Source organism: Marinobacter sp., from assembly GCF_014859525.1.
GTDB lineage: Bacteria > Pseudomonadota > Gammaproteobacteria > Pseudomonadales > Oleiphilaceae > Marinobacter.
Genome location: NZ_JACUUB010000010.1, coordinates 1 through 55,658 on the forward strand (window position 1 = coordinate 1; position 55,658 = coordinate 55,658).

General features: G+C 56.7%; 56 protein-coding genes, 1 other RNA gene and 1 pseudogene (1 of these 58 running past the window's edge). 20 read left to right on the forward strand and 38 right to left on the reverse strand.

The genetic code is table 11. The features are described 5' to 3' along the window. Positions 1-105: 105 nt before the first annotated feature. The 11 genes from IBX51_RS04275 to IBX51_RS04325 form a co-directional block, all read right to left on the reverse strand. Positions 106-2,292, reverse strand: coding sequence for a TonB-dependent receptor (locus IBX51_RS04275; protein ID WP_291829026.1), 2,187 nt, complete (start codon positions 2,290-2,292; stop codon positions 106-108). A 162-nt stretch (positions 2,293-2,454) separates the two neighbouring features. Beyond that, a complete protein-coding gene (purD, locus tag IBX51_RS04280; RefSeq protein ID WP_291829027.1) occupies positions 2,455-3,738 on the reverse strand; it encodes a phosphoribosylamine--glycine ligase in 1,284 nt (427 codons plus the stop codon). 21 nt (positions 3,739-3,759) lie between these two features. Continuing rightward, positions 3,760-5,340 carry a bifunctional phosphoribosylaminoimidazolecarboxamide formyltransferase/IMP cyclohydrolase gene (gene purH, locus IBX51_RS04285; RefSeq protein WP_291829028.1) on the reverse strand — a complete coding sequence of 527 codons (1,581 nt, stop codon included), beginning with the start codon at positions 5,338-5,340 and terminating at the stop codon, positions 3,760-3,762. 101 nt (positions 5,341-5,441) lie between these two features. Then, positions 5,442-5,705 (reverse strand): DNA-binding transcriptional regulator Fis, encoded by a 264-nt coding sequence (gene fis / locus IBX51_RS04290; protein ID WP_291829118.1) that lies wholly within the window; start codon positions 5,703-5,705, stop codon positions 5,442-5,444. A 50-nt stretch (positions 5,706-5,755) separates the two neighbouring features. Continuing rightward, positions 5,756-6,754, reverse strand: coding sequence for a tRNA dihydrouridine synthase DusB (gene dusB / locus IBX51_RS04295; RefSeq protein ID WP_367166336.1), 999 nt, complete (start codon positions 6,752-6,754; stop codon positions 5,756-5,758). A gap of 200 nt (positions 6,755-6,954) precedes the next feature. Next, positions 6,955-8,229: a DUF3426 domain-containing protein gene (locus tag IBX51_RS04300; RefSeq protein ID WP_291829030.1), complete on the reverse strand. Its 1,275-nt coding sequence runs from the start codon at positions 8,227-8,229 to the stop codon at positions 6,955-6,957. 84 nt (positions 8,230-8,313) lie between these two features. Continuing rightward, the gene (gene prmA / locus IBX51_RS04305; protein WP_291829032.1) at positions 8,314-9,210 is read right to left on the reverse strand and encodes a 50S ribosomal protein L11 methyltransferase; all 897 of its coding nucleotides are present in this window, start codon (positions 9,208-9,210) and stop codon (positions 8,314-8,316) included. A gap of 2 nt (positions 9,211-9,212) precedes the next feature. Then, positions 9,213-10,559 carry an acetyl-CoA carboxylase biotin carboxylase subunit gene (accC, locus tag IBX51_RS04310; protein WP_291829034.1) on the reverse strand — a complete coding sequence of 449 codons (1,347 nt, stop codon included), beginning with the start codon at positions 10,557-10,559 and terminating at the stop codon, positions 9,213-9,215. 18 nt (positions 10,560-10,577) lie between these two features. Then, a complete protein-coding gene (gene accB / locus IBX51_RS04315; protein WP_291829036.1) occupies positions 10,578-11,039 on the reverse strand; it encodes an acetyl-CoA carboxylase biotin carboxyl carrier protein in 462 nt (153 codons plus the stop codon). Positions 11,040-11,066: 27 nt separating this feature from the next. Then, positions 11,067-11,507: a type II 3-dehydroquinate dehydratase gene (aroQ, locus tag IBX51_RS04320; protein WP_291829038.1), complete on the reverse strand. Its 441-nt coding sequence runs from the start codon at positions 11,505-11,507 to the stop codon at positions 11,067-11,069. A 259-nt stretch (positions 11,508-11,766) separates the two neighbouring features. Continuing rightward, positions 11,767-13,380, reverse strand: coding sequence for a diguanylate cyclase (locus tag IBX51_RS04325; RefSeq protein WP_291829042.1), 1,614 nt, complete (start codon positions 13,378-13,380; stop codon positions 11,767-11,769). Positions 13,381-13,785: 405 nt separating this feature from the next. Between IBX51_RS04325 and IBX51_RS04330 the strand changes: the two genes are divergently transcribed. Further along, positions 13,786-14,838, forward strand: coding sequence for a DUF2333 family protein (locus tag IBX51_RS04330; protein WP_291829044.1), 1,053 nt, complete (start codon positions 13,786-13,788; stop codon positions 14,836-14,838). Positions 14,839-14,910: 72 nt separating this feature from the next. On the opposite strand, the gene ppa is transcribed toward IBX51_RS04330, so the two are convergent. The 3 genes from ppa to rpiA form a co-directional block, all read right to left on the reverse strand. Continuing rightward, positions 14,911-15,438, reverse strand: coding sequence for an inorganic diphosphatase (gene ppa, locus IBX51_RS04335; protein WP_291829046.1), 528 nt, complete (start codon positions 15,436-15,438; stop codon positions 14,911-14,913). 400 nt (positions 15,439-15,838) lie between these two features. Next, positions 15,839-16,978 carry an acyl-CoA dehydrogenase family protein gene (locus IBX51_RS04340; protein ID WP_291829122.1) on the reverse strand — a complete coding sequence of 380 codons (1,140 nt, stop codon included), beginning with the start codon at positions 16,976-16,978 and terminating at the stop codon, positions 15,839-15,841. 140 nt (positions 16,979-17,118) lie between these two features. Then, positions 17,119-17,799, reverse strand: a complete 681-nt coding sequence (rpiA, locus tag IBX51_RS04345; protein ID WP_291829048.1) for a ribose-5-phosphate isomerase RpiA — start codon at positions 17,797-17,799, stop codon at positions 17,119-17,121. A gap of 134 nt (positions 17,800-17,933) precedes the next feature. Between rpiA and ilvA the strand changes: the two genes are divergently transcribed. Continuing rightward, positions 17,934-19,463: a threonine ammonia-lyase, biosynthetic gene (gene ilvA, locus IBX51_RS04350; RefSeq protein WP_291829049.1), complete on the forward strand. Its 1,530-nt coding sequence runs from the start codon at positions 17,934-17,936 to the stop codon at positions 19,461-19,463. 181 nt (positions 19,464-19,644) lie between these two features. Next, positions 19,645-19,809, forward strand: coding sequence for a hypothetical protein (locus tag IBX51_RS04355; protein WP_291829051.1), 165 nt, complete (start codon positions 19,645-19,647; stop codon positions 19,807-19,809). Here IBX51_RS04355 and IBX51_RS04360 read toward each other — a convergent pair. The 6 genes and pseudogenes from IBX51_RS04360 to IBX51_RS04385 form a co-directional block, all read right to left on the reverse strand. Beyond that, positions 19,791-20,426 carry a 5-formyltetrahydrofolate cyclo-ligase gene (locus IBX51_RS04360; RefSeq protein ID WP_291829052.1) on the reverse strand — a complete coding sequence of 212 codons (636 nt, stop codon included), beginning with the start codon at positions 20,424-20,426 and terminating at the stop codon, positions 19,791-19,793. The genes IBX51_RS04355 and IBX51_RS04360 overlap by 19 nt on opposite strands. A 4-nt stretch (positions 20,427-20,430) precedes the next feature. After that, a non-coding RNA gene (ssrS, locus tag IBX51_RS04365) (6S RNA) lies at positions 20,431-20,610 on the reverse strand. A gap of 61 nt (positions 20,611-20,671) precedes the next feature. Next, a complete protein-coding gene (locus IBX51_RS04370; RefSeq protein ID WP_291829054.1) occupies positions 20,672-20,968 on the reverse strand; it encodes a cell division protein ZapA in 297 nt (98 codons plus the stop codon). Beyond that, the gene (locus tag IBX51_RS04375; RefSeq protein WP_291829056.1) at positions 20,968-21,174 is read right to left on the reverse strand and encodes a TIGR02449 family protein; all 207 of its coding nucleotides are present in this window, start codon (positions 21,172-21,174) and stop codon (positions 20,968-20,970) included. The genes IBX51_RS04370 and IBX51_RS04375 overlap by 1 nt, the downstream gene beginning before the upstream one ends. A gap of 102 nt (positions 21,175-21,276) precedes the next feature. Further along, complete coding sequence (locus IBX51_RS04380; RefSeq protein ID WP_291829058.1) at positions 21,277-22,011, reverse strand: ABC transporter permease; 735 nt, start codon at positions 22,009-22,011, stop codon at positions 21,277-21,279. Beyond that, a pseudogene (locus IBX51_RS04385) lies at positions 22,008-22,190 on the reverse strand (ABC transporter ATP-binding protein); the annotation flags it as partial. The gene IBX51_RS04380 and the pseudogene IBX51_RS04385, both read right to left, overlap by 4 nt. A gap of 156 nt (positions 22,191-22,346) precedes the next feature. On the opposite strand from IBX51_RS04385, the gene IBX51_RS04390 reads away from it, so the two are divergent. After that, positions 22,347-22,814 (forward strand): DUF3299 domain-containing protein, encoded by a 468-nt coding sequence (locus IBX51_RS04390; RefSeq protein ID WP_367166338.1) that lies wholly within the window; start codon positions 22,347-22,349, stop codon positions 22,812-22,814. Here the strand turns inward: IBX51_RS04390 and IBX51_RS04395 are convergent, their stop codons facing one another. After that, positions 22,815-23,393, reverse strand: coding sequence for a DUF2796 domain-containing protein (locus tag IBX51_RS04395; protein WP_291829062.1), 579 nt, complete (start codon positions 23,391-23,393; stop codon positions 22,815-22,817). A gap of 191 nt (positions 23,394-23,584) precedes the next feature. On the opposite strand from IBX51_RS04395, the gene IBX51_RS04400 reads away from it, so the two are divergent. Genes IBX51_RS04400 through IBX51_RS04415 form a run of 4 tightly spaced genes read left to right on the forward strand, consistent with a single transcriptional unit; the run spans position 23,585 to position 28,014 of the window. Beyond that, entirely contained in the window at positions 23,585-24,184 is a 600-nt protein-coding gene (locus tag IBX51_RS04400; protein WP_291829063.1) for a UPF0149 family protein, read from the forward strand. Between the two features lie 12 nt (positions 24,185-24,196). Beyond that, positions 24,197-25,528, forward strand: a complete 1,332-nt coding sequence (gene pepP / locus IBX51_RS04405; RefSeq protein ID WP_291829065.1) for a Xaa-Pro aminopeptidase — start codon at positions 24,197-24,199, stop codon at positions 25,526-25,528. Next, on the forward strand, positions 25,521-26,801 hold the full coding sequence (gene ubiH / locus IBX51_RS04410; RefSeq protein WP_291829067.1) for a 2-octaprenyl-6-methoxyphenyl hydroxylase: 1,281 nt from the start codon (positions 25,521-25,523) through the stop codon (positions 26,799-26,801). Before pepP ends, ubiH begins: the two co-directional genes overlap by 8 nt. Next, positions 26,791-28,014, forward strand: a complete 1,224-nt coding sequence (locus tag IBX51_RS04415; RefSeq protein WP_291829069.1) for an FAD-dependent monooxygenase — start codon at positions 26,791-26,793, stop codon at positions 28,012-28,014. Before ubiH ends, IBX51_RS04415 begins: the two co-directional genes overlap by 11 nt. 17 nt (positions 28,015-28,031) lie before the next feature. Here IBX51_RS04415 and IBX51_RS04420 read toward each other — a convergent pair whose 3' ends face one another. From IBX51_RS04420 to ubiE, 9 genes are all read right to left on the reverse strand, one after another. Beyond that, entirely contained in the window at positions 28,032-28,751 is a 720-nt protein-coding gene (locus tag IBX51_RS04420; protein WP_291829071.1) for a 16S rRNA (uracil(1498)-N(3))-methyltransferase, read from the reverse strand. Next, entirely contained in the window at positions 28,748-29,521 is a 774-nt protein-coding gene (gene tatC, locus IBX51_RS04425) for a twin-arginine translocase subunit TatC (protein ID WP_291829072.1), read from the reverse strand. The genes IBX51_RS04420 and tatC overlap by 4 nt, the downstream gene beginning before the upstream one ends. Further along, the gene (tatB, locus tag IBX51_RS04430) at positions 29,518-29,982 is read right to left on the reverse strand and encodes a Sec-independent protein translocase protein TatB (RefSeq protein WP_291829074.1); all 465 of its coding nucleotides are present in this window, start codon (positions 29,980-29,982) and stop codon (positions 29,518-29,520) included. Before tatB ends, tatC begins: the two co-directional genes overlap by 4 nt. An 11-nt stretch (positions 29,983-29,993) precedes the next feature. Further along, complete coding sequence (gene tatA, locus IBX51_RS04435) at positions 29,994-30,218, reverse strand: Sec-independent protein translocase subunit TatA (RefSeq protein WP_291829076.1); 225 nt, start codon at positions 30,216-30,218, stop codon at positions 29,994-29,996. Between the two features lie 86 nt (positions 30,219-30,304). Further along, a complete protein-coding gene (locus IBX51_RS04440; protein WP_291829078.1) occupies positions 30,305-30,634 on the reverse strand; it encodes a phosphoribosyl-ATP diphosphatase in 330 nt (109 codons plus the stop codon). A gap of 12 nt (positions 30,635-30,646) precedes the next feature. Continuing rightward, positions 30,647-31,063 carry a phosphoribosyl-AMP cyclohydrolase gene (hisI, locus tag IBX51_RS04445; protein ID WP_291829080.1) on the reverse strand — a complete coding sequence of 139 codons (417 nt, stop codon included), beginning with the start codon at positions 31,061-31,063 and terminating at the stop codon, positions 30,647-30,649. Positions 31,064-31,089: 26 nt separating this feature from the next. Next, entirely contained in the window at positions 31,090-32,733 is a 1,644-nt protein-coding gene (ubiB, locus tag IBX51_RS04450; protein WP_291829082.1) for a ubiquinone biosynthesis regulatory protein kinase UbiB, read from the reverse strand. Further along, positions 32,730-33,371, reverse strand: coding sequence for an SCP2 sterol-binding domain-containing protein (locus IBX51_RS04455; RefSeq protein WP_291829084.1), 642 nt, complete (start codon positions 33,369-33,371; stop codon positions 32,730-32,732). Before IBX51_RS04455 ends, ubiB begins: the two co-directional genes overlap by 4 nt. After that, positions 33,371-34,153: a bifunctional demethylmenaquinone methyltransferase/2-methoxy-6-polyprenyl-1,4-benzoquinol methylase UbiE gene (gene ubiE / locus IBX51_RS04460; protein ID WP_291829086.1), complete on the reverse strand. Its 783-nt coding sequence runs from the start codon at positions 34,151-34,153 to the stop codon at positions 33,371-33,373. Before ubiE ends, IBX51_RS04455 begins: the two co-directional genes overlap by 1 nt. 116 nt (positions 34,154-34,269) lie before the next feature. Here ubiE and IBX51_RS04465 point away from each other — a divergent pair, with 116 nt between their 5' ends. Continuing rightward, positions 34,270-34,548 (forward strand): polyhydroxyalkanoic acid system family protein, encoded by a 279-nt coding sequence (locus IBX51_RS04465; protein ID WP_291829088.1) that lies wholly within the window; start codon positions 34,270-34,272, stop codon positions 34,546-34,548. Positions 34,549-34,554: 6 nt separating this feature from the next. Here the strand turns inward: IBX51_RS04465 and IBX51_RS04470 are convergent, their stop codons facing one another. Beyond that, entirely contained in the window at positions 34,555-35,304 is a 750-nt protein-coding gene (locus tag IBX51_RS04470; RefSeq protein ID WP_291829090.1) for a hypothetical protein, read from the reverse strand. 101 nt (positions 35,305-35,405) lie between these two features. Beyond that, positions 35,406-36,329: an alpha/beta hydrolase gene (locus IBX51_RS04475; RefSeq protein ID WP_291829093.1), complete on the reverse strand. Its 924-nt coding sequence runs from the start codon at positions 36,327-36,329 to the stop codon at positions 35,406-35,408. Positions 36,330-36,723: 394 nt separating this feature from the next. On the opposite strand from IBX51_RS04475, the gene IBX51_RS04480 reads away from it, so the two are divergent. From IBX51_RS04480 to IBX51_RS04495, 4 genes are all read left to right on the forward strand, one after another. After that, positions 36,724-38,031 (forward strand): WS/DGAT domain-containing protein, encoded by a 1,308-nt coding sequence (locus IBX51_RS04480; RefSeq protein WP_367166337.1) that lies wholly within the window; start codon positions 36,724-36,726, stop codon positions 38,029-38,031. 174 nt (positions 38,032-38,205) lie between these two features. Then, positions 38,206-39,324, forward strand: a complete 1,119-nt coding sequence (locus tag IBX51_RS04485) for a porin (protein ID WP_291829095.1) — start codon at positions 38,206-38,208, stop codon at positions 39,322-39,324. Between the two features lie 142 nt (positions 39,325-39,466). Next, a complete protein-coding gene (gene nosP, locus IBX51_RS04490; protein WP_291829097.1) occupies positions 39,467-40,738 on the forward strand; it encodes a nitric oxide-sensing protein NosP in 1,272 nt (423 codons plus the stop codon). Between the two features lie 40 nt (positions 40,739-40,778). Then, complete coding sequence (locus IBX51_RS04495; protein WP_291829125.1) at positions 40,779-42,986, forward strand: NahK/ErcS family hybrid sensor histidine kinase/response regulator; 2,208 nt, start codon at positions 40,779-40,781, stop codon at positions 42,984-42,986. A 15-nt stretch (positions 42,987-43,001) separates the two neighbouring features. On the opposite strand, the gene IBX51_RS04500 is transcribed toward IBX51_RS04495, so the two are convergent. Further along, positions 43,002-43,679 (reverse strand): response regulator transcription factor, encoded by a 678-nt coding sequence (locus IBX51_RS04500; RefSeq protein WP_291829127.1) that lies wholly within the window; start codon positions 43,677-43,679, stop codon positions 43,002-43,004. Between the two features lie 345 nt (positions 43,680-44,024). Here IBX51_RS04500 and IBX51_RS04505 point away from each other — a divergent pair, with 345 nt between their 5' ends. Genes IBX51_RS04505 through IBX51_RS04515 form a run of 3 tightly spaced genes read left to right on the forward strand, consistent with a single transcriptional unit; the run spans position 44,025 to position 46,412 of the window. Beyond that, positions 44,025-44,975 (forward strand): ABC transporter substrate-binding protein, encoded by a 951-nt coding sequence (locus tag IBX51_RS04505; RefSeq protein ID WP_291829129.1) that lies wholly within the window; start codon positions 44,025-44,027, stop codon positions 44,973-44,975. Next, positions 44,972-45,748, forward strand: a complete 777-nt coding sequence (locus IBX51_RS04510; RefSeq protein WP_291829099.1) for an ABC transporter permease — start codon at positions 44,972-44,974, stop codon at positions 45,746-45,748. Before IBX51_RS04505 ends, IBX51_RS04510 begins: the two co-directional genes overlap by 4 nt. Next, positions 45,741-46,412, forward strand: a complete 672-nt coding sequence (locus tag IBX51_RS04515; RefSeq protein ID WP_291829101.1) for an ATP-binding cassette domain-containing protein — start codon at positions 45,741-45,743, stop codon at positions 46,410-46,412. The genes IBX51_RS04510 and IBX51_RS04515 overlap by 8 nt, the downstream gene beginning before the upstream one ends. 53 nt (positions 46,413-46,465) lie before the next feature. Here IBX51_RS04515 and IBX51_RS04520 read toward each other — a convergent pair whose 3' ends face one another. The 4 genes from IBX51_RS04520 to IBX51_RS04535 are packed head-to-tail and all read right to left on the reverse strand — an operon-like array spanning position 46,466 to position 50,177. Then, complete coding sequence (locus IBX51_RS04520; RefSeq protein WP_291829103.1) at positions 46,466-47,269, reverse strand: ABC transporter permease; 804 nt, start codon at positions 47,267-47,269, stop codon at positions 46,466-46,468. Between the two features lies 1 nt (position 47,270). After that, positions 47,271-47,993: an ABC transporter ATP-binding protein gene (locus IBX51_RS04525; RefSeq protein WP_291829105.1), complete on the reverse strand. Its 723-nt coding sequence runs from the start codon at positions 47,991-47,993 to the stop codon at positions 47,271-47,273. After that, complete coding sequence (locus IBX51_RS04530; protein WP_291829106.1) at positions 47,990-48,964, reverse strand: YVTN family beta-propeller repeat protein; 975 nt, start codon at positions 48,962-48,964, stop codon at positions 47,990-47,992. Before IBX51_RS04530 ends, IBX51_RS04525 begins: the two co-directional genes overlap by 4 nt. Positions 48,965-49,004: 40 nt before the next feature. Next, a complete protein-coding gene (locus IBX51_RS04535; protein ID WP_291829108.1) occupies positions 49,005-50,177 on the reverse strand; it encodes an ABC transporter substrate-binding protein in 1,173 nt (390 codons plus the stop codon). Positions 50,178-50,342: 165 nt separating this feature from the next. On the opposite strand from IBX51_RS04535, the gene IBX51_RS04540 reads away from it, so the two are divergent. The 4 genes from IBX51_RS04540 (at position 50,343) to IBX51_RS04555 (ending at position 55,153) form a co-directional block, all read left to right on the forward strand. Beyond that, positions 50,343-51,575 (forward strand): histidine kinase, encoded by a 1,233-nt coding sequence (locus IBX51_RS04540; protein ID WP_291829109.1) that lies wholly within the window; start codon positions 50,343-50,345, stop codon positions 51,573-51,575. Positions 51,576-51,784: 209 nt separating this feature from the next. Continuing rightward, positions 51,785-52,210, forward strand: coding sequence for a cytochrome c-550 PedF (gene pedF, locus IBX51_RS04545; protein WP_291829110.1), 426 nt, complete (start codon positions 51,785-51,787; stop codon positions 52,208-52,210). Between the two features lie 41 nt (positions 52,211-52,251). Then, positions 52,252-53,178: a transporter substrate-binding domain-containing protein gene (locus IBX51_RS04550; RefSeq protein ID WP_291829112.1), complete on the forward strand. Its 927-nt coding sequence runs from the start codon at positions 52,252-52,254 to the stop codon at positions 53,176-53,178. A gap of 199 nt (positions 53,179-53,377) precedes the next feature. After that, entirely contained in the window at positions 53,378-55,153 is a 1,776-nt protein-coding gene (locus IBX51_RS04555; protein WP_291829114.1) for a PQQ-dependent methanol/ethanol family dehydrogenase, read from the forward strand. Between the two features lie 201 nt (positions 55,154-55,354). Here IBX51_RS04555 and IBX51_RS04560 read toward each other — a convergent pair whose 3' ends face one another. After that, positions 55,355-55,658, reverse strand: partial view of an undecaprenyl-diphosphate phosphatase gene (locus IBX51_RS04560; RefSeq protein WP_291829116.1) — the 3' end only. The gene runs 539 nt beyond the window's last position; only the last 304 of its 843 coding nucleotides appear in the window; the start codon falls outside the window, past its right edge; the stop codon is at positions 55,355-55,357.

Consider the following 55,658-nt stretch of genomic DNA (forward strand, 5'->3'; position numbering starts at 1 on the left):
CGTTGTTGAACGCTAACACTAACCCAGAAAAAAGCCCGGTCAATGGCCGGGCTGAAGTTTTCCTGAGTCAGACGGGTCCATCAGCCTCTTATGAGGAGGTTTCAATCAGAAATCGACGGTAACGCCCAGGGATGCCGTGCGCGGCAGATTGGGCCGGGCGCCATCGGGTGAGCGGGCGATGATTTTCCGGGTATCGAACACATTGTCGAGTTTGGCAAAGACCCGGGCGCCTTCGGCTATGCGGTAGCTGCCGGAGAGATCGACCACGGTGAGCGATTCGGTCTTTCTGAACGTGTTATCGGTGCCGCTGCGATCGCAGCCGTTGTCGATACACATCTCGTCGACATAAGATACATTCACATACGTATCCCACTGGTCACCGGCGCGCAGTCCGGTGCGCAGGTTCAGGACGTTCTCGGGCAGGTAGACCAGGTTGTCGCCCTTGAGGACGTTGCCGGAATCGCTGTCTTTGGTGACCTCGGCATCGGTGTAGGTCCAGGTGGCTTCAACCGGAACCGACAGGCCGTTGGTCAGGACGAACTCATAGCCAGCCAGAGCCTCGATGCCTTGAATGCGGGCTTCACCCTGGCTGACCGAGCCGAAGTCCTGGCCACCAGCGCAAGGGGTGGCCACGGAGCAGTTCTGGACCGTGTTCTCATAGTCGCTGTAAAAGCCGATCAGTTCATAGCGGCCGGCTCCGCGCTGCACCCTTGCGCCAAGTTCATAGTTGGTGCTCAACTCTGGATCAACATCGGTACTGCCCGCACCGGCGGGTGCCATGCCACGGTGAATGCCGGCCAGAAGCGTTATACCACCATCAAGCTTATAGGTTGCGCCGAGGCCCGGCAGCAGTTCACCGGTCGTGTTCGACGCGCGGTCGTGCACATCGGTGCGGGCTTCCTGTTGGTAACGAATCCGACGGGTCTCGATATCTTCGTAACGCAATAAGCCGGTTACAGTAAGCCGGTCGTTCACGGCAATCCGGTCAGCGATGTAGGTGCTCCAGGCCTCGGCTTTCTCAATGGCGTTATTGCTGCCGCTGAGGCCGCTTCCGGAGGTGGTTGAGACATACTGAAGAACCGGCCGGCCGTTAACGATGACCTGATCGAAAGTGTCCACCGGCTGCAGGCGGTCCACGTCGTCTTCGTGGTAGCGTAGGCCAAGGGTCAGGTCGTGGCGCATGCCGGCCAGTTCCAGACCCCAGTCTGCGACAAAGTCGATGCCCCGGGATTCGTATTCGCGAGCGTTATTCTTGATTTCGATGCCGGCCAGATCGGCCTCTCCAAGCAGTTGTTGCTGAGCGAGGGCATCACCGTCATTGGCGGCGTTGATCAGGGAATTCAGGCCAGCGGCCTTGTACCAGTTGCGTTTGAATTGGTTGCGGTAGGCGGTAGTGGTCAGGGTTACATCGTTATTGAAATCCACCAGATGCCGGGCCATGAAACCGGTGCGCTGGGTATCCATGTTATCCCGCTCAGACGCAAAGTAGCGCTGGGCCGGGTTGGCGTTAAAGTCCGCATCGGTCAAGCCGAGGTAAGTTTCCAGGCTCAGCTCTTCGCTGTAATCCACTTTCAGGTCGAGCTGATGATAAACGTCAGCGTCTGGTCGGGTATTCAGTCGGAGCTTGGCGACGTAATCCTGTTTGTCGAAGCCGGCTTTGCGGTCTGACTGGCGGATGTCCTTGAAACCGTCACTCTCATGCTGGTGAGTTTCGATCAACCAGCCAACCTGGTCGCTGTTGGCGCCGTACCAGGCGTGGATCCGTTTGCCGTTATCCTCGGCGATCTCGGCCGTCACCCGGCCGCCGGTAGAGGTGGGAATCGGTGTGGAGCGCAAGTTGATCGCACCGCCAACGGTGGCTGGGCCATAACGGAGCAGGTCTGGTCCTTTCAGCACTTCAACACTGTTGATACGTCCGAAAGACGGGAAGTAATAGGCAGCCGGGCCGGAATAGGGGGCCGGCGCCATGAGCACGCCGTCTTCCATCAGGGTGACCTTACCGGAACGTCCGGAGCCGGAGCCCCGAATGCCAATGTTGGGGCGCAAACCGTAGCCTTCTTCCTCAAGCAGATAAACGCCCGGAACTTCGCGTACCACTCGGTGGATATCGGTGTACTTCATGGTTTCCAGATCCTGCTCGGTAACCACATGCGCTGAGCCGGGCAGGGCGGAGGCGGAGGTTTCGTCACCGATGATAACCAGTTCTTTGAGCGTATGCTCCTGAGCGGCGACGGGCAGTGAGGCCACCATAATGGCGAGGGCTAAAAGGCGACGGGGAAAACGCTGTTGCATAATCGCATCCTGTGAGGGTGGTATTGACTCGGGATGGCAACTATACAAATGATAATCATTAACAACAAGCAAAAATTACCATTTGCTTGTATTGGCTGTGAGGCTTTGAGTACAAAAAACCCGGCACGTCGCCGGGTTGCAATGACCGCTGCAGGTAACGCGTTATTGCTCGCGGGCGATGGCCCGGTAAGCAATGTCGTTGCGGTAGAACATGCCGTTCCAGCGGATTTTCTTTGCCAGCAGATAAGCCCGCTGTTGGGCCTCCGTAACCGTGTTGCCCAGTGCTGTGGCACACAGTACCCGGCCGCCACTGGTCACCACCTGGCCATCTTTCAGGCTGGTGCCGGCGTGGAAGACTTTTTCGCCTTCGACTTCACCGTCTGGTAAGCCGGAAATCACGTCGCCCTTGTTGTAGCTGGCGGGATAGCCGCCAGCAGCCAGAACGATCCCTACGGAAGCGCGTTCGTCCCACTCGGAATCACACTGGTCTAGCTTGCCATCCACGGCAGCCTGGCACAGTTCCACCATGTCGGATTTCATGCGTAGCATGATCGGCTGGGTTTCCGGATCGCCAAAGCGGCAGTTGAACTCGATGACTTTGGGTGTGCCATGGCCGTCGATCATCAAGCCTGCGTACAGGAAACCCTTGTAAGGGTGACCTTCAGCGGCCATGCCGTTGACGGTGGGGTAGATGACCTCGTCCATGATGCGTTGGTGTACCTCGGCGGTGACCACCGGGGCTGGCGAATAAGCACCCATGCCGCCGGTGTTGGGGCCGGTGTCGCCGTCGCCCACGCGTTTGTGGTCCTGGGAGGTGGCCATGGCCAGCACATTTTTGCCGTCGACCATGACGATGAAGGAGGCTTCTTCACCGTCCAGGAATTCTTCGACCACCACACGGCTGCCAGCGTCACCAAAGGCGTTGCCGGCGAGCATGTCGCGGATGGCATCTTCGGCTTCAGCCAGAGTCATGGCCACGATCACGCCTTTACCGGCGGCCAGGCCATCGGCCTTGACCACAATCGGTGCGCCTTTTCCCCGCACGTATGCGAGGGCTTCGTCGACATCGGTGAAGTTGCCGTAATCCGCCGTGGGGATCTTCTGGCGGGCCAGGAAGTCCTTGGTGAAGGCCTTGGAGCCTTCCAGCTGGGCGGCGCCGGCGCTGGGGCCGAAGATGCGCAGGCCGCGGGCTTCAAACTTGTCCACCACACCGGCCACCAACGGGGCTTCCGGGCCGACGATGGTCAGGCCGACGTTGTTGTGTTCGGCAAAGTTGGCCAGACCGTCCAGGTCCATCACGTCCAGATCGACGTTTTCCAGGTTCGGTTCCCGGGCGGTGCCGGCGTTCCCCGGTGCCACGAAGACCTTGTCCGCTAGTGGTGATTGTGCCGCTTTCCAGGCCAGGGCGTGTTCGCGCCCGCCACTGCCAATAACCAGAATGTTCATGTGTTGCTCCTGAATTTTTGATCAGTGACGGAAGTGGCGCATGCCGGTGAAGACCATGGCAATGCCGTGCTCGTTGGCCGCGTCGATCACTTCCTGGTCGCGCATGGAGCCTCCCGGCTGGATCACCGCGGTGATGCCGGCGGCGGCGGCCGCATCAATGCCGTCCCGGAACGGGAAGAAGGCATCCGAGGACATTACCGAGCCTGTCACTTCCAGACCTTCGTCGGCGGCTTTGATGCCGGCGATTTTGGCGCTGTAGACCCGGCTCATCTGGCCGGCGCCCACGCCGATGGTACGGCCGGCCTTGGCGTAGACAATGGCGTTGGACTTGACGTACTTGGCCACTTCCCAGGCGAACAGCAGGTCGTTCAGCTCCTGCTCGGTGGGCTGGCGCTCGGTGACCACTTTCACGTCTTCCATCGCGACCATACCGAGATCACGATCCTGCACCAGCAGGCCGCCGGTCACCCGTTTGTAGTCCATGGTCTGGGCGCGTTCGCCATTGAAGTCGCCGCAGGCCAGCAGACGCACGTTCTTCTTGGCGGCGACGATCTCCAGCGCCTCCGGGGCAATGCTGGGGGCGATGATCACTTCGACAAACTGACGGTCGACGATGGCCTGGGCTGTGGCCGCGTCCAGCTCACGGTTGAAGGCGATGATGCCGCCAAAGGCCGAGGTGGGGTCGGTGGCAAACGCCAGATCGTAGGCCTGCAGAATATCCGCACCGATAGCCACACCGCAGGGGTTGGCGTGCTTGACGATGACACAGGCCGGGTCGGCAAACGGCTTCACGCATTCCAGGGCGGCGTCGGTGTCGGCGACGTTGTTGTAGCTCAGCTCCTTGCCCTGCAGCTGTTTGGCGGTGGCCACGCAGGCTTCGCGCGGGTTGCGCTCGGCGTAGAAGGCGGCACGCTGGTGCGGGTTCTCGCCGTAACGCATGTCCTGGACCTTCACGAACTGAGCGTTGAAGGTGCGCGGGAAGTCGGCGTTGTCGTTGTCCGGAGTGCGGCCGCCCAGGTAATTGGCGATGGCGCCGTCGTAGCCGGCAGTGTGTTCAAATGCCTTTACCGCAAGGTCAAAGCGGGTGCTGTAGGTCAGCTGGCCGTCGTTATCTTTCAGCTCTTTCAAGACCCGGCTGTAGTCGGCGGCGTTAACGACGATGGCCACGTCGTTGTGGTTCTTGGCGGCCGCACGAACCATGGTCGGGCCGCCGATGTCGATGTTTTCAATGGCGGTGGCCAGGTCGCAGTCGGGGTTGGCGACGGTGTCTTCGAACGGGTACAGGTTGACCACCACCATGTCGATGGGGTCGATGCCGTGCTGGGTCATGATGGTGTCATCGGTGCCGCGACGACCCAGAATGCCACCATGAATCTTCGGGTGCAGGGTCTTGACGCGGCCGTCCATCATTTCCGGGAAGCCGGTGTAGTCAGACACCTCGGTGACGGGCACCTGATTCTGCTGCAGCAGACGGAAGGTTCCGCCCGTAGACAGTAGCTCGATGCCGCGTTCAGTTAAAGCACGGCCGAACTCGACGATGCCGGTTTTATCACTCACGCTGATCAGAGCGCGACGGACGGGGGTATTAGCCTGATTTGCCATGGGTCACTTTCTTCGCTGGTCAGATAAGCCGGATTTAGCCTGGGTATAAAGAACAAAGGCCTCGCGAACGGATCCGGGAGGCCCTTGTGGGTCTGGTCTGATTATAGCAGACCGTACTGCTTGAGTTTCTTGCGCAGGGTGCCGCGATTGAGGCCAAGCATGGTAGAGGCTTTGGTCTGGTTGTTACGGGTGTACTTCATCACCTGTTCGAGCAGCGGTGCTTCCACTTCCGACAGCACCAGCTGGTACACCTCGGAGACGGGGGCTCCGTCCAGTTGCTCAAAATAGTTTGTCAGAGCAACCTCGACACTGTCACGCAAGGTGACGCTGTTGCCGCTGTTGTTCACCGTTTGCAACTGATGCATTTCATCGTTCGCCGGTGTGCTCAGGTTGTCGTTTGCCAAAGTCTCAGCGGTCATGCTGCGAATACCTCTCCATTTCGTAAGCCTGAAAAATACTGTTCGATTCGGTCTTTTTGCTCCAGCGCATCTTCGATCGCGTTGAAGCGTTGGCGGAACTGTTTGCTTTGGTCGTGGGACTGCAAATACCAGCCCACATGTTTTCTGGCGATACGCACACCCATTTTTTCACCATAAAAGCTGTGAAGCTCGGCCAGGTGCCCCGTCAATATCTGTTCTACCTCATCCAGCGATGGCGCTGGCAGGTGTTCTCCAGTTTGCAGGTAATGCAGAATCTCCCGGAAAACCCAGGGCCGGCCCTGGGCACCACGACCAATCAACAGCCCGTCGGCACCGGTGTGCTCCAATACCCGGCGGGCTTTTTCCGGTGTGGTGATATCGCCGTTGGCAAAGACCGGAATAGTCACGCAGGTCTTTACTTCTGCAATGGTGTCGTACTCCGCATCGCCGTTGTATTTGTCTGAGCGGGTGCGGCCATGCACAGCGATGGCTTGTATGCCGGCGTCTTCTGCCATGCGGGCAATCACTGTTGCGTTACGGTTGTCCTGATCCCAGCCCGTTCGCATTTTCAGGGTGACGGGGATGTCGACCGCATTGACTACGGCCTCGAGTATCTCCCTGACCAACTTTTCGTCTTTCATCAGGGCAGAGCCGGCGGCTTTGTTGCACACCTTTTTGGCTGGGCAACCCATATTGATGTCGATAATCTGAGCACCAAACTCGGCATTCTGTCGGGCCGCATCGGCCAGCATCTCCGGATCGCCGCCGGCAATCTGTACCGAGCGGGGCTCCGGCTCACCCTGGTGGTTCATCCGGGTGCGGGATTTGCGCGTATGCCAGAGCTTGCTGTCCGCTATGACCATTTCTGACACCGCCAGACCGGCACCCATTCTTCGGCACAACTGCCGGAACGGACGGTCTGTTACGCCGGCCATGGGCGCAACAATAAGCGGGTTGGGCAAGGTGTACGGCCCGATTTTTGCCGTTGGCAGCATGATCTGAGTCCGTGTCACAGCGAATGAAGCAAAATTCGGTGCAGAGCGACTGTTCAATTTATGATCGCTCCAGTTCCCGAAGGGCGGTAATGATACCGCCGGGAACGGCTTGATTGAAGGGCAAAATGGCTTAAAAAATTGATTATTTTTCGTTCTTTCTGGTTGACTTTTGCCCGGTCAGCCGAGGGCGCTGTTTGTCGTCAGGGTGTCCACGACCGAAAGCTCAGGTTGTAGTTGACCGCGTCGCGACCTGGGTCACGAATGCTGATGGCAATTCTGACCGGTGTTTCCGGGGGCATGTTGTCCAGCGATTCGGCATCACCGGCAAGGTATTCTTCGGGCAGGAAGGTGCTTTGCGCAACAACGTCACCGTTGAGGTTTGAGAAGGTCAACGCAATGGCCGGGAATGGTTGTTCAAATCCGGCACGGTTGATGATTTCTGCATCCACAATCAGTTGGCTGCGATTTTCAGGGTCAGTGCGAACGACGAGTTTTCGGCTCTGAATTGCGTCGACATTGACCAGCGGCTTGAGTTTACATCCTGCCAGCTCGCAGCCCTGCTCATAAAAAGGTCTGAGTTGGGGAATGGCAGAGAGGCGGTCAAACTGGAACCAGGTCACCTGTGCCACCAGGGTGCCCAGCAGGGCCAGAACCACGAGTGTCCATAGCGCTGTGCGCAGGCGGCTTCTGCCATGACTCACGGATACCGGATCTCGGCGCAAATCCCGGTAAAGGGTATCGGCTTTCTGACTTGGGCGAGGCTGGGAAGCGGGCGCGCTAACGGCCCGATCATCGTCCGTGGCGGCAAGCGTCAGCTCACTGGTTGCGGCAAGAGCTCCGGATTTTTGTCTGGCCGGCGGTTCGTCTGTTTCAGGCTTGATTTGCTGAGTGGCCTGAGGGTTCTCCTGCGGTGTTTGTTCAACTTCGGAGACCGCTGGCGCGTCTTTGGTTGACACAGGTTCTGGCGCTTCGGTTTTTTGTGGTGGCTCGCTCGCCGTTTCTGATTGCTCAGAGGACTGTTTTGGATGATCCTCCGAAAGCATGGCCTCGGCCCAGCTTTCGTCGACGGCCTTCTTGTCCGGCGCGAGGTCGTCATCCTGATAGCCGGATTGTTCGGGTTCGTCGAATGCCCGAAAGCTGTCGCTTAGCTCATCCTGCGAAAAGGTCAGATTTGTCCCGGCATAACGCCCTTCGGTGGCATCTTCTTCGGGGTTGTCTGCGAAGACGAAATTTTCTTCGTCAGCGCCCGCAGGGGTGCTTGCATCAGGGCTGGGGGTGCCGGATGGTTCCCTCGGCACTGGTTTGTCCGTTGGCGCATCGCTGTGGGCTTTGATGACCTGATGCTCAATCGCATTGAAGACTTTCATGCAGCTGCCACAACGAACCTTGCCCCGCGCGATGCTGAGCTGCTCTTCAGTCACCCGGAAGCGGGTTTCGCAATTGGGGCATTGGGTTTGCAGACTGCTTGAGGTCATGCTTCGTTCCTGAAAGCTTGAGCGCTGATTGATCGCGATACGATCACTACGAATGAGGCAGTTTAGTCCTAAACGGCGAGCTCGTCATCCGCCCTTGCGCCGTCCTGTGAGGCGTATCCAGTCTTCTTTCTGTTCAGGCTCGTCCATTACAAACCACGGCTCGTAGGCCGCCATTACGTCCCGGGCCTGATGGGACAGGATGCCGGAGAGTACCAGGTGGCCTCCGGGCAGGGTCAGCTCCGCCAACCTGGGCGCCAGGCTGATCAGGGGTTGGGCCAGAATGTTGGCCAGCATGACGTCCGCGCGTGTGTCCGGATCGTTACCGGGCAGGTACAGGTCCAGTCGGCGATCTTCAACGCCGTTACGGCGGGCATTGTCGCGACTGGCTTCCAAAGCCTGGGGGTCGGTGTCGACACCGATAACGTGATCAGCACCAAGCAACAGGGCAGCAAGGCCCAGAATGCCGGAGCCGCAGCCATAGTCGGTGATCTGTTTTCCGGTGACATCCTGGCCGTCCAGCCATTGCAGACATAAAGCGGTGGTCGGGTGTGTGCCGGTGCCAAAGGCAAGGCCGGGGTCGAGCAGAAGGTTTGCGGCGTCAGGGTCTGGCGCGTCGCACCAGCTGGGGACAATCCACAGGCGTTCACCAAACTGCAGGGGATGAAAGTCATCCATCCAGGCCCGTTCCCAGTCTTTGTCCTCAACCAGGCTAACGTCGATCTCGGCCAGGGACTGCTGGGTTTGCTGATGCCAGGCGTCCCGGATGTCAGAGCAAAGTTGCTCTATATTCCGGTCAGACTGGAACAGCCCGGTGACGGTAGTCTGGCTCCAAAGCGGCGTGGTGCCCGGGTCGGGTTCGTACAGAGGCTGGTCGGCGGCGTCTTCCATGGAAACGGCGTCTGAGCCCATTTCCATTAACAGGTCCTCCAGCTGATCCGCAGTGTCCGGATCAGCTGGAATCTGGAGTTGTATCCAGGGCATGATTAATCCCGCATCAGTTTCTCAAGGTAGTGGATGGTGAAGTCTACCTGTTTAAAGCCACCATCGCGTACCAGTTTTCGATGCAGAGGTTGATTGGTCTTGATGCCTTCAACCACCATTTCATCCAGTGCGTTCTTCATGCGACGGCGGGCAATTTCCCGATCGTCGCCCCAGGTGATCAGTTTGGCGATCAGGGAATCGTAGTACGGCGGCACGGTATAACCGCTGTAAAGATGAGAATCCACCCGGATGCCATTCCCGCCGGGAGCATGAAAGTGCTTGACCTTACCCGGACTGGGCACAAAGCTTTGCGGGTCTTCGGCGTTGATCCGGCACTCGATGGCGTGGCCGGTGATGTGAATCTCATCCTGGCTGTATTGCAGCGGAAGGCCGCTGGCAATGCGCAGCTGTTCGCGGACGATGTCGACGCCGGTCACCATCTCCGACACAGGGTGCTCTACCTGTATCCGGGTGTTCATTTCGATGAAGTAGAACTCGCCGTCCTGATACAGGAACTCGAAGGTGCCGGCGCCCACGTAGCCGATTTCCTTGCAGGCATCGATACAAGCCTTGAGGGTGCGCTCGCGAGATTCCGGATTAACGTTCGGCGCCGGCGCTTCCTCGATGACTTTCTGGTTGCGGCGCTGCATGGAACAGTCCCGGTCACCCAGATGAATCACATTGCCATGCATGTCGGCCAGCACCTGAACTTCCACATGCCGAGGCGTTTCCAGGAATTTTTCCAGATACACGGTCGGGTCGCCGAAGGCATTTTTAGCTTCGGTCTGGGTAATCTGGACGGCTTTAAGCAGTGCGGCTTCCGAGTGCACCACCTGCATGCCCCGGCCACCGCCGCCCGATGCAGCTTTGATCATTACCGGGTAGCCAATCTGACGGGCCAGCATCAGGTTGCGTTCGTCGTCATCCGTCAGCGGGCCGTCGGAGCCAGGCACCGTTGGAACACCGGCCTTTTTCATGGCTTCGATGGCAGATACCTTGTTGCCCATCAAGCGAATGGTTTCCGCACGGGGGCCGATAAAGCGGAAACCGCTCTTTTCGACTTGCTCCGCAAAATCGGCGTTCTCTGCCAGAAAGCCATAGCCTGGATGTATGCCGACGGAGTCCGTTACCTCTGCCGCACTGATGATGGCGGGGATGTTCAGGTAGCTCTCAGTCGGGCTGTTCGGGCCGATGCAGACGGTTTCGTCTGCCAGGCGAACGTGCATCAGGTCGCGATCGACCTGAGAGTGAATCGCTACTGTCTTGATGCCCAACTCTTTGCAGGCTCGGAGTATGCGCAGGGCGATTTCACCGCGGTTTGCGATCAGAACTTTTTCTAACATAGCCATGGTTAGCAATCACCGAATTCAGGAAATGACGACCAGGGGCTGGTCAAACTCCACCGGCTGGCCGTTCTCGACCAGAATTTCGGTGACGGTGCCGGCTTTGTCTGCCTCGATCTGATTCATCATCTTCATGGCTTCAACTATGCAGATGACGTCGCCCGCATTCACCTTTTGGCCAACCTCAATAAACGCAGAGGCGCTGGGTGATGGCGACCGGTAGAAGGTGCCAACCATAGGCGATTTGACCGCATGGCCATTGATCGCGGCCGGTGCGGCAGGCACATCGGCGGGCGCTGCTTCGGCAACCGGTGCCGGTGCTTGCGGTGCGGGTGCCGAGTAGTGGCTGACGTAATGGCCCGCGCCGGCTGTTTGCTCGCGACGGCGGGAGATACGAACGGAATCGTCGCCCTCGTGAATCTCTAACTCTTCGACGTCTGACTCTTCAAGCAATTCAATCAGCTTCTTGATCTTGCGAATATCCATAACTGTTCCAGTCCCGTTGTCTCTGGTCTATCGGTGAATTCGGTGCAGAGCAGCTTGCAGGGCGAGGTCGTAGCCCTGGCTGCCCAGCCCACAGATAACGCCTTCGGCAATATCTGAAAAGTAGGAGTGATGGCGGAAAGGTTCCCGCGCATGCACGTTCGACAAATGCACTTCTATAAACGGTATGCCAGAGGCCAGCATGGCGTCTCTGAGGGCAACGCTGGTATGGGTGAAGGCAGCGGGATTGATAAGGATGAAGTCCACCCCTTCAGCCCGGGCTTCGTGCACTCGTTCGATCAATTCATATTCTGCATTGGATTGCAGGTGCAGCAGGTGATGGCCTTTCTCAGCTGCTTGCGCCCGCAAACGATCATCAATGTCAGCCAATGTCTCATAGCCATAAACCTCGGGTTCTCGGGTGCCGAGCATGTTGAGGTTGGGGCCATGCAGTACAAGTATGGTCGACATGGTTTTGTCTGCCTTGATATCTTTTTTACAGGATCGCCGAAGATAACGGCACGTTACCTAAATGGTGCGTACTTATTACCCTCAGATCAACACTTTTTGACAATCTTGCCGAGCCTTTGCCGATCTTGAAAAGATTACACAGCAATTGCCATTCGTGCGATGACATTTCGTTGATGGCAATTATTGTGGTGGATGAGAACCGGTGCCGGTATTCGACATTGGTTTCATGGGGCCGGGCAGACCGCCCGGCCCTGGTGGGTCAGGACTCCGCCAAGGTGACGCAGTTGCGCCCGTGTTCCTTGGCGGTGTAAAGGGCCCGATCTGCTCGCTCACAAAGTGACTGGGAGCTGTCTCCATCCCAGGCGGCAACACCGCAGCTGAAGGTGACGTTGAATTCCCGGTCGCCCGCCGGCTGCACCAGCTCGGAGAAGCGCTCACGAATTTCATTGAGCACGTTGCGTGCATCGCTTGGGCGAGTGTTAGGCAGGATGATGGCGAACTCTTCACCCCCATAGCGGCCAATGTGATCGGTTTTGCGCAGGCGCTGCTTGAGAAACATGGACAGGCTGCGCAGTACCCGATCCCCAATAGGATGGCCGAAGGTGTCGTTTACTTTTTTGAAGTAGTCGATGTCGAGCATGGCAAAGCACAGGGGCTGCTGCTTTTGCTGGGCGCGCACGATCTCCTGCTCCAATAGATGCAGAGTGTGAGTGTGGTTGTACAGACCGGTCAGGCTGTCGCGGATCATCAGCGCCAGCAACGAGCGAGCTCTGCGGCCGCGGTTGTGGATGGTGGCGATCAGATGTTTTGGGTCAATGGGTTTGGTCAGGAAGTCATCGCCGCCCAGGCTCATGGCGTGTAGCTGTTTGGTGACGTCTTCTTCGGCCGACAGGTAGATGATCGGTACGCTGTGGAAGCGATCCTGCTGGCGAATAACCCGGGCAATCTCCATGCCGGTGCAGCCGGGCATATACATATCGAGAATAATGATTTCGGGTGAAAATTCTTCCAGTGCATGAATAATCTGCATGGGGTCGGTGATGATGTGAGCGGTCATGCCCGCTTTCTTGAGCACCGTTTCCATGTACTTGGCCTGGGCCCGGGAGTCGTCCAGAACCAGCACTTTATAAGGCTCTACCGTGTTGCCATGGGTGTAGGTTTCGATCTTCTCGATCAGTTGTCCCGGGTCCACGGCCGGGTAGAAGAACTCTTCGCCGCCGCAGCGGGAAGCTCTCAGCCGGGTTTCAATGGTGCCGTCCTCATCGCTCATGAAAATGATCGGAATGGGGGTGTCGTGCTGCTCTTGCAGATGCTCTACCGTCCCGATGCCTGCATTGATGGCGCCGCCGAAATTGACGTCCATCAGAATGGTTTCAGGCTTGCTCAGGGCGCAGGCTTCTGCCAGGTCCGAAGCGGCACCGAAAGCAGACGCGCGGAAACCGAAAAACTCCAGTTGCCGAATCAGCCGGGCCGCCATTTCCTGATTAGACAGTGCGATGTAAACCGGGGTTCGCCGGTATTGGTGAGGAGCGTCTGTTTCTGCCTGATCGCTGCGCCGTTGAGTGCAATGGCGCAGAGCTTCGGTGGCATCTTCCAGCTGGTGCTCGCGGTCATCGTTCAACGGGGCACTTTGGTGCCAGTCGGTGAGCAGGCCAAGAATGTGCTCAGCCGCGGCGGCATGGCTCTCCATTTCAAAGCGCTTGGCGTATCGCACCAGTTTGTCGGTGGCAGAGATAAGGTCGGCTCGATGGCTGCCTGCCTGGTTACGGTCTTCGCGGATTTTCTGCCAGGTATCCAGAACCACTCGGGCTTGGGTGGTAACACGGCGGGCGAAATGCTGCCTGAGCTTATCTTTCTGGCTTTCGTCGGTCATGGGGCTCCGGCCTGTCTGTTTTCATTTTTAGTGGTCCGATCCGGCAGGACGAACTTTTTAACCTTAGTCCTTTTGCAGAGTCTATAGTGTTTAATGTTGTCGGCGTAGGTTGCGCTATGTAAATGTTTGTCAACTCTGCGGTACAGGTCACACACTGCCATCAGAACACTCATCGGATCGGGGCTGGACTCGCCTGGGTGAGGTGGGGCTGCGGGTTCTGGCTTCAGTCGGGGATTGCCATCGCCCGCAGCCGTGGTGTGAAGGTTGTGTTGCGACCGGAGTAGAAACTGCAGTTGAATACTCGGTACTCTGTAAGCCGTAAGCTGGGTATCGATGGGGCCATGGGATATCATCTGGGCATGGCATTTGCCGCCGAACAATCATAAACAGGGGAAGCATAGCCTTATGTCGGGCAAGATCAGACAGTACTTCAGCGACAAGAAGGACGACCTGCAGGATTACGCCAGTGGCAGTGGTGTGGTCGGAAAACTCGTTATGGTGATCCTGGTGGTTTATCTGCTGATTACCATTGTGCTTGGCATTTACTGGAGTCGTGAGCCGGCGACCTTCTCGGTACGTGAGCATACACGGACACTGGCCAGCGAAATGGAACGTGAGCCCGTGGCTGGTTTTGCGACCACAGCCACCATGATTCGTCTTGCGGAAACCCTCCTGGACAAGCCGGGTGGCTACATCTCCAACGACATTTTTCCGCCGGGTTTGTGGATGGATAACATGCCGTACTGGGAGTACGGTGTGCTGGTTCAGCTACGGGATCTGTCTCGCGCCATGCGGCGGGACATCAGTCGCGCCCAAAGCCAGTCCGCGGAAGACCCGGATTTGATCATCGCAGAACCTCAGTTCCATTTTGACAGCGGCAGTTGGGCGATTCCATCCACCGAGCGGGAGTACCGTCGGGGCATCAATGCTCTGCATCGTTATCTGGAGCGACTGTCTCACCCGGATCAGCCAAATGCCCAGTTTTTTGCCCGAGCGGATAACCTGAATAATTGGCTGGCTGATCTTGAAACCCGACTGGGCAGCCTGTCCCGCACTCTCGGCGAGAGTGTTGGCAAAGCCTCGGTCTCGGATGCCATGGCCAACCTGAACCCGGACGATCCGCTGCAGGAAGAGACCGGCGGTTCGGAAGTCAAAACACCCTGGACACAAATTGACGACGTGTTCTACGAAGCCCGCGGCAGTGCCTGGGCCTTGTTGCACATTTTCCGGGCTATTGAAGTGGACTTCCGCAAGGTGCTGCAAGACAAGAACGCGATGGCCAGTGTGAAGCAGATCATTATTGAGCTGGAAGGCACTCAGGGTACCATGTGGAGTCCGGTTATCCTGAACGGCAGTGGTTTCGGGGTGCTGGCAAACCATTCACTGACCATGGCCGCCTACCTGTCGCGGGCCAATTCGGCGATCAGTGATATGCGGGACCTGCTGTCACGGGGCTGAACCGAACCGCCAATACGAAAAAAGCCGGGCCACTGCATAAGCGGCCCGGCTTTTTTCATGTCTGCACCGGTATCAGCCTTTGTAGGCGTTGACCGAGTCGACAATGGCTTGTTTGGCTTCAGCGGCGTTGCCCCAGCCTTGTACCTTGACCCACTTGCCGGGCTCGAGGGTTTTGTAGTTCTCGAAGAAGTGGCGGATCTGGTTGCGCAGCAGCTCCGGCAGGTCGTCAATTTCTTTGATATCGTGGTAGGTGGTGGTCAGCTTGTCGTGAGGCACGGCAACCAGCTTGGCATCACCACCGGCTTCGTCTTCCATGTTCAGCACGCCCACTGGGCGGCAACGGATGACCGAGCCAGCCTGGATCGGGTAGGGCGTAACAACCAGTACGTCCAGGGGGTCGCCGTCGTCAGCCAGGGTGTGGGGGATGAAGCCGTAGTTGGCCGGGTAGAACATGGGGGTAGCCATGAACCGGTCAACCAGCAGGGCGCCCATGTCTTTGTCCAGCTCGTACTTGACCGGGGAGCTGTTCGCCGGGATTTCGATGGCTACGTAGATGTCTTCTGGCGGGTTCTTGCCAGCGGGAATGTTGTCGAATTGCATGTGCGATCCTTCCTGGTACGTTAGGTACGTTTAACTGCGTTCAAAAAGTGGACGTAATTATACGGAAGTCTCTTGCCATTCGAAACTAAACCTTGGTCTGTGGCTCATCGATAGTGCCTGCGTCGGTGGGGTGTGCCTTTCCAGAACACGCCTACAAGTACGTCCCTGTAGGCTCGTTTCGGGCCGTCCATGGCCCTCAACGGTTCTGGAAAGGCACACCCCACCAACGCCCGAAGTCTCTGCGAATATTGTTGGGAGCCCGTACCGAGTTTGGCGAGGGGCGTACCAAGGTACTTTCCAAAACTGTGCGGAGCCATGGATGGCGGAGCCCAAGCGTCACACGGACGTGCCGAAGGAGCGTGTTTTGGAAAGCACCTTGGTACGCCCCTAACTCCAGCGATTAAAGCCTGATTTGCTTGGCAATCAGCTCCTTCATGATTTCCGTAGTGCCGCCGCCAATGGACAGAAGCTTGGCATCCCGATACAGCCTCTCTACCACGGATTCACGCATATAGCCCATGCCACCGAACAGCTGCACCGCTTCGCGGGTGACCTTTTCACACACATCCACCGAGAAGTTCTTGGCCATGGCCACCTGTTTGATCGGATTCTTGCCGGCCTGCATCAGCGCGGCGCAGCGGTAGGTGTATTCCCGGGCGATATCGATCTGGGTCGCCATGTCCACGAGTTTGTGGCGGGTGACCTGGAAGCCGGCGATGTTGCGGCCGAAGGCCTGGCGTTGTTTGGTGTAGTCCAGGGCCGCCTCGTAGGCCAGTTGGGCGGTCATGTAGGCCATGATGGACAAACTCAGACGCTCGGCCAGGAAGTTGCTCATAATGGCGATAAAACCGGCATTCTCGGCGCCGATCAGGCGATCGGCGGGTACCCGGCAATCTTCGAAGAACAGCTCGGCGGTGTCGCTGGCCCACCAGCCCATTTTCTTGAGTTTCTTGCCGGTAGAGAAGCCAGGCGTGTCGCGGTCGATCAGCAGCAGGCTGATGCCAGCGTGGCCTTCGCCCCCGGTGCGCACAGCCACCGTGTAGTGATCGGCGCGGATGCCGCTGGTGATGAAGGTTTTGCTGCCGTTGACGATGTAGTGATCGCCATCTTTTACCGCGCGGGTTTTCAGGTTGGCAACGTCGGAGCCGCCGCCCGGTTCGGTAACCGCAAGCGCAGCGATTTTTTCGCCACGTAATATCGGTGGTACGATCTGTTCCCGGATTTCCTTCTTCGCCCACTTGGCGACCGGCGGCAGCCCAATGTCCAGGGAGCCGATGCTGGCCACAAAGCCGCCGGAGGTGGAACGCATCAGTTCCTCGGAAACCGCGACTTTCATAAAAATATCGCCCTCACCGAGGCCGCCCAGAGCCTCGGGGAAGCCAATACCCAGAAGCCCTGCGTCGCCTGCGAGCTGGTAGATTTCCCGGGGGAATTCGCCGGCTTCTTCCCAGTCGTCTATGTAAGGGCGTACGTGGGTTTCGATAAATTTGCGCGCGGTCTGGCGCACCTGTTCGTGGGTTTCGTTGAAGTAGTCAGACACGGATTCGCTCCCTGTGTACTTGTTTTTCGATGGGACGAGTGTCGCGCAATCTCCGTCACCAAGCAAGCGCTTGGTTTGCATTTCGCCGGGCACAAAAAAACTGGCCCGGTTGGCCAGCTTTCTGGAGGCAATCCCTGGTGTCATGCTCCGTTGCGGGGGATGCTCTTCACGCCCTCGCGGGTGCCCAGCAGTAACAGGTCCGCCGGGCGACGGGCGAACAGGCCATTGGTGACCACGCCCACGATGTTGTTCAGTTTTTCTTCCATCTGGATCGGGCGGGAGATGTCCAGGTTGTGGACGTCGATGATGATGTTGCCGTTGTCGGTGGTAACACCGTCACGGTACACCGGGTCGCCACCGAGCTTGACGATTTCTCGGCCAACATGGCTGCGTGCCATGGGGATGACCTCCACCGGTAGCGGGAAGTCGCCAAGGATGCCCACCATTTTTGAGTCGTCAGCAATGCAAATGAACGTTTTGGCCACCGCCGCTACGATTTTTTCCCGGGTCAGCGCGGCGCCGCCGCCTTTGATCAGTTCCAGGTTGGCGTTGGTTTCATCCGCCCCGTCTACATAGAACTCCATTTGGCTGATGCTGTTCAGGTCGTAGACTTCGATGCCGTGTTTTCTCAGGCGCTCAGCGGTGGCTTCGGAGCTTGCCACGGCGCCGTCGAAGTCGTCTTTGTACTGAGCAAGGAGGTCGATAAAAAAGTTGGCGGTACTGCCAGTGCCCACGCCAACAATGCTGCTGCGCTCCAGTTTTGGGGCAATGTAGTCCACGGCTGCTTTGGCAACGGCTTGTTTGAGTTCGTCCTGCGTCATGGTGGGCTCCGGGAAAAGCATGATGATTTTGTGCGGATTATACCCGTGCAGGGTCTCTGCTTATAGACGGCTGCCGTGCAAAGTTTCTACACTGTGGGTTTTTCCACGCCAAATCACCAGCAACCGGAACCATCATGCCGCAACGCTATATCAAGAAGATTCTCGATGCGCGGGTCTATGACGTCGCCATCGAAACACCCCTGACTGAAGCCCGTAGCCTCTCCAAGCGCTTTGGCAACAATATTATGCTCAAGCGTGAAGACCTTCAGCCGGTGTTTTCCTTCAAGATTCGTGGCGCCTACAACAGGATTGCCCAGCTCTCTGAAGAGCAGAAGGCCAAAGGTGTGATTTGTGCGTCTGCCGGTAACCATGCCCAGGGTGTGGCACTGGCCGCCAAGAAACTGGGTATCAAGGCGGTGATCGTGATGCCCCAGACCACGCCTGAAATCAAGGTGCGGTCGGTGCGGGATCATGGTGCGCGAGTGGTACTGAAGGGTGATGCCTTTGATGAAGCCGCCATTCATGCTCAGGAGTTGATCAAAAAGCATGGCTACACCTACATTCCGCCTTACGACGATCCGGATGTGATTGCCGGCCAGGGCACCGTGGCCATGGAGATCATGTGGCAGTTCAGTAAGCCGATCCACGCTATTTTTATTTGCGTGGGCGGTGGCGGACTGATTGCAGGTATGGCTGCGTATATCAAATACTTACGCCCCGAGATCAAAGTGATCGGCGTTGAGCCGGAAGATTCCAACTGCCTGCAGGCTGCGTTAGCGGCGGGCGAACGGGTAATTCTGGATGAAGTCGGAATATTTGCGGACGGCGTGGCGGTCAAACAAATCGGTGAGTACCCCTGGGAAATCTGCAAAGATCATGTGGACGAAGTGATCACGGTATCGACCGATGAAATCTGCGCTGCGATCAAAGACGTTTTTGAAGATACTCGCTCTATTGCGGAACCTGCGGGGGCTTTGGGCGTGGCAGGCATCAAAAAATACATAGAGCGAGAGCAGATCGAGAACGAGAACCTGATTGCCACGCTCAGTGGTGCCAACATGAACTTTGACCGCCTGCGTTACATCTCCGAGCGGACCGAAATCGGTGAGAAGCGTGAGGCGATTCTGGCGGTGACTATCCCCGAACGCCCGGGCGCTTTCAAGAGCTTTATCAATGCCCTGCATAAACGGAGCCTCACTGAGTTCAACTATCGCTATTCGGACTCCGAGAGTGCCACCATCTTTGTTGGTATCCAGATCCAGGCGGGTGGACATGGTCGGGAAGAGCTTGTCCAGGAGCTCCGTGAAAACGGCTATTCTGTGATCGATCTTACCGACAGCGATTTGGCCAAGCAGCATATTCGGCATATGGTTGGCGGCCATGCGCCCTCGGTGGCCAACGAAGTCGTTTACCAGTTCGAGTTTCCCGAGCGCCCGGGCGCCTTGCTGAAGTTTTTGATGTCTCTCGGTACCCGTTGGAACATTTCCCTGTTTCACTACCGTAACCACGGCGCTGCCTACAGTCGTGTTCTGCTGGGAGCTCAGGTAGACGGCGATGAGATTACCGACTTTGAAGGCATGCTGGATAAGGTCGGTTTCCGCTATGAAAACATGACCGATAACGAGGCGTATCGCCTGTTCCTCGGATCTGGGAACCGCAAGTAATCGACGGCCAGGTCTCCCTGACGAGGGGGCTTGGCCGTCGATATCAAAGTTAACGTAACGGTAATCTGTCAAAAATTGTAAAAATCGAGTTACGTGTTAGTCTTTCGTTTAATTCTGGGAGTCAAGAATAGTTATCTGATTTTCCACCAATTAATCCAAATAATAAGCAGGAATTCATGTCATGGGTAGTAAGCCGGATATCATTCGCACCATTGTGCTGATCTTTGCTGTCGGCCTGGTTGTGACCGGATTTACCTCCATCCAGGCATCTGAAGATAAAAGCGCAGACCGACACCTTCCGGCGACCAGCTTTACCCAAGTACCCAATCAGCGCCTGAACCGATAACAGGCCGCGTCTGTCACTACGCCGTGCAGGGGGACATCCCAGGGCTCAACAGGCAGTGACGCTACCTTCTGAAAATCATGGGCCAGCCCGATCAGTTTCGGTGCCATTGCCGGCCGTAACCGGCTGAATGCAAAGGTTCGGTCATAAAATCCTCCGCCCATTCCCAGTCTTCCCCCTTGTTCGTCAAAGCCAACCAACGGAAACAGCACGGCATGCAATGCCCAGGCTGGCCTGCGCCTTGCTGTCGGGAATGGGGGTTCGGGAATGCCAAAGCGGTTAGCCGTCAGCTCAACGCCTTCATCGTAGGGGCCGAAGACCAGTTTGCCCGGGTGGATGGGGTGCAGAATGGGCAGATAAAAATGGGTGCCTCGGCGTCGACCAAGGTCTATGTAAAGTTGTGGGTCAATTTCACCGTCGTTGGGAAGATAGATGCCAATGTGTCGGGCGCGCAACAAGTCGGGATGCTTCAGCAGGTTCAGAGCCAGTTGCTCAGATGCCTGTTGTTGCTGGTCGAAGGAGAGTGCCCGCCGTTTACGGCGCAAAAGTTTGCGCAGTTCGCTTCTGGGAAGATGGTCAGGATGGGCTTCAAACGGATGAGTTAGGGGGTACTGGCTCAAAAGAAAGCTTCCCGGGCTGCCGTTATCGGATGTAGCCCTTGAACCCAAAGTTCAAGGTCGGTGGCCGCTGTGACATATTAGGCTTTCCCCCTTGGGGGACGTGCTCACAATGCCCTGAAGTGGCCACCTGGGTAGTGCGCATCGGCTCGAGGACGTACCCGACCAGCGAACAGCCCAGGAAGTTGAAACCATTATACGGGCAGTGGCGGGTCGGATTGCAACCCCATTCCCGGAATCTTTCCGGGTCAGTTGCCCGATGGGCCGCCAAGCGCGTCATCCAACCGGTTGTCCATGGCCCTGAGCAGGCTGCTGGTAGCGTGAGACATGGTGTCGCGCTCCAGTAACTCGTGTGTCATATTCAGCGCAGCCATCACTGCAATGCGCTCGGTGCCGAACACTTTGCCGCTGGAGCGGATTTCCCGCATTTTGCTGTCCAGGTGTCTGGCTGCGCGCAACAGGGCTTCCTGCTCCTCTTGCGGACAAGCCACCAGGTATTCCTTGTCAAGAATTCTGACTTCAACGGTGGTTGACTGCTGTGACATCAGTGGTGCTCCAGCGCCCGAAGGCGGCCGATCATGGCTTCAATCTTGTTTTTGGCAAGATCGTTTTTGTGCGTTAACTGGGCTCGCTCACGATTCCAGTCGTCCTGCAGCTCCCGCAACAGGGCGTTATCCTTCTCCAGCTTTTCGCAGTGCTCGATCAGCTTGTCCAGCTTGTCCGCTAATGCTTGTACTTCGGACTGTTCCATGACGTGCCCAACAACAGTGAGTTAAGTGTCAGTAACTATAAGTGTCGATGCCAGACCGGTCAATTTAACGCCTTGTCATGCCACGACAACCCGTGATGCGCGTCACCTTTGGCGGCAGGTCAGCTCTCGCCTCCGGTGCCAAATCCTAATTTTCGGCTTCGCCACCAGGTTGTCATCGCAGGCACCATTGAGACCAGCAGGGCGGCGATGGGAACAGAGCTGAGTAACAGCCATTCCTGTTGATTCAGGGCGCGCAGGCTGATCTGAATGCCGTATTGCTGCAAAAGCCAGGGGCTGAGGCCTGTGATCGCTGCGCCCCCCGCCGTGAGACAGAACAATTTCATCGTCGACCTGGTGGTTCAGTTGCCGGGCCACGCCGGCACCCAGAACCACGTCAAACAGGTCGTCAAACCATTCACCCCGGGCCAGCTCAAGCGCCTGATTATTGCCGTACTGGAAGTGCTTGAGAAACTGATCGTTGGTGCTTACTACCCGGTAACCCCGGTAACTGTCGCCCAGCGAGATCGGAATCAGCCAATCAATCCGGCTGTCCTGCGCCATGGCCTGGAACGTCGACCAGCGGATGTTGTTGGTGGCGTCGCCGATGTGGAACACCGTGTACATCAGAAGGTTGAGCTGGCCGCTGCGGGCACCGACGATCAGGTCGGTGCCGCTGATGGTGCTGGTGAATGACTGTCGGATGTCGGTGCGCAGGTACTGAATGCCGAGTAGCAGTGTCACGCTGAGCGTGAGCGTCAGGCACACCAGGGCCAGCACTCTGCGGCGATACCAAAGGCTGGCGGTCGCGAGGGAGAGGGCGAGGCGAACTTTGCTCATGCGTTATCTCCCAGTGCCATTTGATGGTGGAAGTGGCTGGCCAGGGCTCGATCGTGGCTGACAAAAACCACCGAGCAGCGGCGCTGTTCCGCGAGGGACAGCAATAAGTCCAGAAAACGATCCCGGTTGTCGGCATCCAGAGCGGAGGTGGGCTCGTCAGCAAGGATGATCTCGGGTGCGATCCGGGAATAACGGCGTGTTGGCCTGACCCGGCCAGCAGAAACGGAGTTCGTGGGTTATGATGGTGCCCGTTACACGGCTGACCCCATGTGGAGTGGTATTTGATGAGTGTTACTTTGCGATTCCGAAAATGGATAGCGCGGCTTGGACCGCTTATGTTGCTGGTGGTTTCATCGGTTGTCTATGCAGAAGCCCGGGAAATCGATTGGCTGGAGCTTATGCCCGCCGAAGACCTTGCCCTGCTTGAGAGTATGCCCGAAATCGAACACGAGGGGGACGGCCCCGCTTTGCTGCCGGATGAAATCATGACCGGGCGGGTGGTGCCAGAAATGGGTGATGTTGATGGCCGGATTCCCGGCTTTGTGGTGCCACTAAAAGTTACCAACGACATGCGCATCCTCGAATTCTTCCTGGTTCCGTACTATGGCGCTTGCATTCATGTGCCACCGCCACCGCCCAATCAGATCATTCACGTCGAATACAGTGAGGGTTTTACTCTGCAAGCCCTCTATGACCCAGTCTGGATAGAGGGCAAGCTGGTGATTGATCGTACCGAGAACGATCTTGGCACTTCGTCCTATTCCATGCTCGCTTCGTCGGTCAGGCCCTACACAGAGTTTTGATTAACGGTTTAGTTGGAACTGCGTATTGGCTGGTGACAAGCGAGTGGCACCCTGGCCTTGGGGCCCTACCCACTGAACGTTCAGGTGCTCCAAGTCCGGGAACCGGGGCATCAGGCTGGTTTCCAGGCGGGTGCCCTCAGACAGCCCCGGGCAGTTCAGTGACTGAGTGATTTCCACATCGGCATGGGCCGTGCGCTGTGCGTGCTTGTCATGATGCTTGTGCCCGTGGTCATGCCCATGATCATTATCCATAGTGCCCCAGCTAATGTGCGTTGCTGAAGATGTCAGAGAGCATGCCCCGCCCCGGGTGTTGATCAGCGGCGTCTCCGCGGCCCAGCTTTCAAGCGACTGCACACTCTGGCGCTGTTCGTCGGTCCGGGGCTTGTGCTCGAAGCCTGTCAGGTTGTAGGCCGGCGACAGCAGGAGCAGATCGATGCGCTCATTTTCAATGGCAATTTGCAGATCGGCATGACCATGTTGGTGCGCGGCGGGATTGTCTGATGCCAGCGCAGGTATGGCCGCAAAGCCGAAGGCCATTATTAACGATGCGGTGCGTAATGCGGAGTTCAGGAAAGGCATATCGGAGACCTCTGGTAGTTTTTGATATGTTATAACATTTTTGTGTTTTTGCTCGAACAAAATCAAGCCTGATATGTGGCCGTCAGTGCCACGCGTCTGCTGGAATGCTAGGATATGGGCTTGTCACAATGCATGTGGAGCTGTGGATAGCTAAGCCGGCCAGCTCCCCCGATACAGGAACGCACGGTTTCATGTCTGACACCGATACCTCTGGTGCTGCCCGCGCCGCCGAATTTGAGCGCTGGGCCAATGTTTACACGATTCACAAAGCCTTCAGCCATCCTTCTGAGCTCCACGGTTTACTTTGTGGTCGGCTCGCAGCCGGTTCTCGTATTCAGGAGAACGAATGGTTGGCTCTGGTCTGCGAACAGATGGGGCTGGCCGAACAGACGATGAACGAGTCTGAAGATCTGGCACCGTTTATGAGTGGTGCCTATGACAGGGCGCTGGCTCAGCTTCAATCTTCGGAGCTCAGCTTTCAGCCTTTGCTGCCGGATGATGATTACGCCATCGAGCAACGTCTGGAAGCGCTAACAGCCTGGGTGCGCGGCTTTCTGCAGGGCATGGCTCTGGCCGCGGGCGAGTCGCTCGGCCAGGCGCCGGATGAAATCCGCGAGTTGATCGAGGATATGGTTGCGATTAGCCAGCTGTCGGAAGACGAAGACTCCGATGAAGAAAGCGAGCAGCAACTGTTGGAAATTACCGAATACATACGTCTGGGTGCGCTGGCGGTGTTTACCGAATTCAATGAGCCGGAAAAGCCGGCCAGTGGCGCGCCGACACTGCATTGACCTGGAGATCTCATGGCCTCAATGATTCCCATCAAAGAATTTGCCGATCGCCGTCGCAAGCTGATGGACCGGATGGCAACAGACAGCATCGCGATTTTGCCGGCGGCACCGGAGCGAGTCAGGAATCGGGACGTGCTACACCCCTTCCGACAGGACAGTGACTTTCACTACCTGACCGGTTTTGGCGAGCCGGAAGCCGTTCTGGTGTTGATTCCCGGCCGTGAGCACGGAGAGGCGGTTTTGTTCTGCAAAGAACGGAATCCGGAGAAGGAGCTCTGGGACGGCTTTCTTGCCGGCCCTGAGGGTGCCATTGAACGCTACGGTCTGGACGATGCCTTTCCCATTGCGGATATCGACGACATCCTGCCTGGCATGATTGAAGGTCGTAGCCGGGTGTATTACCCGCTCGGTAAGGATCATGCTTTTGATAACCAGGTGATGGACTGGGTCAAGGTGATCCGCAGCAAGGTGCGCGCAGGAGCCCATCCGCCCGGAGAATTCGTGGCGCTGGAGCACCTGCTGCACGACATGCGGCTTTACAAGAGTGCCGCCGAGATTAAGGTCATGGCCAAGGCCGGGCAGATCAGCGCCGAGGCCCACCGCCATGCCATGAAGCGCGCTCGCCGCGGCGGCCACGAGTTTAATCTGGAAGCTGAACTGATTCATACCTTCATGGAGCACGGTGCCCGTTCGACCGCTTACCCATCCATTGTTGGCGGCGGTGCCAATGGCTGCATTCTGCATTACATCGAGAACTCGGCGCCGCTGAAAGACGGCGATCTGGTTCTGATTGATGCCGGTTGTGAGCTGGAATGCTATGCCTCGGACATCACCCGGACGTTTCCGGTCAGCGGCAAATTCAGCCCGGAACAAAAAGCTCTGTATGAAGTGGTGCTGGCAGCGCAGTATCAGGCCATCGACGCTGTGCGCCCTGGCAACCACTGGAATCATCCCCATGAGGCGGCATTAAAGGTGCTAACCCAGGGGCTGATTGATCTGGGTTTGCTGACCGGCACGCTGGATGATGCCATGACTGCCGAGGCCTACAAGCCTTTCTTTATGCATCGCACCGGGCACTGGCTGGGCCTCGATGTACACGATGTCGGTGATTACAAGGTGGGCGATGCCTGGCGTGAGCTTGAACCGGGTATGGCGCTGACGGTCGAGCCGGGGCTGTACATTGCGCCGGACAACACCGATGTTGAGGCAAAATGGCGCGGCATTGGTATCCGCATTGAAGACGACGTGGTAGTCACCAAAGAAGGCTGCCGCGTCTTGACCGACGATGTGCCGAAGACCATCGAAGACATCGAAGCATTGATGGCGGACCAGACCCGTGACTGACACTGATACCGACCTGATCATTGCGGGCGGCGGCCTGGCCGGAGCCACTCTCGCCCTGGCCCTGGCCAAGGTGGTGCCAGAACTGCGGGTGACCGTGGTGGAAAGCTTTCCGTTAGCCCCGGACGCCGTGCCAGAAGACTACCAACCGAGTTACGATGCCCGATCGACGGCGCTGGCATGGGGCTCCCGACTGATTTTTGACGAGCTGGGGCTGTGGTCGGCGTTATCGGAGCATGCCACACCCATTCATCACATCCACGTGTCGGATCGGGGCCGCTTTGGGGCAACGCGTCTGAACGCAAATGATCATGGTCAGAATGCCCTCGGGTACGTGGCGGATAACCGGTGGATGGGCCTGTGTCTGATGCGGGCGCTACTGACCACCGGGGTGAATTGGCAGGCACCGGCAGAAGTGATCGGCATGACCAATACCCCGGGCGGTGTCAGTGTCCGGATTCGCAAAGACGGCGTACAGAGCAGCCTGACGGGGCAGTGTCTGGTGTTGGCTGATGGCGGACGCTCTGGCCTCAGGGAGCAGCTGGGTTTTATCACCCGCACCGAAGACTACGGCCAGAATGCGCTGATTGCCAACGTATCGACAACTGACCGGCACCAGTTCACTGCGTTTGAGCGTTTCACCGATGCCGGTCCTATGGCCCTGCTGCCCTCCGGCTCTCCGACACGTGCCGAGAATCAGTCAGCACTGGTATGGACACTAACCGACGCAGCCCTTGAAGAGCTTTTGAGCTTGTCCGATGAGGATAAATGTCGAAAGCTGCAAGAGCGATTTGGCTGGCGCCTGGGGCGTTTTACCCGGATAGGTGAGTGCCATCATTATCCCTTGAAGCTGACCACGGTAGACCAGCCTGTCCGTCCTGGCGTGGCCCTGGTGGGTAACGCGGCCCATGCCTTGCATCCGGTTGCCGGCCAGGGGTTCAACCTGGCCCTGCGCGGCCTGACGGCCCTGGTTGAGCAGTTTCGACGGGCGGTGGACAGCGGTGTTCGCCTGGGCGACCTGGCCATACTGGGCGAGTACCAGCGCCTGCACCGGCAGGATTGGCAGCAAACCGTGCAGTTTTCGGACTCTCTGATCCGGATTTTCGGGCATGGCTTACCGCCACTGGCCCTCGCCAGAGACTCCGGTTTGGTGGGGCTGGACCTGTTGCCTGGCGCCAAGCGCTGGTTTGCCCGCAAAGCGATGGGTACGGGTGGGCGCCGGCCGGTGATTTCATCCGTTGATACCTTTGAGGAGCCTGCCTCCAATGATCACTGACTCCGCTGATGTGCGGTTTGATATCTTGATTGTCGGCGGCGGCATGGTCGGCTCTGCTCTGGCCTTGGGGTTGTCCCGGCAAGGGTGGTTGGTGGGCCTGGTGGAGGGTGCGCCGGTGGACGCTCAGCGGATGCCGTCAAAACCAGCAACCGGCGTTGAGGATTTTGAGCCGAGAGTCAGTGCCATCTCCCTGGCCAGTCAGCGATTACTGGAACAATTGGGCGCCTGGCAGGGAGTGCAGTCCAGCCGGCATTGTCCCTATCGACAAATGACCGTGTGGGACGGCGATGGTACCGGCCGTATTCATTTTGATGCATCGGAATTACACGCCCGGTCACTCGGCACCATTGTTGAGAACCGGAACGTGGTTCGCGCCCTGTTTGACGAGTTGGCCGACAGTGAGGTTGCCGTGATTGACGGTGTTCGGGTCAAATCCTGGGCGCACGACCAGGGTGTTGAACTCGACGATGGTCGCCGTTTGACCGCGCGCCTTGTGGTGGGGGCAGACGGCGCCCTGTCCAGACTGCGCCAGTGGGCCGGACTGGCAACGCGGGAATGGGATTATGATCAGCAGGCCATTGTTTGTACGGTGCGCACCCGTCAGTCGCACCGCCATACTGCCTGGCAGCGATTCTCTTGCACGGGTCCGTTAGCGTTCCTGCCGCTGCTGAACGAAACCGGCGACGAGCACTTTTGTTCCATTGTCTGGTCCCAGGATACCCAGGAAGCCCGACGTCTGATGGCGCTGGATACCGATAGCTTCCGCCGTGAACTGGAAATGGCCATAGAGAAAGAAATGGGCGAGGTAGAGGCCGTGTCAGAGCGCTTTGCGTTTCCTCTGCGCCAACGCCATGCCAAGGACTATGTGGCCGATGGTCTGGTGCTGGTGGGTGATGCCGCCCACACCATTCACCCGCTTGCCGGGCAGGGTGCAAACCTGGGCTATGGCGATGTGCGAGTGTTATTGGAGGAGCTGGAACGTGCTAAAAGCCTTGGTCTCGCGCCAGACGATGCCCTGGTGCTGGCCCGTTACCAGCGCCGCCGCAAGGGCGAGAACCTGGCCATGATGGCGGCTATGGAGGGTTTCAAGCAGCTGTTTGCGCGGGATGAGTTGTCGGTTCGTTGGTTGCGCAATACCGGTATGCGCTGGCTTAATCAGCTTGGTCCCGTTAAAAACCGCATTGCCGCTCAGGCCATGGGTGTAAACGAGTAAGCAGCCTTTAGCGATGGTTAGAGGCAGGCATCGAACAAACGGCTGACCAACACCGGTACGGCGGTTTCCACGCGCAGAATGCGGGCACCCAGGTGCACACTGTCGCAGCCAGCCGCCTCCAGTTTTTCCACCTCGTAATCGGTAAAGCCGCCCTCTGGGCCGACGCACAGCACAGCTGGCCCGGAAAGGTGGGTCGGGCAGGGCGTAGCGGTGCCGGGATGCGCCACCAGCGCCCGCTTGCCGGCCAGCAGAGCTGGCAGTTCATCTTCTACGAATGGTTTGAACAGCTTGCGGATATGCACCTGTGGCATTACTGTGTCTTTGGCCTGTTCCAGGCCCAGTGTCAGGTTCTCCTTCAGGCTTTCATCTGCCAGCCAGGGCGTTTGCCAGAAACTCTTTTCGACTTTGTAACTGTTGATCAGCCAGATGTCTTTGACGCCCAGCGAGGCGCAGGTTTGTAACACCCGGCGGAACATTTTGGGGCGAGGCATGGCCAGGATCAGGGTCAGCGGAAGACCGGGCGGTGGTGAGCCTTCCAGCGTCACCCGAAGCTCTGCCTCCTGGTCAGACAGCGTCATAATCTCACCAAAGCCCATGGCGCCGTTGACCCGGCCAACCGGAATTCGGTCACCGGTGCTGACTTTGAGGGTGCTCTTCAGGTGCTCAAGCCGACGGCCCCGGAGCAGGGCTCGATCGGTACGGATAAAGTCGTCGTCAAACAGCAGGGCCAGGTTCATCCGGAGCTAGACTCACCCTCAGCTGTATCTTCGGTTCGGCGATGAGCCAGGCGACCAAACAAGATTCCGACCTCAAACAGAATCCACATTGGCAAGGCCAGCAGGGTCTGGGAAATGATGTCTGGAGGTGTCAGCAGCATACCGATGATAAAGCAGCCGACCACTACGTAAGGGCGCTTTGAGGCGAGATCCTGAGGCGTGGTGGCCCCGCTCAGAATCAGCAATACCGTGGCAATGGGTATCTCGAAGGCAACACCAAAGGCAAAGAACATTTTCAAAACAAAATTCAGATAACTGCTGATGTCTGGCAGTTCCACAATGCCTTCCGGCCCGATGGCGGTGAAAAAACCAAACACCAGCGGGAACACCACATAATAGGCAAAGGCCGCGCCGGCGTAGAACAGCAATACCGAAGTGAACAGTAGCGGGAAGGCCAGTCGTTTTTCATGGGTGTACAGGCCAGGGGCGACAAAGCTCCAAAGCTGGTAAAGGATGACCGGGATAGCAACAAAAACCGCCAACACCAGGGCCAGCTTCAGGGGGGCGAAGAACGGCGAAGTGATGTCGGTGGCGATCATGGTCTGGCCGACAGGTAACAGTTCCCGAAGCGGCAATGACAGCCAGAGATAAAGGTCGTTGGCAAACGGGTAGATGAAGGCGAAGCAGACAACAACGGCCAGCACCATTTTCAATAGCCGGTTACGCAATTCGAGCAAGTGCTCGATCAGGGGCATCTCTGGCTGTTCGGGCACGGTCTGGTTACCACTCATGAACGGTTATCCGATGGACTCTGCGAGGATGGGCTGTCGCCCTGGTGGTTATGCTCGGCCCTGGCGGTGGCAGGGCTGTTGGCCTGTTCCTGAGGCGCTGATTTGCCTGTGTTGGCCTCTTTCTTTTCCTCTGCCTTGCGGGTTGCTGGCGCCGGCTGGGGCTTGCGGGTTTCGCTGTCGGGCAAAATCATATGTTCGTACTTTTTCGCCTCATCCAGAGCGCCCCTCACGGTCTTTTCCATGTCCTCCAGGCCAATGTCGCCGGCTTTGCGCAACTCTTCCCGAAGTTCTTCGGCCTTGAGTTGCCGATCCAGTTCCGAAGTGAACTGGTTGACCATTCGGCGGGCACCACCAATCCAGCGACCAGCCGCCCGCGCAGCGGTAGGCAAGCGCTCGGGACCGAGCACCAGCAAGGCGATGATGCCGCAAATCAGCAGCTCAATAAAGCCAATATCGAACATTCAGGTAGTGCTCAGCTTTGTTTTTCCCGAGGCTTTTCTTCGGCCTGCGTTTGCTTTTCTTGCTGACCTTCCAGGCTTTCGGGGTCGGCGGATTTTTGTTCGTCGTCACTCATGGATTTTTTGAATCCACGGATGGCGCCGCCCAGATCGGTGCCGATGTTGCGCAGTTTTTTGGTTCCGAACAACAGGATGACAATGCCGAGTACAATTAAAAGTTGCCAGATGCTGATACCCATGAGGGGTCCTCATTCAAATGTTGCTGTTGCATGACATTGTACGCCAACGTGTGCCGTTCCCGGAAATCCCCGTTAGGGGTACCTCGTTACGGGTTGCGTGACGCTTTTTCTTCAAGGCCAGACAGATCAAACCGGCTGGCGAGTTCATCAATAACGTCTTGCGGGCCGAGACCGAGCCGAGACAACATCACCATGCTGTGGAACCATAAGTCGGCGGTTTCGTAAACCACATCCCGGGTATCGCCGGAATGTTCCGCGTCTTTGGCGGCCAGCAGGGTTTCTGTGCACTCTTCACCCACTTTCTCCAGAATCTTGTTCAGCCCCTTTGCGTGCAGGCTGGCAACGTAGGAGGTGTCGGGATCCGCTTGTTTGCGGGCGTCGAGTACCTGAGCCAGGCGTTCCAGTACATCATTCACGGTGTCTGCTCCTCAATCACTGCCGTAGATAGCGTTTGGATCTTTCAGCACGGGTTCAGCGCTGACCCACTGGCCATCTTTCAGGGAGCGGTAAAAGCAGCTCCTTCGGCCGGTATGGCAGGCAATGCCTCCTTTTTGCTCCACTTTCAGCAGAATGACATCGGCGTCGCAGTCGAGCCGGATGTCCTTGAGCACCTGCTGGTGACCAGAGCTTTCGCCCTTGCGCCAGAGTTTGCCCCGGGAGCGGGACCAGTATACTGCCTGACCCTCTTCAACCGTTAGCCGGAGTGATTCCTGGTTCATCCAGGCCATCATCAGAATGTCGCCGTTGTTGGCATCTTGAGCAATGGCTGGCACCAGGCCGTCGTCGGTCCAGCGAATCTCGGTCAACCAGTCAAGTTGTTCGACCTTAGCGGTGGAATCTTGCATTTTTGTGAATCCTGAGTTTCTTTTGTCTATCGGCTACCCCGAAGCATGACGCCTGCTGCAACCGCAAGCAAGGCCCAGCCCCAGGCCGGCATGCTGACCAGCAGCTGTTGCGCGTCTGGCTGGCTGCCAATGAGGGCTGCACCGGCCAGAACCGCCGCAACGAAGCCTCGGCGCCATCGGCGCTCACTGCGCTGCTGTTGTTCTTTCATCAGGACCAGGGTCGCGCGGTTCTGCTCTTCGGTCGGGCCGCTGGCTCGCAGTTGCAACAACGCATCGTGCACCAGTTGTGGCATCTCCGGGGATTGTTCCAGCCATGCTGGCAGATGCATCTGCAGCGATTTGATCAGCCCTGCCGGGCCGATGCGCTGGCGCATCCACTTCTCGAGGAAGGGTTGGGCGGTGCTCCACAGATCCAGATCCGGATAAAGCTGGCGGCCAAGGCCTTCGACGTTGAGCAGGGTTTTCTGCAGCAACACCAGTTGTGGCTGAACTTCCATATTGAATCGGCGGGCAGTCTGAAACAGTCTCAGCAGGAAGTGCCCGAATGAAATATCTTTCAGCGGCCGCTCAAAGATTGGTTCGCAGACCGTGCGGATGGCTGCTTCAAATTCGTTGATCCGGGTATCCGGCGGCACCCAGCCAGATTGAATGTGCAGTTGGGCGACTTGCCGATAATCCCGGCGAAAAAACGCGAGCAGGTTGCGTGCGAGATAGCTTTGATCGTCTGGTGCGAGGGTGCCGACGATGCCGAAATCAATGGCGATGTACTTTGGGTCGGCCGGGTTGGAAATATCGACAAAGATGTTGCCCGGGTGCATGTCGGCATGAAAGAAGCTGTCCCGGAACACCTGGGTGAAGAAAATCTCGACGCCCTTTTCGGCCAGCACCTTCATATCAACGCCGGCGTGTTTCAGGGTCTCTACATCGGCGATGGGCGTGCCGTGGATGCGCTCCATCACCAGCACCGATTTGCTGGTGTAGTCCCAGTCGATGAAGGGGATATAGATCAGCGGCGAGTTGTCGAAGTTACGGCGCAACTGGCTGGCGTTGGCGGCCTCTCGCTGCAGATCCAGCTCGTCGTGAATGGTGGAGTCATAGTCGGCCACCACGTCGACCGGGTGCAGGCGTTTACCCTCAGCCCAGTATTTTTCCAGCAGGCCGGCCATCAGGTACATCAGGCCAAGATCCTGGCGGATGACCTTGTCTATGCCCGGGCGGAGCACTTTAACCACCACTTTCTGACCGTTGGGCAAGGTGGCCGCGTGGACCTGGGCGACGGAAGCTGAGGCCATCGGGTCTGGGCTGAATTCGGCGAACAGTTCGGTGACCGGGGCCCCGAGGGATTTTTCAATAATGCCGCGGGCCTGGTCGCTGGGGAAGGGTGGCACCCGATCCTGCAGCTGCTTGAGGGATTCGGCCATGTCGTCGGGCAGCAAATCGCGGCGTGTCGAGAGAATCTGGCCGAACTTCACGAACACGGGGCCCAACTCTTCCAGCGCCAGCCGCAGGCGATCACCTCGGCTCAGTTTGGGCTGGGGGAACAAGTGCCAGGGCGCTAGCAGAAAGAAAATCTTCACAGCTGTGGGCAGTTCCGACAGCGGCAGAAAGGTGTCCAGCCGATAGCGGCAGAATACCCAGGCAATTCGGAACAGGCGTCGCAGACGGGTCACAGCTTCTCCGTATCGTGGTGGCTGGCGGATGAGTCCAGTTGGTTGAGCCGGGCTTCCAGGCGTTCGGTGCGCAGCGTCAGTTCATCGATATCCTGAAAGGTCGCTTCCAGCTCACGTCGTCCGGGCAGGGCGCGGCTTTCTTCGTGGATATATTCTTCCACGTTGAGGTTCATGGTGGTGACAGCGTTCCGGCTCCAGTGCACCGCATTACGGATGCTCTTGCCCAGAAAGTGCGCGGGTATATCGCCCAGGTGGCGTGCCATGGCGGCTTCCCAGTCTGGCTCAAGCTGGCTCAGGGCCCGCTGCAGTTGGTGTGCCAGGGCCGTGTTGCCGTCCACTGTCAGGCGCTTGTCAGCGAACACTCTGGTGTCGCCCATGGCAAGCGCTGCAAAGGCCATGGGCCGGCCCGTAATCGACAGCGCTGGCGCATCAGCCGGCAGGCTGCGCACCTGAACCCGCTCGCCGACACGATCAAGGCTCCAGGCCAACTCAACCGGCGCTGTTATGTTGAACTGTACGGGGCCCACCAAGGCTGACAGCAGTGCCTGGCGGCCTGCTGTGTCGAGCGCCAACGCCTGATTAAGCCCGAGTTCTACGATGGCGCTGGCGGCGGAAGACAGGGTAGGGCCGGGAAACATCAGGGCTTGATTCCTACGTGCAGCGCCACGATGCCGCCGGTCATGTTGTAGTACTTGCAGTTGACCAGGCCGGCGTTTTCCATCATACCTTTCAGGGTGTCCTGATCCGGGTGCATGCGGATAGATTCGGCCAGGTATTTGTAACTTTCACTGTCGCCGGCAATCAGTTGACCCATCATCGGCAGGGCGCTGAATGAGTATGTGTCATACGCTTTGCTCAGCAGTGGGTTGGTGGGTTTGGAGAATTCCAGGACCATCAGTTTGCCGCCAGGCTTTAGTGTGCGGGTCATGTCTCGCAGAGCCTGATCTTTGTCGGTCACGTTGCGCAGGCCAAAGGCGATAGACACCGCGTTGAAGCTGTTGTCGGGGAACGGCAAGTGTTCGGCGTCGGCCTGAACATACTCTATGTTGCCGGCATAACCCCGGTCGGTCAGGCGGCTGCGACCGACCTGTAACATGGAGGCATTGATGTCGGCCAGTACGACGTTGCCTGAGGGACCCACCAGATCGGAGAATTTCATGGTCAGGTCGCCTGTGCCGCCGGCAATATCGAGCACCTGATGACCTTGGCGAACGCCGCTTAACTCGATGGTAAAACGTTTCCAGAGGCGGTGGATGCCCATCGACATCAAGTCGTTCATGAGGTCATATTTACCGGCCACGCTGTGGAAAACCTCGGCTACCTGGCTGGCCTTCTGGCTTTTTGGCACGTTGCGAAAGCCGAAGTGAGTAACGTCGTCCTGGGCATTGCCGGGCGTGCCTGGCGTTTGCTGCTCGCTCATGAGAGATAGTCCTGTCAGAATCTGAATCCCGTATTCTAACCGTTGAGGGGTTGGCTACAAGTTTATTGCCGACTTACACTGTAAATCCCTGGACAAATCACTGAGAAAACCTATTCATGTCTGTTATTGATATCCACCGGGCTCATTCCCTGAACAAGGTGCACGCTCGCGAGGCAGCCGAAAACCTGGCCAAAGACCTTTCACAGCATTTTGATGTTAACTATCAATGGGAGGGCGATGTGTTGAAATTCAAGCGCAGCGGTGTCAAAGGGCAGCTGGACATTGCTGAGGATGATCTGCATATCCACCTGGAGCTGGGTTTGATGCTGCGCCCGTTCAAATCCCGGATCGAGCAGGAAATTCATTCCCAGCTCGATCAAATCCTCAAGGCCTGACCGGGATTACAGGTCGCTCGGCAGAGAAAACGGCGCCGGGTGACCGTTTAGTATGTTCCGCATGACTTGCTGTTCACGGTTGATCAGTCGATCAATCAACAGGTCCACCTTGTCCATATTCCGGAACGCACTGTAGCCCCGGTGCAAAAAACTGTGCAGGTCGCCCAGTTCTGCCATCTCTGCAGGCCCTCGGCTGATCGACAGCAGCCAGCCCAGGCTGCGGTTGCGAACGTACCGGTCCAGTTGCTGACCGGTGTCTGCGACCAGATCCAGTTGACGCTCCCGGATTGGCAACTGACGGCTGGCACGGTAAGCCTCGCAGTAGGCCGTGCCGCTGAGTTGATCGGTGCGAATGCCGCGCTCAGCAAGCCATTCGGCTAACTCAAGATCCAGGCTCTGAGTGACCAGGTTCAGCTCTACCAGGCCGGCAAAGGTGTTCAGCAGGTTGTCGGGGAGCCACTTCACCATCTTTGGAAATATCCGGTCGATGTTGTCGTCCCGGCGGGTCATGCCGGCAGGGGCGTACAAATCTGTCAGCAAGAATTCCAGGCCGGTGTGGTATCCGGGGTGGTGGTACAGATCCTGATGGGTGGTTTTCAGTCGCTGGGCCTGCCAATCGGCTATCTGGCGGGTATCGTCAAGCAGGGGGTGAGCTGCTTTCAGCTGACGAAAGTCGTGGTATTCCAGCAACAGGCGTTTTAGCCGGTGGGCGTTCTCTGAATTCACTTCCGTTGTGACCAGGCGCTCACGATACATGCAGAGGCTCCAAAACCGGGCTGACTGAGGCGTTGCCGTTAAAAGGCGCTCAGTTTAGCGAAGCGGAGCGAGCACTGCACCTGCGCTTGTGTTGTTTGATATCAGCCCTGGGCTGCAACCGACAGTGTTTCCAGGCCCGGTACCCATTCCTTACTGTCCAGCGTGATGAAGTGGCTGGGCGCTTCGGTTTCAACAATGCGCATGGTGGTCGGGCTGGTGCGGGCGCTGGCCAGCATCGCGGTGCGATCGAGGATCCGGTCAGTGGCAGGTATCAGGAAGGTGCCGTGGCGGACGTGTTGGTAAGCAGAACTGTCTGTGCGCTCCATCCAGTCCATGATGTTCTCAATATTGCGTACGATGGTCAGATGATCTTTGGTGGCAAAAAACAGTTTGCCAAGTAGTTGCCGTTTGCGAGGATTCATTTTGCCAAAGAACGTCTGGCCGTAGGCGGACTGCGGCGCGCTGTTGATCAAGCGAATCAGCCAGGGCCACATGCCGTGGCTGACAGGTTCGAGCAGGGTGGTGACCAGAGCGTGCAGCTTACCCTGCGGCAATACCGGGGCTTCAAGCACGATTTCTGCGTCTTCATACAGTTCTGGCCATTGGCGCATGGCTTCCAGAATGACTGCACCACCCCGTGAATGACCATGAATGCGAATGTTGCGGGTGCTCGGTAAATTTCTCAGTGCCTGGTTCAGGATGCAAGCATCGTACTCAATGGTGCCTTCAGTGTGCTTGATCGGCACTTCCCAGTGGGGGTTATCGGGCGTGACGCCATTCACCGGGATGTGGTAGTTGCTGCAGGTGAGCAGAATCAATTCTGTGGTCGGGCCGTCGTAGGCCTGGGTGAAGTAACAATGGTTTTCCAGAAAGCCATGCACGCCAATTACCGTGTGTTCGGCAGCACCACTATGGTTACGTACAGACACCGCACCCTTGCCAACTCGGTAAACCTGGCCAGAGAACATCTCAGAATAGGCGCTGTCGATCGGTTTGATCAGTTTACGCACATGACTGGCTTTCATGATTCATCTCCCCCCGGCGCGGCAATGGTTGATTATTCTTAATTTTAATTGTGCCGGTTTGCTATATGTACCGCGTTTTAAATCATGAAAGAGTGGCACCAACGCCGTTAATGTCCGGAATCTGTAGCCAAGCAATCACGATCGCGATGTCGTTAATAACCACTGCACCAAGACATATAACCAGTATAGGACTGAAGAGTTACCTGAGTGTAATTTTTTGTAATTCCGTGCGATGTGTGTGGATGATGGAGCCCCTATCCGGACTCTGGCACAATGGCAGATTGGCCTTTACCAGTTTACTGACCGGGGAACGACAGGTTTGAACCAAGAGCAATCGCATCTCATGCTGCCTTCGGATTCGGCCTGGCTGGCTTTAGAACGGCCGGAAAATCCCATGACCATTACCATCATGCTGCGGGTTGACGGGTTGAATGCCAGTCGGCTACGCGAGTTTTTGAGTGTTTATTGGGTGGCCTGGGAGCGTTTTCTGTGTCGCCCGGTCTGGAAAACGCCCGCCTGGTACTGGCAAAAAGATTCGACGTTCTCTGTGTCTCACCATCTGGACGTTGTACTCGATCGTTTTAACCGTGAGCAGTTGCAGGAGTGGGTGTCCGCCCGCATCAATGAGCCATTGCCACGGTACCGGCCGGCCTGGAAGTTTTGGCTGGCGCCTAATGCCGACGGCGGTGCAGCGGTGTTGTTGCGACTTCATCATTGCTACGCCGATGGCCTGTCTCTACAGAGTATTTTCAGCAAGCTATGCCCTGCTTCGCCCAGACAGTATCCAGCCAGGTACGGTGCACCTGAAGTCCCGCGCCTGGGGCACTGGATGGAGTCGGCTCAGCACTGGTTTGGGTCGTTGCTTTCTCAGGGCGGCCAAGCGTTAGCGCCGGGGCAGGAAGCCGAGCCGGGCGCTCTGCCTGGCCGGGTCGGGCGAGCGGCACAGACAAGCGTGCGCATGGTGCATGAATTGAGCGAGTTTCTGGTTGAGCAGGAAGACACGCCGTCGAGCCTGAGGCGACCACTCCTGGGCCGGCGTCATTGTCGTTGGTCTGATCCTGTTTCGCTTGATCATTTTCGCACCATCGCCCGCGCCACCAATACTACGATTAATGATGTCTTGCTGGCCTGTGTCGCTGCCGCCGTTCGTCCTCGCCTGGGTATGACACCAGAGCAACTGGACGACGCTGTGCTGCACGCAGCGGTGCCGGTTGATATCCGGTCCCGGCTGCCGGAGGGTGTCACGCCCGCTGAAAACGAACCCGGTAACTGCTTTGGCACCGTGTTTGTGCCTTTGCCGGTGGATGGCGAAAGCCCGCTGGAACGCTTGTTTCGCATCAAGCATGAAACCCGAAAGCTCAAGAAAAGTTGGCAGCCGGGCATTGCCTGGGGGCTGACGGCTTGTGCTTCTCTATTGCCAGAGATTGGCCGCCAGCCGCTGGCGGATTTGTTTTTTCGCAAGGCGTCAGCCGTGGTTTCCAATGTGCCTGGTTCCCCTGAAACCCGTTATCTGGCGGGCTGTCCGATTACCGAGCAGATGTTTTGGGTTCCTCAGGCTGGTGACATTGGCTTGGGTGTGAGTATCGTCAGTTACGCGAGTCAGGTTCAGTTTGGCGTGGTGGCGGATGAAGCGATACTGGCGACCCCCGGTGACTTCCTTGACGATTGCCTGTTGGAACTGGAGCAGCTTGCTGGCAGGTAGTACTCCCAAAGTTTCATTTCAGATGCCTCCCAAATGAGCAGAAAACCTGCTCCCTAGACTCATTTCCCACCGCTGCGGCTTCACCGACCATGGAATGCAGGCGTGAAACTCGCCGGGAGCGGTCGGATAAACCGACCCTCCGAGCCCAGATTTCCAATAACAACCGGGGGATGTATGAAAAACAACAACTTTAGAAAGTCAGGGTTAGCCGTTGCTATGTTGGCCACCATGGGTGTCAGCGCTGGCGCCAATGCGGCCATCGAGCTGTACAACGAAGACGGCACCAGTTTTTCGGTCGACGGCTATTTCAACGCGTTTTATGTTAACCGCGATGACAAGGTCGGTGATGTTCGTAACTCGGACGTCAAGATGGGCTTTCTGCCCAATACCATTGGGTTTAACTTCAGCAAGGAAATTGGCGAGCTGACACTGGGTGGCCGCTCGTCGTTCTGGAGCACCATCAATGACAGTATGGAGTCACCGACTGACACGGCCATTGATGTGCGTCAGCTCTATGCAACCGTCGACGGTAGCTTTGGTCAGGTGCTGATCGGTAAGGATTTTGGCTTGTACGCCCGCTCCAACATTTTCCTGGATGAAATCCTGATGGGCTTTGGTTCTCCGGGAGCATCCTCTACAGGTGTGTCCTTCGGTAATATTCGGACCGGCTACCCGTACCCGAATCCGTCAGCACAGATCACCTATCGCTCACCGGATATGGCTGGTCTGAACGTGGCGGCGGGTATTTTTGAGCCTGCTAACACCACGCCGGGTGCTCAGTCCGAGCAGTCCGCTCCGCGCTTTGAAGCGGAAGTCACCTACAGTGCCGACCTGAACGGTGTGGCTCTGACCGGTTGGGTCAATGGCCGTCATCAAAGTTCTGAAAATGCAACCACCAAGATCGACAGCCGCGGTGTTGGCTATGGTCTGAAAGCGTCCGTAGCAGGGTTTTCATTGACTGCGTCCGGCTTTACCTCCAAAGGCGATGTGCCGATCCTGATAAACGAAGCCACTATTCCTACTGGTCTTTCATCAGAGGAAGATGCCGACGGCTACCTGCTGCAGGCGTCCTACACACTGGGCGCGAACCGCTTTGTTGTGTCCTACGGTGAAACCGACTCTGACCAGGGTAACTTTGAAACTGAAAATACCTCATTTGCCGTGTTCCACGACGTCAATAGCAATTTCAAGCTGGTCGCGGAATACAACATGTTCGAGCAAGAAACAAAATCAACGGGTGTGAAAACCGCTGATGCGAACACGCTTGCTCTTGGGGCTGTTGTGATGTTCTGAGGGCGTTTGCTCTCTTAGTGCTATTGCAAGCACCCGCCCGAGGGTAGGGTGCTTGCGGTGGTGGTATCAGACTAAAGTGCCGGTTTGCCAGGCTTGAAACAGTGGCAAACGGTAAGCTTTACAGTGCGGGAGTTCTAAATCAATGGCTTACGGTCGGTTTGGGGCACCTGTGAAAAGCACTGAAGTCGCATTGGCGGGTTGTGGCGAAGGCGTAAAATCTATAGTAGGTTCTGGCGTTCGTGGCAGTCTATCAATGAAGTCAGGTAGTTCTTTCCCAGCAGTGCGTGTGGCCAGTTCTAGCCTGCGCGATTCTGAACAGGCGGCGGCTGATCTGGCTAGACAGCTGTGCCATGATCATCTGGGAACGGTCCTGTTTTTTTGTTCAGTGGAGTACGATTTAGCGAGCCTGGGGCCAGCGTTGCAAGAAGCGTTCGCCGGGACTCGGGTATATGGTTGCACTTCTGCCGGTGAGATCACCGAGCGAGGCTATGACCGCGGATGCATCAGCGCCATTGGTTTTGACTCAAGATACTTTGCCATTGACTGCGCGTTGATCCGTCAACTTGATTGTTTCACTCTGCAAGACGCTCAGAGCGTTATTGATAACCTGCTTAATACCTGTCGTGATGCGCAGCTGTCGCCGGTCAAGGGTAATACCTTTGCCATAACGCTGCTTGACGGTCTGTCTAGCCGTGAGGAGTTGGTTCTCGCAACTCTTAACGCCGCGCTCGGAACAATCCCTCAGTTTGGTGGCTCAGCCGGAGACGACGAACGGCTGGCCGATACCCACGTTTATTACGATGGTGAATTTCACTGTGGTGCTGCCACGGTGATGCTGGTCAACACGCCCCTGGATTTCCGTGTGTTCTCGACCCACCATATGCAGCCTCTGGATGAGAAGCTGGTGGTCACTCACGCTTGTCCGGAAAGTCGCACAGTGTATGAGCTTAATGCAGAACCCGCGGCCGAGGTCTATGCCCGATCGGTCGGTGTGCCCATTGAGCAACTCGACCGAAAGGTGTTTGCACTTCGTCCCCTTGGGGTGCGGGTTGGAAGTAATTATTTTATCCGTTCAATTCAGCGAGTTAATCCGGACGGAAGTCTGACTTTCTACTGTGCCGTAGAGACCGGCATCGTTATGGTTGGTATGGCGCCCGGGTCTCTCCTCGACAGTGTCAGGGAGCAGATCGAAACCTCTGAACGCCTGGTTGGCGCACCCCTGGTAACCATCGGCTGTGACTGTTTTTTGCGACGATTGGAGGCGGAGCTGACAGGGCAGGGTGACGAGGTTTCTGAATTCCTGAAAGAGCATAAGGTGGTTGGCTTTAATACCTACGGAGAGCAATTCAACGGAATGCACATCAACCAGACATTTACGGGGGTGGTGATTGGCCAGCCAGAATTTAGCGCCTGACTGCCGGGAACGCTCTGATGATGCGTCTAAGGATGAGCGCATTGTTGAGCTGGAGGCAGAGAACAGGCGTCTGAAGAGCATTCGGGATGCACTCATCGTAAGAGTGGAGTCTGGTTCAGCCCACAAAGCTGAGCCCTACGCGGCCTTTGAGCATTCGGTGATTCTGGCGGAGCAGGTGCGAGAGCGGACAGAGGCACTGAACCTCGCCATGGAAGAGCTCAAAACCAGTAATAAAGCCTTGATTCGAGCCCGTGAAGAGGCTGAGACTTCACGCCAGCGATTGAACGATGCCATCGAGAGTATCGCCGATGGTTTTGTTTTGTTTGATCGGGACCACTGCCTGATCCAGACCAACAGTCGGTTCCGCAGTTACTGGCGTCACGCTAACCTTCCTGTGCCCCGGGCCGGTACCCCCATTGATGACGTCAAGGCCCTGGCGATAACCTCTGGTTTGATTGTTGAAGAGCATAGCCACGAGGACGCAGAGGGTACGGTCTTCTTGTTGTCAAACGGGCGCTGGGTGCAAATGACGGAGAGGTCCACCCGGGAAGGCGGCCTGGTTGTACTCTATTCTGATATTACCGACGTCAAAAACAGCGAAATGGCTCGACGTATCAAGGCGCTGGAAGAAAGCGAGCGCTGGATTCGAGTGGTCACCGACCATGTGCCTGCACTGATTGCTTATGTAGGCGCCGATCTGACGGTGCAGTTCTGTAACAGGGTTTACCAGGCCTGGTACGGTCGGGAAGGGACCTCACCGCTCGGTAAACGACTCGATGAAGTGCACACGCCAGAGTTTTACCAACGCCTGCTGCCTCAGGTTCTTGAGGTGATGGACGGTCGCAGTGTGACTTTTGAATTCGATGAAAAAGGCGTCCGGGGCGAGCAGCGCTATATGCTTCGTTCGTATGTTCCTAATATTGATGAGCTTGGCCAGGTTGTCGGTTTCTTTGTTCTTATTCGCGATATTACCGATCGTCGAAAGACGGCTCTGGCGCTTGAGCAGGCTTATGACAATCTCGAGCGAAGAGTTCGAGAGCGCACGGCTGCCCTGACCGATGTGAACAGCCAGCTACGCGAAGAAATTGCTGAGCGGGCATCTGTTGAAGCCCGTTTGCGGGAAGCCAAGCTGGAAGCCGAGCAAGCCAACCTCTCGAAAACCAAGTTTCTGGCGGCCGTCAGTCATGACCTGTTGCAGCCATTGAATGCGGCCCGTTTGTTTACCAGTGCCCTGCAAGAGCAGAGTTTTGGGCCAAAAGCAGAGAGTTTGGTGCGCTCGGTCAGTGTTTCTCTGGATGACGTTGAGAATCTGCTGGGGACTCTGGTGGATATCTCGAAACTGGACGCAGGCGTCATCAAGCCGGATGTGATGGCCTTTGATCTGAGAGACTTGCTCAACAACATTGCTCGAGAGTTTCGACAGATGGCGATGGCAGAGAAGCTTCAGCTGGATTTTGTGCCATCATCAGCGGTGGTGAATTCTGACTCCCAGTTGCTTGCCAGAATCTTGCGAAACTTTTTGACCAATGCCATTCGTTACACCGGTAAGGGCCGGATTTTATTGGGCTGTCGGCGTCAGGCTGAGCATGTTCTCGTGCAGGTATGGGATACCGGCCCCGGCATTCCTGAAGACAAGCTCACCGAAATTTTTCAGGAGTTCAAGCGCATTCGCCCCTCGGGCTCGCCAGCTGATAAAGGCCTGGGCCTTGGTTTGGCGATCGTTGACAAGATCTCCCGAATGTTAGGCCATGAAGTGTCCGTTGCCTCGATCGAAGGGAAGGGATCTGTGTTCAGCGTTCGTGTGCCTTTGGGTCAGATTCAGTCTGAAGGTCCGGCTGTGCAAAACGCTGAGCGAGATGATATGGGCTGTGGTCTATCCGGTGCTCGTGTGTGGGTAATTGATAATGATCAGGCCATTTGTGAGGGCATGAAAACGCTATTGGAAGGCTGGGATTGTCGGGTTGTGACGGCTGTTTCTTTCGCGGACCTTGATGCCAGATTGGATATTGCAGAAGCACCGGTTGACCTGATTCTTGCGGATTATCATCTTGATAACGATGAAAATGGTGTGGATGCGGTTGCCCAGATTAACGGGCGCCGCAGCAAGCCGGCGCCGGTACTGATGATTACGGCTAATTACAGCAATGAACTGAAACAGCACATTCGGGAGCTGGGTTATCTGTTAATGAATAAGCCGGTCAGACCGCTCAAATTACGCAGCGTTTTGAGCCATGTGATCCGGGGTTAACAGCCCGCTGGGCGCTTAGCGCTTAAGGTATTGGCTGAAATCGACATCACTGGCTGACAGTATTGCCTGAACTCGATTATGCACGCCCAGCTTGCGCAGAATTGCAGAGACATGGGCCTTGACCGTCGTTTCGGCAATGTTGAGGTTATAGGCAATCTGTTTGTTGGACTCGCCCTTGGACATTCTTTCAAGCACCAACAGCTGCCGACGGGTTAAAGAGTTCAGTAGCTCCGGAGAAATGGGGTTGTCTTCCCGTCTTGATCGACGGTTAGTGCTTTCCTTGCCCATGCGGATTATATCTGACGGCAGGTACACATTGCCGTTCAGGATTTGCTGGATGGCTTCTGTCATCTGGGCCCTGGGTGACGATTTGGTGATGAAACCGACGGCACCATAAGTGATGGCTTGCAGAACGATTTGCTTGTCTTCTTCTGCAGAGACAATCACCACCGGAATCGTTGGAGCTTCATTTCGCAACGTGATGAGGCCATTCAATCCATGCATGCCCGGCATGTTGAGATCCAGCAGAATCAGATCCAGATCATCGTTGGTTCTCGTCATCTCCAGCGCGCTGTCCAGATCATCGGTTTCGATGATCTGACTGCCCACAAACCCCGACGCAATGACGCTGCTGATGGCCTCACGGAATAAAGGGTGGTCGTCGGCTATCAGGATCTTGTACGCCGGCTCCATAGATGATCCTACTTGTTGTTTGGTTTCGTTTTCTGGGGGAGTTTCGACATCATCATAGCGGTTATTCGATGAAACTGCGGCATCGAGCTCGGTTTGCATGGCGGCCTCCTGTGCAGAAGGTTAGGCAAAATCAGGAAACCCTCTGCTTATTATTGTGTTGATTTCATTACACGCGATATTGGTCTGGGGTTGAATGCGACCATCGCACCAAAAAACAAACACCAAAGTACTATTCTTGTGTCGCTGTGGGCTTCGTATCGTGGTGCTATGAAACAGTCCATAAGAACAAGTCTAATCATACGCCCGATGATGGAAATGAGCACACGCCTTCTTGGCGCCTTGCTCATGCTGATTTTGCTTTTCGGCTCGTTGTTGGCCCCGGCGTTAGCGAGGGGGGATGGTAGTCAGACGTTGCCCACGCTTACGATCAGTGTTTTACAGTTTGGAACAGCTCATTGGGAGCTTGACCATATTCAGCACTTTGAGCTGGATCGTCAGCACGGTTATAACCTTGACCTGAGATTGGTGGCCAACCTGCCGGCGTCCCGGCTTGCCGTAACCAGCGGGTCAGTCAATGGCGCCGTGGCGGATTTGCTCTGGGCTCAGGCGCGTTATGCAGCGGGTGTTCCCTACCTTTACGTGCCGTTTTCATCTCAGATCGGCGACATCGTAGTGGCAGACGACTCACAGATCCGGACTGTCCAGGATTTGGCAGGCAAGCGGATAGGCGTTGCCGGAGGCCCTGATAGTAAAGGCTGGATCTTGCTCCAGCAGGTTGCTGCCAGCCAGGGCCTGGATCTTAATGCCGATTCCAGCGTTCAGTTTGCCGCCCCGCCCCTATTGAACCAGGCGCTTAAACGCAAGCAAGTGGATGTGATTGTGACTTACTGGCATTTCGCAGCTCGCTTGAGAGGCGAGGGGGGCTGGCGGTCTGCCTTCCGTATGGCGGACCTGCTGCATGATCTGGATCTGGATGCTAACTTGCCCGTGCTTGGCTATGTGTTCGCCGATGATTGGGCTCAGGAAAATGCCGCATTGGTCGATCGTTTTGCCCGTTCTCTGGCAAAAGCCAAGGACGAGCTTGCCGGTAATCCTTCGCACTGGCAGCGGTTGAGGCCATTAATGAATAACCCTGACGACGGAGTATTTGCGGAGCTTCGAGACGGTTTTATCGCCGGTAACCCGGCAGACATAACGCCTGATCGACTGGCGGATCTTCGGCGCTTGCTGATATTGACCGGGGCGAACGACGCATCGGTGATGGATGAGTCGTTATTTTACCGGGGGGCTTTGTGAGCACCCGTAGTGGGCGCCCACCGGTCTGGAGCTATTGGGTGGTGTTGCCCCTGTTTGTGGTGTTCTGGGGGGCGTTTGCCTGGTTTCTGGATTCCCCCTTGCTGCCCACTCCGCTACAGGTTCTTCACACGTTGAAGGTAGAGTCTGCGAATGGAGAACTTTGGTATCATCTGGGGGCAACGCTGTCCCGGGTGGCGGTGGCCTTCACATTGGCCATGTTTATTGGAACCGTCATTGGCATTGCCATGGGGCGCTCCAGAACGACCAACGCGCTGTTTGATCCTATGCTGGTTTTGCTGCTCAATCTGCCAGCGTTGGTCACCATTATCCTGATGTATGTCTGGTTTGGCTTGATCGAAGTGGCAGCGGTGATGGCGGTGGTCATCAACAAGATTCCCAACGTGGCCGTGACGGTGCGTGAGGGCGCTCGCAGTCTCGATTATCGTCTTGAACAAATGGCTACGGTTTACGATTTCACCCGCTGGCAGCGTATTCGGGAAGTCTGGGTACCGCAGCTTTCTCCTTATCTGATGGCAGCCACTCGCGGGGGGCTTTCGCTTATTTGGAAGATTGTTCTGGTGGTGGAATTGCTGGGACGGTCCAGTGGGGTTGGTTTTCAGTTGCATTTGGCTTTTCAGGTGTTCGATGTGGCGGCCATTCTGGCCTACAGCCTGGCCTTTATTCTGGTGGTCCAACTGATCGAGTTGGCCATACTGCAGCCTCTTGAGCGGCGGTCAAACCGTTGGCGGCAACCGGAGGCGGCGCATGCTTGAGCTCAGGATTGCCGGCCGTGATTTCGGCCAACCGGTGCTTGGTGAAGTGTATGCAACCATTACTCGTGGCGATCGGATTTGTTTGCTTGGCCCATCTGGTATTGGCAAAACCACGTTGCTGAACGCCATCGCGGGTCTCGACACATCCATTCCTGATGAAGCCGTTCTGGGTCGTGACAAGCTTCGGGTTGGCTATCTGTTTCAAGAGCATCGTCTGCTGCCTTGGAGAACGCTGTCTGCCAATCTGATGCTTGTCGGTGTCAGTGAGCAGGAGGCCGAAACCTGTCTGGCCCAGGTGGGCCTTCCTGGGTATGGTCAGTATCTTCCAGATCAGCTTTCTCTGGGGATGGCACGCCGGGCGGCGCTGGCTCGGTGCCTGGCGGTGAAGCCCGATTTGTTGCTGTTGGATGAGCCGTTTGCATCCCTCGACCCAATCATGGCCGGTGAGCTGAAGGCGTTGATCGCCGGTATTCTGGATGCAAATCCAGGCATGGCCATGATCTGTGTAACACACGATGGTGAGGATGCAGAAATGTTGGCTAACCGCCTGTGGTACCTGGATGGAAAACCAGCGCAACTGCAGTGGAACGATGAACTGGGCGACCCTGGCCTGGTGAGGGAGCTGCTCGGCAAGCTCCGAAGCTCTGAGCTTGCCGATTCTTGATTGTTAACTGGTGTCCCGTCTTGCTAATTCCTTAGCCAGACGGGACACCAGGGTCAGGCAGGCTTGCCGCCGAGAATGCGTGTTCGTTGCGGCCGGAAACCGGCCGTAGCGAACAGTGCCAGAATCACCGTGACTCCCGTGGTGATTCCAAAGGCCGTCGGGTTCCACTGAAGGTACAGTGAAAACCGGATGGCCTCGACCGCATGGGTAAATGGATTAAATTGACAGATCCAGTACAGCCACGGACTGGCCTCGTTCATCCGCCACAGCGGATAGAGCGCTGAGGACATGAAAAACATCGGGAAAATAACAAAGTTCATCACTCCGGCAAAGTTCTCCAGCTGCTTGATCCAGGTGGCGATCAACAAGCCCAGGGCACCGAGCATCAGGCTGGTCAGCACCAGTGCCGGTAGCACAGCCAGATACCCCCAGCGTGGCGGTTCTACGTTCACCAGCAGTGCTATGAACAAAAAGACGTAGACTTGCGCAACTGACACCGCCCCCATCGCCAGCAACTTGGTCACTAGCAGAAAGGGTCTTGGCAGCGGGCTCATCAGTAGTACCCGCATGCTCCCCAGTTCCCGGTCATAAACCATCGACAGGGCACCCTGCATGCTGTTGAAAAGGATGATCATGCCGCACAGGCCGGGCACGATGTAGGTCTCATAGGTAATGTAGGTCTGGTAGGGCGGGATAATCGAAATGCCGAGCACCGCCCTGAAGCCGGCGGCAAACACCACCAGCCACAGCAGGGGGCGTACCAGAGCACTGGCAAAACGAGTTCGCTGTTGCCAGAACCGAAGCCATTCCCGGGTCTGAATGCCGACAAAACAATGCCAGTAATGCGCTGCTTTCATGTCAGCCTGCTCCTGTCAGGGAATGGAAGGTGCCGGCGAGATCATCTGTACCCTCAGCCTCGCAGATGGCGCGCCCGGCGTCGTCTGCCAGCAGCTGGCCCTGGTGCAAAATCAGTACCCGGTCGTCTTCACGCACCTCTTCAATCAGGTGGGTCGCCCAAAGAACCGTCAAGTTATCGTGTTCGCAAAGAGCGCGCACGTGCTCATTCAGTGCTTTGCGGCTGGCGACGTCCAGACCAACGGTCGGCTCGTCCAGTAGCAGTAGTGACGGTGCGTGGAGCAGAGCTCTGGCGATTTCGACTCTGCGGCGGTGGCCACCGTTAAGCTGACGCACTGCCTCGTTGGCACGCTCCAGCAACCCGAACCTCTCAAGTTCCCGATCACCACGGGCACGGGCTTGCTTGCGTGACAGGCCGTGGAGCGCTGCGTGATATTGAAGGTTCTGGCGGACCGTCAGGTCGAGATCCAGGGCGTTCTGCTGGAACACGACACCAATTTTGCGCATGGCTTCTGCTGGCTGTTTCCTCAGGGATTGGCCGTCGAGCAGAATGTCGCCCTGTTGCAGGGCCAGCAGTCGTGTCAGCAGTCCGAACAGGGTCGATTTGCCGGCGCCATTAGGGCCCAGCAGTGCATGAAAACGGCCAGAAGTCAGCGTAAAGCTGACCTCTTTGAGCACAGGCTTGTCGCCATAGCGAAAGCTGAGGTTACTCGCGGTAATGGTCATGACGTTGGAGCAATCACCACACCCCAAGGGAAGCGGCCCACTTTGATCGATTTGATGACCTTCAGCTGATCCACGTCGATGACCGAAACGTCTCCAGACACACCATTGGTGGTGTAAAGGAACTTTTCATCTTGATCCAGCGCCACCTGCCATACCCGGGCGCCCACCAGAAGATAGTCCAGAACCTCATAAGTCTGGGCATCAACAACGGCCACGTGATTGGACGGTCCAAGGGCTACGAAGGCGTACTTGCCATCCGACGTCAATTGAATGCCAACCGGCTGCACGCGATCTTGCGGAACACCTCGAATCTGGAAGTTGATCAGCTTGATCTCTTCAATCGTGTCTACGTCAAATATATGCACGGTGCCGCCAATCTCTGCTGACGCCCAGGCGATCTTTCCATCCCGAGTGAACTCAACATGACGGGGGCGCTGACCGACAACACTGTTTTTCTCAATTTCAAAGGTTTCGGTGTTGATCCAGTGCAACATGCTGGTGGTCTCACTGGTATTGACGGCCCACTTTCCATCTGGGCTTATGGCCATGCCTTCGGGTTCGATGCCCACGTCGATCTGGGCCAGTACCTCTTTGGTTTTAACGTCTACCACGGTCACAATGTCGTCGTCTTCGTTGGCGATGTAGAGATGACGATCGTTGGGATGCAACGCAAACTGCTCAGGATCTGCACCGGAGGGTAAGGTATCGATAATTGTGCGGGTAGCCAGGTCCATCACCTGAACGGTGTCGTCGTCACTGGCGCAGATATAGAGTTTGCTGTAGTCCCCGGAAAACAGAATACCCCTGGGCCGGGCACCCACGGGAAGGGTGTCTATCACTTCCATGGACTGGGTGTCGATCACCGAGATGGTGTTATCTCGCTCATTAGACACATAGGCCAGACTGGCCAGCGCAGGGCCTGACAAGCCGATAAGAGCCGCCAGAGCTAAATGTTTGAACAGTGACTTCATGATCCTACTCCTTCTTGTAATCAGCTAGGCGCCGGCGTGGTCAGCGATTGATTCGACAGGTGCTCTCTGGCCGGTCAAATCCGAGCGTGTCCATTTCGGTATTAGGGTGCAAGAACCCGTCGAACGGTGCCTGGGCGACCAGGCTATTCGGGTGTACCAGCGGAATCGGCTGTCGGAGCTGGCCGTTCCAGTCCCTGAAGCTCAGGCTGCGACCTTTAAACGCAGCCAATTGAAACTGTTCGGTGAACAAAAAGTTGCGCAACTCCATAGGCTCAGCAGCTTTCAGTTGAGTAACCGCGGTACCCACAGAGCGAATGGCGGCCCAGGCGGCATAGTCATCGCTGTTCATATGGCGGCCGGCGAGATTCTCGAACCGGCTTTGCAACTGTGCTGCGCCCCAGGCCTCAACCGCTCGATGCCAGGTTACTGGAGACATGCCCTGGGTGCCGACCACGGGCCGGGGCAGCCAGGTGTTGAAAGGAACGTACTCACCAAAATCACCGCGCACATCGGCAACCACCACGGCGTCGTAATTCCGGGCCTGAGTGAAAGCAGGCAATTCATTAATGGCAGACCGGCGCAAGTCGGCGTCGAAGGTCCAGGGTTTGTCTTGAACAATCTTGAGGCCAAACCGGTTGGCAGAGCGACGAAAGGCGTCCGCCCAGGCTTTGTCTTCGTCGGTGGGGCCGGTGATCAGGAATAGGTTGTTCCAGCGCCGCATGTTCAGCCACTGACCGAGCGCGTCGGTGAGCATGGCGTAGCTGGGGGCCGTGTGCAGTAGGTTGACGTGGCATTCGGCGGTACGTAACGCGTCGTCTTTGGCCCCGGCATTGAACACAAGGGTATCGTCGCTGGCTCGCGCCATGATCGCTTGTAACGTAGAGGCCGGAGCATTGACAACGAATAATCGGGTGCCGTCTGAGTGCATCGCCTCAAAGGCGGCAAGGGCGTCGTCGTGGGAATCACTAACGTCACTGCTCAGCTCAAAATTCTGCCCGAGAAAACGGCCCGTGGTGCTGTTGTCCTGGATGGCCAGTTCGGCGCCGCGAAGCCCGGAATCTGCAGGCTCGGGAATGATGTTTGAGAGCACCGGACCGCGGTCCGGGATCCATTGCACGTAACCAATACGAACATCGAGAGCATCCGCCTGAAGCGGGCCTGCGCTTGCCAGAGTAAATAGCGTAGCTGCCGCTGCCCGGGATAAGAGAGACATTCGGTTCTCCAGTTGTTGTTTTCACTACAGCTTAGAGAAGGGGGTAAAGCCATGAAATATTCAGAAAGTAGCAAAGCACCGGTACTAAAGGACTATTTCGGGAAGCTGTGGCAGGCATAGCATAAAGGGGTGACAGTTACCAAGCTGGCGGAGCAGACAACAAGAATGACCGCATACCGGAAAATAGCCTTGATCATGTTGGCGGTGTTCATCGTCATTTATGTTTTGGGTGCATCACTTTACGTGCAGCAGGCCCGTTCTGACGTGGAACGAGAAATGATCGGTGTGGCTGAGCTGGCTCGCCACCTGTCAGCTCCCCAATACATACCGGAGGCAGCCTTGTCGGGCGTGCGTCACCTCAGGCCCGCCACGGAAATGGACGTGGCTGATAGCAGAAAATACCCTCTCTGGTTTGTTAACGCGGTCAACGTTGAGGTTCAACACGTTGAGATCAACGGTTGGCATCTGGACCCCTCCGACGAAATCGAGGAGATCTGGGAAAGTTTTCTGTTGATCACAGGGTCGTATGTACTCGGCATGGTGTTGTGCTTTTTGGCGCTGTTTATCATGGTGCGGCAGGGCTTACGACCGTTGACTGGCCTGTCCAGAGCGATGGGAGCTGTCGCTGAGGGGCGAATGACTGCCCGTTTACCGAGGCAGTCGGTGCGTGAGTTGGATGTCTTGGTTCAGCGTTTCAATACAATGGCAGAGGCGCTTGAATACGAACAGAAAACCGTCAGCCGGTTGCTGAACGAATTGCTGGAGCTTCAAGACAGAGAGCGCGAGCACATTGCCCGGGTTCTTCATGATGACCTTGGCCAGTATCTGACCGGCATTCGGGCCCAGGCCAGTAGCCTGCTGTACGATCCCGATCTGTCGGACAAACAAAAACAACAGGCCCGGAATCTGGCCGAGCACTGTGAAACGGTGCAGAAACACTTCCGTCATTTATTGCAGGATCTCCATCCGCTGGTCATGGAGCAGCTGGGCCTGGCGAGTGCAATCCGCCATCTTGCTGAGCAATGGCAACAGCTCAGCGGGCTGGATTGCCGTCTGGCGATGGACGATCGCTTGCCGGACTTCACCGGTGAGCAGCAAACACACCTGTACCGCTTTCTGCAGGAGGCCCTGAATAACGTGTCCCGGCATGCTAACGCTTCTCACGCCACTCTGGCGGTCGCGCGCAGTGATCATGAGTTGAGCATCGAAGTGCGAGACGACGGTGTTGGTCATGAGCCGCTTCGTGACAACGCAGGTCTCGGCGTGCGATCCATGCGCGAGCGTGCCCGCTGCCTTGGTGGTGAGGTTCAGTTTTTGAGTCGTGTTGGAGAGGGCACCCGCGTCCGGCTCGCCGTTCCGTTGATGCACCTGGCCTCCTCGCTGGGGCGAGCGGTCTAAGCCAGTTGCCCGTTGTGGTCGCGCCATCGGATTGCTCAGAGCTTTCTCTTTTACCCTGTTCGACTACTACCAAGGAACTAGAACGAGGCGGCCAAAGTGGCATTCTTGTGGGAGCTCCGGATTCCTAGACTTAACCTAAGCCGCTGGCAATATTGAAGGGAAACAACAAGGCCAGCCATAACAGTTTGAAAACAAGAGGTGGTCTGACCATGTTACTTCAGTTTTTTGCCCGATCTGCCATTGCTGCGACCTTTGCTCTCGGGGCTTCCGTCGTTCTAGCTCATGGTGATGTTACCCCGCAGCCCGTTGATACCGGGGCCTTGCCAGATCTTGGTAAGGAAATGCTGACAGAAAACCCGTTCCGAGAGGGCAACGAGCACAGCGCCTACAGAGAAGAAGCCATCAAGGTCGGGCGCAGCGGTTACGCCGGTAACTGCGCTGTCTGTCATGGCATTGAAGCGATGTCTGGCGGGTTAACCCCAGACTTGCGCGAGCTGGGCGAGTGGGACGATGAATACTATGTTGGCAGGGTGACTAACGGCACCGGCCGAGGCATGCCATCGTTCAAACAGAATCTGGATCAGACAGCCATCTGGGCCATTCGTACCTATGTGGAGTCCCTCCCCAGAGACTGATTATCCGGCTCTGGGCCGCTGGCATTTAGGGAGGTCGATTCATGACATTTGCATTTCGTGTGTTGCTGGTATTGTTTGCCCTGTCCGTGGCAAACGTGAACGCACAGGAGACGCGCCTGCTCATTCCGGACCGGACTCTGGATATTATTCAGGATTCCGGTTTTCTGAATGTCGGCATGTACAAGGATTTCCCGCCTTACTCCTATGAAGAAAATGGTGAGGCCAAAGGTGTTGATGCCGATCTGGGCCGGCGCATTGCCGATGCCCTGGGCGTAGAGTTTCGGTCTTATTGGATCACTCCCGATGAGAACCTGGGTGATGACCTGCGGAACCACATCTGGAAAGGACATTATCTGTCGAAAACCCGGGTTGCAGACATCATGATGCGCGTGCCCTACGACAGCGTGTTCAAGTACATGCGGGATTCTACCGGTGAGATGATCAATGAACAGGTCGTGTTTGTTGCGCCTTACCAGCAAGAACATTGGAAAATTGTGTTCGATGAGGAGAAGCTGGGGGATGTTAATACGATTGCCAAGTTTCAGTACCATCCCATCGGTGTCGAGATCGACACCCTGCCGGCTACGTATTTAACCTCGACGTTCGGTGGGCAGATGCGTGATCAGGTAAACCACTACATGACCATTACTAAAGCCTTCGATGCCATGGCAAAAGGCGATGTCTCAGCTGTTATGGGCATGCGCGCTGAATTGGAACATAACCTTAAAGCGCATTCTGACCGACCGCTCGCCATGGCTAATAATGGGTTTCCGGGTATTACCAAACAATCCTGGGATGTCGGGATTGCGGTACGTCATCTCCATCGGGCACTCGGCTATTCGGTGGAAGCAGTGGTCGACCGTATGGTCAGAAACGGTGAGCTGGCGGAGTTGTATCAGCAGCACGGACTTTCCTACAGCCGTCCGGCTTATTACGACGTCATTCTCGGGCCTGAAGAGGCCGAGTAGAAACTTGTCTGAAACAGAAAAGCCCGCCTTAGCGCGGGCTTTTCTGTTTCAGGTTGGGTCGTACTACCAAGTGATGAGAAAACCTGTGCGTGGGGTTAATTGTTGCAACTCCGGCCGGCAACAAGAATAGGTGGTAGAGGCGGGAAAACTTCCCGGTTCGCCATCGAATCTGAAAACAAGAGAATTGGAGAGCGCTACCATGAGTTCAATATCGATCGGCAAGACCTTTACGGCGAGTGCCCTGGCATTGGCCGTTTCCTTCGGGGCCCACGCGGTCACCGACCAGGATCTGCTCAACGATCATAAAACCGTAGACAAAATCGTAACCTATGGCATGGGTTACCAGGGCCAGCGTTACAGCCCGATGACGACTCTGAACACGTCAAACGTAAATTATCTGACACCTGCTTGGGCTTTCTCGTTTGGCGGGGAAAAGCAGCGGGGTCAGGAATCACAGCCGCTGATCGAAGACGGTGTGATGTACGTGACAGCCTCATACTCTCGTATTTGGGCCGTTGACGCTCGGACCGGTGAGCAAATCTGGCAGTACGATGCACGTTTGCCAGACGGCATTATGCCTTGCTGTGATGTGGTCAACCGTGGTGCGGCGATCTATGGTGACATGGTTTATTTCGGCACATTGGACGCCAAGCTGGTCGCGTTGAACAAGAAGACCGGCAAGGTAGTTTGGATCAAAACCGTGGCGGACTATCAGGAAGGCTACGCGATCACGGCAGCCCCGATTGTGGTTGACGGCAAACTGATTACGGGTGTTTCCGGTGGTGAATTCGGCATTGTCGGCAAAGTAGAAGCCTACGACGCTAAAACCGGTGATCTGCTGTGGACCCGCCCGACGGTCGAAGGCCACATGGGTTATGTCTACAAAGATGGCAAGAAGATCGAGAGTGGCATTTCCGGTGGCGAAGCAGGCAAAACCTGGCCGGGTGACATGTGGAAGAGCGGCGGCGCGGCTACCTGGTTGGGCGGCACTTACGACCCGGAAACCGACACGCTGTTCTTTGGTACCGGTAACCCCGCTCCGTGGAACTCGCACCTGCGCCCAGGCGACAACCTGTTTTCAGCTTCACGTGTAGCCATTGACCCGAACGATGGCAGCATCAAGTGGCACTTCCAGACCACGCCTAATGATGGCTGGGATTACGACGGCGTTAACGAACTGATTCCGTTCGATCTGAAGGAAAACGGCAAAACCATCAAGGCTGCGGCAACTGCCGACCGTAACGGTTTCTTCTACGTACTGAATCGCGAGGATGGCTCATTCATTCGCGGCTTCCCGTTCGTGGACACGATCAGTTGGGCTGAAGGGCTTGATTCCAAGACAGGCCGGCCGATCTTCAAGGAAGGCGGTCGTCCGGGTAACCCGGCCGATCTGGATGGTGAGAAAGGAGAAACGGTTGTCGCTTACCCAGCCTTCCTGGGTGGCAAGAACTGGATGCCTATGGCTTACAGCCCGGATACTGAGCTGTTCTACGTGCCTTCCAACGAATGGTCCATGGACATCTGGAACGAGCCGGTCTCATACAAGAAAGGCGCAGCCTATCTGGGTGCCGGCTTTACCATCAAACCAGCCAACGACGATTTCATCGGTGTGTTGAGAGCGATGGATCCGAAAACCGGTAAAGAAGTCTGGCGTCAGAATAACTCGGCACCACTTTGGGGTGGCGCTATGACCACCGCCGGTGGCCTGGTATTTACCGGCACGCCTGAAGGCTTCCTGAAGGCATTTGATGCCAAAACCGGTGAAGAACTCTGGAAGTTCAACACGGGTTCTGGCGTGGTTGGCACTCCGGTCACCTGGGAAATGGATGGTGAGCAGTACGTGTCTGTCGCCTCCGGCTGGGGTGGTGCGGTACCGCTGTGGGGCGGCGAAGTCGCCAGAGTGGTTCGGGACTTCAACCAGGGCGGTATGGTCTGGACGTTCAAACTGCCGCAGGATCGCGTTTCTGCAAAGTAAGAGTGTTTGACTGATCGACCTTTGGGCTGCCTGCGGGCAGCCCTTTTTGCTTTAGGCTGCCTGAAAGAAACAGTACACAGCGCAAGTGAACCTGTTTCGGCAGTGCAGATGTGTCAGCGTGCAAAATAGCGCTGCGCCCGATACTCAGTCAGACTTGTGCTGTGTAGTTGAGGGTGGCAGATGAAGCCGCAGTCGTGAGGATCAGAGAAAGATCCATAGCAACAGCGCGCCCAGGACCAGTCGGTAAATCACGAACGGTTGCATGCCAATACGTTTGATAAAAGCCAGAAAGTAGTGAATGCACAGGTAGGCGCTGATCCCGGAGAGCAGCACGCCCCCAGCCATGAAGGCCCAGTCAATCGATTCATCACTCGTCAACAAACCTTTGGCTTCCAGAGCACAGGCGAGAAAAATGACCGGAATTGACAGCAGGAAAGAAAAGCGCGCAGCTGCTTCACGGCTTAAACCGAGCATCAGCGCGGCAGTAATGGTGATGCCAGAGCGT

Excerpts from the sequence above, each read along its gene's own strand:
- IBX51_RS04275 (WP_291829026.1), bottom strand. The coding sequence starts at position 2,292 with ATGCAACAGCGTTTTCCCCGTCGCCTTTTAGCCCTCGCCATTATGGTG.
- purD (WP_291829027.1), bottom strand. The coding sequence starts at position 3,738 with ATGAACATTCTGGTTATTGGCAGTGGCGGGCGCGAACACGCCCTGGCC.
- purH (WP_291829028.1), bottom strand. The coding sequence starts at position 5,340 with ATGGCAAATCAGGCTAATACCCCCGTCCGTCGCGCTCTGATCAGCGTG.
- fis (WP_291829118.1), bottom strand. The coding sequence starts at position 5,705 with ATGCATCAGTTGCAAACGGTGAACAACAGCGGCAACAGCGTCACCTTG.
- dusB (WP_367166336.1), bottom strand. The coding sequence starts at position 6,754 with ATGCTGCCAACGGCAAAAATCGGGCCGTACACCTTGCCCAACCCGCTT.
- IBX51_RS04300 (WP_291829030.1), bottom strand. The coding sequence starts at position 8,229 with ATGACCTCAAGCAGTCTGCAAACCCAATGCCCCAATTGCGAAACCCGC.
- prmA (WP_291829032.1), bottom strand. The coding sequence starts at position 9,210 with ATGCCCTGGATACAACTCCAGATTCCAGCTGATCCGGACACTGCGGAT.
- accC (WP_291829034.1), bottom strand. The coding sequence starts at position 10,559 with ATGGCTATGTTAGAAAAAGTTCTGATCGCAAACCGCGGTGAAATCGCC.
- accB (WP_291829036.1), bottom strand. The coding sequence starts at position 11,039 with ATGGATATTCGCAAGATCAAGAAGCTGATTGAATTGCTTGAAGAGTCA.
- aroQ (WP_291829038.1), bottom strand. The coding sequence starts at position 11,507 with ATGTCGACCATACTTGTACTGCATGGCCCCAACCTCAACATGCTCGGC.
- IBX51_RS04325 (WP_291829042.1), bottom strand. The coding sequence starts at position 13,380 with ATGACCGACGAAAGCCAGAAAGATAAGCTCAGGCAGCATTTCGCCCGC.
- IBX51_RS04330 (WP_291829044.1), top strand. The coding sequence starts at position 13,786 with ATGTCGGGCAAGATCAGACAGTACTTCAGCGACAAGAAGGACGACCTG.
- ppa (WP_291829046.1), bottom strand. The coding sequence starts at position 15,438 with ATGCAATTCGACAACATTCCCGCTGGCAAGAACCCGCCAGAAGACATC.
- rpiA (WP_291829048.1), bottom strand. The coding sequence starts at position 17,799 with ATGACGCAGGACGAACTCAAACAAGCCGTTGCCAAAGCAGCCGTGGAC.
- ilvA (WP_291829049.1), top strand. The coding sequence starts at position 17,934 with ATGCCGCAACGCTATATCAAGAAGATTCTCGATGCGCGGGTCTATGAC.
- IBX51_RS04355 (WP_291829051.1), top strand. The coding sequence starts at position 19,645 with ATGGGTAGTAAGCCGGATATCATTCGCACCATTGTGCTGATCTTTGCT.
- IBX51_RS04370 (WP_291829054.1), bottom strand. The coding sequence starts at position 20,968 with ATGTCACAGCAGTCAACCACCGTTGAAGTCAGAATTCTTGACAAGGAA.
- IBX51_RS04375 (WP_291829056.1), bottom strand. The coding sequence starts at position 21,174 with ATGGAACAGTCCGAAGTACAAGCATTAGCGGACAAGCTGGACAAGCTG.
- IBX51_RS04380 (WP_291829058.1), bottom strand. The coding sequence starts at position 22,011 with ATGAGCAAAGTTCGCCTCGCCCTCTCCCTCGCGACCGCCAGCCTTTGG.
- IBX51_RS04390 (WP_367166338.1), top strand. The coding sequence starts at position 22,347 with ATGTTGCTGGTGGTTTCATCGGTTGTCTATGCAGAAGCCCGGGAAATC.
- IBX51_RS04395 (WP_291829062.1), bottom strand. The coding sequence starts at position 23,393 with ATGCCTTTCCTGAACTCCGCATTACGCACCGCATCGTTAATAATGGCC.
- IBX51_RS04400 (WP_291829063.1), top strand. The coding sequence starts at position 23,585 with ATGTCTGACACCGATACCTCTGGTGCTGCCCGCGCCGCCGAATTTGAG.
- pepP (WP_291829065.1), top strand. The coding sequence starts at position 24,197 with ATGGCCTCAATGATTCCCATCAAAGAATTTGCCGATCGCCGTCGCAAG.
- IBX51_RS04415 (WP_291829069.1), top strand. The coding sequence starts at position 26,791 with ATGATCACTGACTCCGCTGATGTGCGGTTTGATATCTTGATTGTCGGC.
- IBX51_RS04420 (WP_291829071.1), bottom strand. The coding sequence starts at position 28,751 with ATGAACCTGGCCCTGCTGTTTGACGACGACTTTATCCGTACCGATCGA.
- tatC (WP_291829072.1), bottom strand. The coding sequence starts at position 29,521 with ATGAGTGGTAACCAGACCGTGCCCGAACAGCCAGAGATGCCCCTGATC.
- tatB (WP_291829074.1), bottom strand. The coding sequence starts at position 29,982 with ATGTTCGATATTGGCTTTATTGAGCTGCTGATTTGCGGCATCATCGCC.
- tatA (WP_291829076.1), bottom strand. The coding sequence starts at position 30,218 with ATGGGTATCAGCATCTGGCAACTTTTAATTGTACTCGGCATTGTCATC.
- hisI (WP_291829080.1), bottom strand. The coding sequence starts at position 31,063 with ATGCAAGATTCCACCGCTAAGGTCGAACAACTTGACTGGTTGACCGAG.
- IBX51_RS04455 (WP_291829084.1), bottom strand. The coding sequence starts at position 33,371 with ATGTTTCCCGGCCCTACCCTGTCTTCCGCCGCCAGCGCCATCGTAGAA.
- ubiE (WP_291829086.1), bottom strand. The coding sequence starts at position 34,153 with ATGAGCGAGCAGCAAACGCCAGGCACGCCCGGCAATGCCCAGGACGAC.
- IBX51_RS04465 (WP_291829088.1), top strand. The coding sequence starts at position 34,270 with ATGTCTGTTATTGATATCCACCGGGCTCATTCCCTGAACAAGGTGCAC.
- IBX51_RS04470 (WP_291829090.1), bottom strand. The coding sequence starts at position 35,304 with ATGTATCGTGAGCGCCTGGTCACAACGGAAGTGAATTCAGAGAACGCC.
- IBX51_RS04475 (WP_291829093.1), bottom strand. The coding sequence starts at position 36,329 with ATGAAAGCCAGTCATGTGCGTAAACTGATCAAACCGATCGACAGCGCC.
- IBX51_RS04480 (WP_367166337.1), top strand. The coding sequence starts at position 36,724 with ATGACCATTACCATCATGCTGCGGGTTGACGGGTTGAATGCCAGTCGG.
- IBX51_RS04485 (WP_291829095.1), top strand. The coding sequence starts at position 38,206 with ATGAAAAACAACAACTTTAGAAAGTCAGGGTTAGCCGTTGCTATGTTG.
- nosP (WP_291829097.1), top strand. The coding sequence starts at position 39,467 with ATGGCTTACGGTCGGTTTGGGGCACCTGTGAAAAGCACTGAAGTCGCA.
- IBX51_RS04500 (WP_291829127.1), bottom strand. The coding sequence starts at position 43,679 with ATGGAGCCGGCGTACAAGATCCTGATAGCCGACGACCACCCTTTATTC.
- IBX51_RS04505 (WP_291829129.1), top strand. The coding sequence starts at position 44,025 with ATGCTGATTTTGCTTTTCGGCTCGTTGTTGGCCCCGGCGTTAGCGAGG.
- IBX51_RS04515 (WP_291829101.1), top strand. The coding sequence starts at position 45,741 with ATGCTTGAGCTCAGGATTGCCGGCCGTGATTTCGGCCAACCGGTGCTT.
- IBX51_RS04520 (WP_291829103.1), bottom strand. The coding sequence starts at position 47,269 with ATGAAAGCAGCGCATTACTGGCATTGTTTTGTCGGCATTCAGACCCGG.
- IBX51_RS04525 (WP_291829105.1), bottom strand. The coding sequence starts at position 47,993 with ATGACCATTACCGCGAGTAACCTCAGCTTTCGCTATGGCGACAAGCCT.
- IBX51_RS04530 (WP_291829106.1), bottom strand. The coding sequence starts at position 48,964 with ATGAAGTCACTGTTCAAACATTTAGCTCTGGCGGCTCTTATCGGCTTG.
- IBX51_RS04535 (WP_291829108.1), bottom strand. The coding sequence starts at position 50,177 with ATGTCTCTCTTATCCCGGGCAGCGGCAGCTACGCTATTTACTCTGGCA.
- IBX51_RS04540 (WP_291829109.1), top strand. The coding sequence starts at position 50,343 with ATGACCGCATACCGGAAAATAGCCTTGATCATGTTGGCGGTGTTCATC.
- pedF (WP_291829110.1), top strand. The coding sequence starts at position 51,785 with ATGTTACTTCAGTTTTTTGCCCGATCTGCCATTGCTGCGACCTTTGCT.
- IBX51_RS04550 (WP_291829112.1), top strand. The coding sequence starts at position 52,252 with ATGACATTTGCATTTCGTGTGTTGCTGGTATTGTTTGCCCTGTCCGTG.
- IBX51_RS04555 (WP_291829114.1), top strand. The coding sequence starts at position 53,378 with ATGAGTTCAATATCGATCGGCAAGACCTTTACGGCGAGTGCCCTGGCA.